This is a genomic window from Vibrio sp. vnigr-6D03 (assembly GCF_002835515.1).
Taxonomy (GTDB): Bacteria; Pseudomonadota; Gammaproteobacteria; order Enterobacterales; family Vibrionaceae; genus Vibrio; species Vibrio penaeicida.
Genome location: NZ_PIZL01000016.1, coordinates 173,015 through 230,685 on the forward strand (window position 1 = coordinate 173,015; position 57,671 = coordinate 230,685).

Annotated in this window: 54 protein-coding genes (1 of these 54 cut by a window edge); 3 read left to right on the plus strand and 51 right to left on the minus strand. The window is 45.0% G+C overall.

Annotation, left to right across the window (positions count from 1 at the left end; genetic code table 11):
• The 3 genes from CW749_RS13795 to fadI form a co-directional block, all read right to left on the minus strand.
• Positions 1-810, minus strand: the 5' portion of a protein-coding gene (locus CW749_RS13795; RefSeq protein ID WP_101112725.1) for a hypothetical protein. The gene continues 234 nt to the left of window position 1, outside the view; 810 of the gene's 1,044 nt are visible here — the first part of the coding sequence; its start codon is at positions 808-810; its stop codon lies beyond the left edge, outside the window.
• A 268-nt stretch (positions 811-1,078) separates the two neighbouring features.
• Positions 1,079-3,196, minus strand: coding sequence for a fatty acid oxidation complex subunit alpha FadJ (gene fadJ, locus CW749_RS13800; protein ID WP_101112727.1), 2,118 nt, complete (start codon positions 3,194-3,196; stop codon positions 1,079-1,081).
• The gene (fadI, locus tag CW749_RS13805; protein WP_101112729.1) at positions 3,196-4,503 is read right to left on the minus strand and encodes an acetyl-CoA C-acyltransferase FadI; all 1,308 of its coding nucleotides are present in this window, start codon (positions 4,501-4,503) and stop codon (positions 3,196-3,198) included. The genes fadJ and fadI overlap by 1 nt, the downstream gene beginning before the upstream one ends.
• Before the next feature lie 606 nt (positions 4,504-5,109).
• Between fadI and CW749_RS13810 the strand changes: the two genes are divergently transcribed.
• From CW749_RS13810 to CW749_RS13820, 3 genes are all read left to right on the plus strand, one after another.
• Entirely contained in the window at positions 5,110-5,673 is a 564-nt protein-coding gene (locus CW749_RS13810) for a sigma-70 family RNA polymerase sigma factor (RefSeq protein ID WP_101112731.1), read from the plus strand.
• Positions 5,666-6,382, plus strand: a complete 717-nt coding sequence (locus CW749_RS13815) for a DUF3379 domain-containing protein (protein WP_101112733.1) — start codon at positions 5,666-5,668, stop codon at positions 6,380-6,382. Before CW749_RS13810 ends, CW749_RS13815 begins: the two co-directional genes overlap by 8 nt.
• A gap of 360 nt (positions 6,383-6,742) precedes the next feature.
• A complete protein-coding gene (locus CW749_RS13820) occupies positions 6,743-8,038 on the plus strand; it encodes an outer membrane protein transport protein (protein WP_101112735.1) in 1,296 nt (431 codons plus the stop codon).
• An 83-nt stretch (positions 8,039-8,121) separates the two neighbouring features.
• Here the strand turns inward: CW749_RS13820 and CW749_RS13825 are convergent, their stop codons facing one another.
• The 48 genes from CW749_RS13825 to CW749_RS14060 all read right to left on the minus strand — a co-directional run bounded on the left by CW749_RS13825 (position 8,122) and on the right by CW749_RS14060 (position 56,653).
• Positions 8,122-9,966 (minus strand): ABC transporter ATP-binding protein/permease, encoded by a 1,845-nt coding sequence (locus CW749_RS13825; protein ID WP_101112737.1) that lies wholly within the window; start codon positions 9,964-9,966, stop codon positions 8,122-8,124.
• Positions 9,967-10,173: 207 nt separating this feature from the next.
• Positions 10,174-10,932 carry an MlaA family lipoprotein gene (locus CW749_RS13830; RefSeq protein ID WP_101112738.1) on the minus strand — a complete coding sequence of 253 codons (759 nt, stop codon included), beginning with the start codon at positions 10,930-10,932 and terminating at the stop codon, positions 10,174-10,176.
• Positions 10,933-11,074: 142 nt separating this feature from the next.
• The gene (ccmI, locus tag CW749_RS13835) at positions 11,075-12,295 is read right to left on the minus strand and encodes a c-type cytochrome biogenesis protein CcmI (protein WP_101112740.1); all 1,221 of its coding nucleotides are present in this window, start codon (positions 12,293-12,295) and stop codon (positions 11,075-11,077) included.
• Positions 12,292-12,786, minus strand: a complete 495-nt coding sequence (locus CW749_RS13840; RefSeq protein ID WP_101112742.1) for a cytochrome c-type biogenesis protein — start codon at positions 12,784-12,786, stop codon at positions 12,292-12,294. Before CW749_RS13840 ends, ccmI begins: the two co-directional genes overlap by 4 nt.
• Positions 12,783-13,337 (minus strand): DsbE family thiol:disulfide interchange protein, encoded by a 555-nt coding sequence (locus tag CW749_RS13845; RefSeq protein ID WP_101112744.1) that lies wholly within the window; start codon positions 13,335-13,337, stop codon positions 12,783-12,785. The genes CW749_RS13840 and CW749_RS13845 overlap by 4 nt, the downstream gene beginning before the upstream one ends.
• Positions 13,338-15,314: a heme lyase CcmF/NrfE family subunit gene (locus tag CW749_RS13850; protein ID WP_101112746.1), complete on the minus strand. Its 1,977-nt coding sequence runs from the start codon at positions 15,312-15,314 to the stop codon at positions 13,338-13,340.
• Positions 15,311-15,796: a cytochrome c maturation protein CcmE gene (gene ccmE / locus CW749_RS13855; protein ID WP_101112747.1), complete on the minus strand. Its 486-nt coding sequence runs from the start codon at positions 15,794-15,796 to the stop codon at positions 15,311-15,313. The genes CW749_RS13850 and ccmE overlap by 4 nt, the downstream gene beginning before the upstream one ends.
• A complete protein-coding gene (gene ccmD / locus CW749_RS13860; protein ID WP_101112749.1) occupies positions 15,793-15,999 on the minus strand; it encodes a heme exporter protein CcmD in 207 nt (68 codons plus the stop codon). The genes ccmE and ccmD overlap by 4 nt, the downstream gene beginning before the upstream one ends.
• A 3-nt stretch (positions 16,000-16,002) precedes the next feature.
• The gene (locus tag CW749_RS13865) at positions 16,003-16,755 is read right to left on the minus strand and encodes a heme ABC transporter permease (RefSeq protein ID WP_101112751.1); all 753 of its coding nucleotides are present in this window, start codon (positions 16,753-16,755) and stop codon (positions 16,003-16,005) included.
• A 154-nt stretch (positions 16,756-16,909) separates the two neighbouring features.
• The gene (ccmB, locus tag CW749_RS13870) at positions 16,910-17,578 is read right to left on the minus strand and encodes a heme exporter protein CcmB (protein WP_101112753.1); all 669 of its coding nucleotides are present in this window, start codon (positions 17,576-17,578) and stop codon (positions 16,910-16,912) included.
• Between the two features lie 3 nt (positions 17,579-17,581).
• Positions 17,582-18,199: a cytochrome c biogenesis heme-transporting ATPase CcmA gene (ccmA, locus tag CW749_RS13875; protein ID WP_101112758.1), complete on the minus strand. Its 618-nt coding sequence runs from the start codon at positions 18,197-18,199 to the stop codon at positions 17,582-17,584.
• Positions 18,200-18,459: 260 nt separating this feature from the next.
• Positions 18,460-18,960: a DUF2802 domain-containing protein gene (locus tag CW749_RS13880; protein WP_101112762.1), complete on the minus strand. Its 501-nt coding sequence runs from the start codon at positions 18,958-18,960 to the stop codon at positions 18,460-18,462.
• Positions 18,960-19,454: a chemotaxis protein CheW gene (locus tag CW749_RS13885; protein WP_101112766.1), complete on the minus strand. Its 495-nt coding sequence runs from the start codon at positions 19,452-19,454 to the stop codon at positions 18,960-18,962. Before CW749_RS13885 ends, CW749_RS13880 begins: the two co-directional genes overlap by 1 nt.
• A gap of 39 nt (positions 19,455-19,493) precedes the next feature.
• Complete coding sequence (locus CW749_RS13890; protein WP_101112771.1) at positions 19,494-20,789, minus strand: chemotaxis protein CheW; 1,296 nt, start codon at positions 20,787-20,789, stop codon at positions 19,494-19,496.
• Entirely contained in the window at positions 20,782-21,558 is a 777-nt protein-coding gene (locus CW749_RS13895) for a ParA family protein (protein ID WP_101112776.1), read from the minus strand. Before CW749_RS13895 ends, CW749_RS13890 begins: the two co-directional genes overlap by 8 nt.
• A 9-nt stretch (positions 21,559-21,567) precedes the next feature.
• Positions 21,568-22,710, minus strand: coding sequence for a chemotaxis response regulator protein-glutamate methylesterase (locus CW749_RS13900; protein ID WP_101112781.1), 1,143 nt, complete (start codon positions 22,708-22,710; stop codon positions 21,568-21,570).
• 13 nt (positions 22,711-22,723) lie between these two features.
• Complete coding sequence (locus CW749_RS13905) at positions 22,724-24,949, minus strand: chemotaxis protein CheA (protein WP_101112786.1); 2,226 nt, start codon at positions 24,947-24,949, stop codon at positions 22,724-22,726.
• Positions 24,950-24,958: 9 nt separating this feature from the next.
• Positions 24,959-25,681: a protein phosphatase CheZ gene (locus CW749_RS13910; RefSeq protein ID WP_101112791.1), complete on the minus strand. Its 723-nt coding sequence runs from the start codon at positions 25,679-25,681 to the stop codon at positions 24,959-24,961.
• A 59-nt stretch (positions 25,682-25,740) separates the two neighbouring features.
• Positions 25,741-26,109, minus strand: a complete 369-nt coding sequence (cheY, locus tag CW749_RS13915; RefSeq protein ID WP_000697871.1) for a chemotaxis response regulator CheY — start codon at positions 26,107-26,109, stop codon at positions 25,741-25,743.
• A gap of 44 nt (positions 26,110-26,153) precedes the next feature.
• Positions 26,154-26,888, minus strand: coding sequence for an RNA polymerase sigma factor FliA (locus CW749_RS13920; RefSeq protein ID WP_101112942.1), 735 nt, complete (start codon positions 26,886-26,888; stop codon positions 26,154-26,156).
• Positions 26,881-27,768, minus strand: a complete 888-nt coding sequence (locus tag CW749_RS13925; protein WP_101112794.1) for a MinD/ParA family protein — start codon at positions 27,766-27,768, stop codon at positions 26,881-26,883. The genes CW749_RS13920 and CW749_RS13925 overlap by 8 nt, the downstream gene beginning before the upstream one ends.
• A gap of 13 nt (positions 27,769-27,781) precedes the next feature.
• The gene (flhF, locus tag CW749_RS13930; protein ID WP_101112799.1) at positions 27,782-29,272 is read right to left on the minus strand and encodes a flagellar biosynthesis protein FlhF; all 1,491 of its coding nucleotides are present in this window, start codon (positions 29,270-29,272) and stop codon (positions 27,782-27,784) included.
• Positions 29,273-29,297: 25 nt separating this feature from the next.
• On the minus strand, positions 29,298-31,391 hold the full coding sequence (gene flhA / locus CW749_RS13935; RefSeq protein WP_101112805.1) for a flagellar biosynthesis protein FlhA: 2,094 nt from the start codon (positions 31,389-31,391) through the stop codon (positions 29,298-29,300).
• 119 nt (positions 31,392-31,510) lie between these two features.
• Positions 31,511-32,641 (minus strand): flagellar biosynthesis protein FlhB, encoded by a 1,131-nt coding sequence (flhB, locus tag CW749_RS13940; RefSeq protein ID WP_101112811.1) that lies wholly within the window; start codon positions 32,639-32,641, stop codon positions 31,511-31,513.
• Between the two features lie 24 nt (positions 32,642-32,665).
• On the minus strand, positions 32,666-33,448 hold the full coding sequence (gene fliR / locus CW749_RS13945) for a flagellar biosynthetic protein FliR (protein ID WP_101112815.1): 783 nt from the start codon (positions 33,446-33,448) through the stop codon (positions 32,666-32,668).
• Between the two features lie 8 nt (positions 33,449-33,456).
• Positions 33,457-33,726, minus strand: a complete 270-nt coding sequence (gene fliQ, locus CW749_RS13950; protein WP_101112817.1) for a flagellar biosynthesis protein FliQ — start codon at positions 33,724-33,726, stop codon at positions 33,457-33,459.
• Between the two features lie 12 nt (positions 33,727-33,738).
• Positions 33,739-34,608, minus strand: a complete 870-nt coding sequence (gene fliP / locus CW749_RS13955) for a flagellar type III secretion system pore protein FliP (protein ID WP_101112819.1) — start codon at positions 34,606-34,608, stop codon at positions 33,739-33,741.
• The gene (gene fliO / locus CW749_RS13960) at positions 34,595-34,978 is read right to left on the minus strand and encodes a flagellar biosynthetic protein FliO (protein ID WP_101112820.1); all 384 of its coding nucleotides are present in this window, start codon (positions 34,976-34,978) and stop codon (positions 34,595-34,597) included. The genes fliP and fliO overlap by 14 nt, the downstream gene beginning before the upstream one ends.
• A gap of 2 nt (positions 34,979-34,980) precedes the next feature.
• On the minus strand, positions 34,981-35,388 hold the full coding sequence (gene fliN, locus CW749_RS13965; protein WP_101112822.1) for a flagellar motor switch protein FliN: 408 nt from the start codon (positions 35,386-35,388) through the stop codon (positions 34,981-34,983).
• Positions 35,389-35,398: 10 nt separating this feature from the next.
• Positions 35,399-36,478 (minus strand): flagellar motor switch protein FliM, encoded by a 1,080-nt coding sequence (gene fliM, locus CW749_RS13970; protein WP_101112824.1) that lies wholly within the window; start codon positions 36,476-36,478, stop codon positions 35,399-35,401.
• Positions 36,479-36,485: 7 nt separating this feature from the next.
• A complete protein-coding gene (gene fliL, locus CW749_RS13975; RefSeq protein WP_101112825.1) occupies positions 36,486-36,980 on the minus strand; it encodes a flagellar basal body-associated protein FliL in 495 nt (164 codons plus the stop codon).
• A 36-nt stretch (positions 36,981-37,016) separates the two neighbouring features.
• Positions 37,017-39,131, minus strand: coding sequence for a flagellar hook-length control protein FliK (locus tag CW749_RS13980; RefSeq protein ID WP_101112827.1), 2,115 nt, complete (start codon positions 39,129-39,131; stop codon positions 37,017-37,019).
• Positions 39,132-39,277: 146 nt separating this feature from the next.
• Positions 39,278-39,721, minus strand: a complete 444-nt coding sequence (gene fliJ / locus CW749_RS13985; protein ID WP_101112829.1) for a flagellar export protein FliJ — start codon at positions 39,719-39,721, stop codon at positions 39,278-39,280.
• Positions 39,722-39,732: 11 nt separating this feature from the next.
• On the minus strand, positions 39,733-41,055 hold the full coding sequence (gene fliI / locus CW749_RS13990) for a flagellar protein export ATPase FliI (protein ID WP_101112831.1): 1,323 nt from the start codon (positions 41,053-41,055) through the stop codon (positions 39,733-39,735).
• Entirely contained in the window at positions 41,055-41,855 is an 801-nt protein-coding gene (fliH, locus tag CW749_RS13995) for a flagellar assembly protein FliH (RefSeq protein WP_101112834.1), read from the minus strand. The genes fliI and fliH overlap by 1 nt, the downstream gene beginning before the upstream one ends.
• A gap of 54 nt (positions 41,856-41,909) precedes the next feature.
• Positions 41,910-42,962, minus strand: a complete 1,053-nt coding sequence (gene fliG, locus CW749_RS14000) for a flagellar motor switch protein FliG (protein WP_101112836.1) — start codon at positions 42,960-42,962, stop codon at positions 41,910-41,912.
• The gene (gene fliF, locus CW749_RS14005) at positions 42,955-44,694 is read right to left on the minus strand and encodes a flagellar basal-body MS-ring/collar protein FliF (RefSeq protein ID WP_101112837.1); all 1,740 of its coding nucleotides are present in this window, start codon (positions 44,692-44,694) and stop codon (positions 42,955-42,957) included. Before fliF ends, fliG begins: the two co-directional genes overlap by 8 nt.
• Before the next feature lie 15 nt (positions 44,695-44,709).
• Complete coding sequence (fliE, locus tag CW749_RS14010; RefSeq protein WP_101112839.1) at positions 44,710-45,021, minus strand: flagellar hook-basal body complex protein FliE; 312 nt, start codon at positions 45,019-45,021, stop codon at positions 44,710-44,712.
• A 99-nt stretch (positions 45,022-45,120) separates the two neighbouring features.
• Entirely contained in the window at positions 45,121-46,536 is a 1,416-nt protein-coding gene (locus CW749_RS14015; RefSeq protein ID WP_101112841.1) for a sigma-54 dependent transcriptional regulator, read from the minus strand.
• Positions 46,536-47,576: an ATP-binding protein gene (locus CW749_RS14020; protein WP_101112843.1), complete on the minus strand. Its 1,041-nt coding sequence runs from the start codon at positions 47,574-47,576 to the stop codon at positions 46,536-46,538. Before CW749_RS14020 ends, CW749_RS14015 begins: the two co-directional genes overlap by 1 nt.
• Positions 47,577-47,697: 121 nt before the next feature.
• Entirely contained in the window at positions 47,698-49,170 is a 1,473-nt protein-coding gene (locus tag CW749_RS14025) for a sigma-54 dependent transcriptional regulator (RefSeq protein ID WP_101112845.1), read from the minus strand.
• A 236-nt stretch (positions 49,171-49,406) separates the two neighbouring features.
• Positions 49,407-49,817: a flagellar export chaperone FliS gene (gene fliS / locus CW749_RS14030; protein ID WP_101112847.1), complete on the minus strand. Its 411-nt coding sequence runs from the start codon at positions 49,815-49,817 to the stop codon at positions 49,407-49,409.
• Positions 49,818-49,829: 12 nt separating this feature from the next.
• Complete coding sequence (locus CW749_RS14035; RefSeq protein WP_101112849.1) at positions 49,830-50,135, minus strand: flagellar protein FliT; 306 nt, start codon at positions 50,133-50,135, stop codon at positions 49,830-49,832.
• Between the two features lie 3 nt (positions 50,136-50,138).
• Complete coding sequence (gene fliD / locus CW749_RS14040) at positions 50,139-52,013, minus strand: flagellar filament capping protein FliD (protein WP_101112850.1); 1,875 nt, start codon at positions 52,011-52,013, stop codon at positions 50,139-50,141.
• Between the two features lie 19 nt (positions 52,014-52,032).
• A complete protein-coding gene (locus tag CW749_RS14045; RefSeq protein WP_101112852.1) occupies positions 52,033-52,437 on the minus strand; it encodes a flagellar protein FlaG in 405 nt (134 codons plus the stop codon).
• Between the two features lie 76 nt (positions 52,438-52,513).
• Positions 52,514-53,647 (minus strand): flagellin, encoded by a 1,134-nt coding sequence (locus CW749_RS14050; RefSeq protein ID WP_101112854.1) that lies wholly within the window; start codon positions 53,645-53,647, stop codon positions 52,514-52,516.
• A gap of 570 nt (positions 53,648-54,217) precedes the next feature.
• Complete coding sequence (locus CW749_RS14055; protein ID WP_101112856.1) at positions 54,218-55,348, minus strand: flagellin; 1,131 nt, start codon at positions 55,346-55,348, stop codon at positions 54,218-54,220.
• A gap of 171 nt (positions 55,349-55,519) precedes the next feature.
• Complete coding sequence (locus CW749_RS14060; protein ID WP_101112858.1) at positions 55,520-56,653, minus strand: flagellin; 1,134 nt, start codon at positions 56,651-56,653, stop codon at positions 55,520-55,522.
• Positions 56,654-57,671: the final 1,018 nt, after the last annotated feature.

Sequence of the window (57,671 nt, forward strand, 5' to 3'; positions counted from 1 at the left end):
GACCATAACATTGGCACTTCCATCCGGATTATCTTCCCATGTACCCACTACGTTGTTATCCAAAAGTTCTTGGGTAATGTGTAAGTCAGAAGCACCATCACCAATAACAACTTCAAAGCCTGTAAATTCCAGTGCGTTGTTGCCACTTAAGTAGAGCGCATCTATGCCTTCTCCGCCGTGAGCACTTCGATGTGTATTGCAATCTGCTTCTGACAACCCAGCAACATTAACGACATCATTACCTTTGCCTGCGGAGATATTAAATTCTGTGTAATCACCGCCTGCTATTTCAAAGAAACTGATCGTATCATTGCCGTCTCCGGTATCGATATCGAAGTGGTTACTCCAAGCGGCACCGTTCGACTGCACGTGGACGTTTACTGCATCGTTACCGTTCCCCGTAGATATTTCTCCGCGCTTAGCACCATAAACGTTCACAGTCGTTCCCGTATCAGACAAAGCGTTTACATTTACATCCACAAAATTTTTCACGTTGATGAAATCTGTATCGGTCTCAACTAACGCTTCTTTCAGACCATCCGTATTCCACTTATACACGGAAACATCAGTGACGAACTTGCTTTCACCGTTTATCCATTTATGCTGAGAACTTAGTGTTAACACCCCTTCCTTCAGCACTTCCTCTCCTTGAAGAGTCTTCAAAGACGGGTTTTGATCAACTCCAAACTTATCCAAATACTGCGCAAATTTCGTTGTTGCAAGCGCTTGCGCATCAATAGCCATTTCATTGACAAGCGTTTCAACTACGCTGCCGACATAAATGTCGGATTTTATTGTGTTACCTAGCATAGCCACTCCTGATATCTATCTTTAAGTTATACCCAAGTGACCTCAAGGTGCAGGATTCAGGCACTTTGAGGTCACTTGGGTATAGAAGTCTACTCTCTCCGCGACTTAGGGAATATTCTCGTTTCGGCAGTTAGTGCAAATTTGGGAAGCAGTACTTCAGATCGTCATACTTTTGTCACGCGTACTAAGTAATCAAAATGCCACCCGTGCCAGATAAAAAATAAGCCAGCTATACGCTGGCCTATGAACTTCACCTTTTTTCTTATTGTTAAGAAGCGGTGTGGAAATTTTCTTCGTTACCTGCTCTGGTTAACAAACCATCGCATGGAGCAAAACGATCGCCGTATTTCTGTGCGTATTCGTTCATGATCGCGACCAGTTCTTTCAAACCAATCTGGTCCATATAACGGAAAGGACCTCCTAAAAACGGTGGGAACCCGATACCAAAGATCGCACCAATGTCACCGTCGCGAGCACTGCGAATAATGCCTTCGTCCAAACACCTTACGGCTTCATTCAGCATTGGGAGAACACAGCGAAGTGCGATGTCTTTTTCTGGTAGTTTGGATTCAGGCGTAAGCTTGAGCAGCTTATAAACACTCTTATCCACCTCTTTCTTCTTACCTTTATACGTATAGAAACCTTTTCCACTCTTACGCCCTTTTCGACCGTCGTTTAGCAACGTGTCAAACACATCAGGCGCCTTAAATCGACCACCCAACTCTTCGATTAGGATGGGCATGATCTTGGCGCCTACATCCACTCCCACTTCATCCAGCAGGGTAATAGGACCAACAGGGAAACCAAAGTTGAGCAATGCTTCGTCCAGCGTTTCAATCGGCTCACCACTCAATAAAACATGAGCAGCTTCATTCATGTAAGGCGCAAGGATTCGGTTAACAAAAAAGCCCGCTTTATCGGCAACCACAATGGGAGTTTTGCCTTGTTTACGCGCAAAGTTGACTGCGGTGGATATCACCTCGTCGGACGTACCTTCATGAGGAATGACCTCAACCAATGGCATTTTTTCAGCAGGGCTGAAGTAATGCAGACCGACCACATTTTCAGGGCGTTCACATTCAGCCGCTATTTGGTGAATAGGTAGAGACGATGTATTGGTAGCGAATATGGTGGTGTCTTTCGCATGTTGCTCTATTTCATTCACCATCGATTGTTTTAGAGCCAAGTCTTCGAATACGGCTTCAATGACAATATCAGCATCGCGGTATCCAACGTAATCGGTCCCCCCCGTCAGCTGTGACATATTATATTGCACACCTGCTTTGGTTAGAATTCGACGTTTCTTCTGCTTAGCAAACAATTTGTGGTTGTAGTTGATCGCATTCAAGATGCCATCGTTAGACACGTCTTTAACACGAACTGGGACGTTCGCTTTCGCAACCGATACGTGGCTTATCCCCGCTCCCATTAGCCCACCACCCAACACACCTACTTTCGAAATGTTTCTTGGTTTGGCTTCACTGCCGTTCTCTTTTTTCATTTCAGTGGTTGCGAAAAAGATGGAACGAAGCGCTTTAGACTCAGTCGTCATGCACAGCTCACCAAATTTTTTGGCTTCTGTCGCCAAGCCGGCTTGTACCCCTTTTTCTAAGCCTTCACCAATGACTTCAAGAATCGCCTCGGCAGCAGGGTAGTTACCACGGGTTTTCGCTAATGTCTTCTTAATGGCTTGGTCAAAGATGAATTTACGACCAAGGCGATTGCCAGACATAAGCTTCTCTTTCGTGTCCACCGAACGCTTAGCTTTCTTTTTACCCGCAAATGTCTTGGCGACATCCAATAAAATGGATTGGGGGACACTGGCATCAACAACGCCCAATTTCTTCGCTTTTTTTGCACGAAGCTGTTTGCCTGTCAAAATCAAGTCCAAAGAACCCAGCAGCCCTATTAAGCGAGGAAGTCTCTGAGTTCCGCCTGAACCAGGCAACAAACCTAATTGTACTTCTGGTAACCCCAATCGTGTTTTATCTGAATCTGTACACACTCGATAGTCACAGGCTAGCGCTAACTCCAAACCACCACCTAAACAAGGTCCGTGAATGGCAGCCACGGATGGAAAAGGTAAGGCTTCCAAACGCGCGAACATTTGCTGCCCTTGTTTGGCTAACCCTTCTGCTTCTTCCGCAGTGGTGCATGCATCCAGCATTCTTACGTCAGCACCCGCCACAAAATTATCGGGTTTAAGCGAGTAAATCACTAATCCGGTGAGTTCGTTCTTTTTAGCTTCCAGTTCAAGCAAGATCGCCTGCATTTCATCCGAAAACTCTGCTTGAAGCGTATTCATTTTCTCGCCAGGAACATCAATGGCTAGCCACGCGAGATTTTGATCGTCTATTGATAATGTAAATGCACTCTGACCCGCCATTATTCCACCTCCAAAATCATCGCTGCACCTAAACCACCCGCGGCACATGCAGTATTCAACGCTAATCCCCCTCCACGGCGTTTAAGCTCACGCAGTGTTTGAGTAATCATTCGCGCACCAGTTGCTGCAAATGGGTGCCCATAAGCGATAGAACCACCAAGAACGTTGAATTTATCCATATCGATTTCGCCTATGGCTTTGTCTCTTCCTAGTATTTCTTTAGCGAACTTATCGCTGGCGAACATCTTCACGTTAGCCAACGTTTGTGCTGCAAAGGCTTCGTGCATATCAATAAGTGTAAGATCCGACAAACTAATACCTGCACGATCGAGTGCCATTGGAGTCGCATGCGAAGGTCCCATCAACATATCCTCTTTCACGTCAATGGCCGAAAATGCATAAGAGCGTATGAAGCCCATGATGTCGAGTCCTAGCTCTTTAGCACGACCTTCACGCATAATAAGCAGCGATGCCGCTCCGTCTGTCAGTGGCGTTGCATTCGCAGCCGTTACACTGCCATATTGCCTATCAAACGCTGGGCGCAATTTTGCGTACCCTTCAATGGTTGAGTCCTGACGAATATTATTGTCGGTATCAATCCATTGCTTGTAAGGGTCGGGAAAAGCGGTCATCACTTCGTCTCGAATTTTTCCTTCTTTCCAAGCTTGCGCAGCTAAGGTATGAGAGCGATGAGCTAATTCATCTTGGGCTTGGCGAGTAATTCCGTGTGTTTTTGCCATCTGCTCTGCCGTTTGTCCCATGGACAGCCCTGTCGAATATTCGGCTACTGCTGGAGGCACTGGCATCAAATCTTTGAAGGAGAGCTTGCGCATAATAGAAAGCTTCTGCCCCGCTTTTTTTGCCTTACTCAGAGCAAGTAAAGAGGCAGCCAGTTTTTTGGATACGCCGATTGGCAGTACTGAGGAGGAATCAGCGCCACCAGCGACACCAATATCAATCGAGCCAGAAATGATACTTTCAGCCACGTTCACCGCAGACTGAAAACTCGTCGCACAAGCTCGCGTTACACTGTACGCATCGGTGTGAATATTCATACCTGTACCTAATACGATTTCACGGGCAATGTTTGGCGCTTCTGGCATTTGCACAACCTGTCCAAATACCACTTGATCGATTAGGGCTGGATCAATATCGGCGCGTGTCAGCATTTCACTGACGACCATTTTACCCAAGTCTACGGCGGGTACCTGAGAAAACTCGGTGCTTTGTCTTGCGAACGGCGTTCTTAGCCCAGCAACAACCGCAATCCTTTCTCCGGAACGCGTCCTTAAATCCTGAATGCCCATTATATCTCCTTAAAGAGGTCAGACCTGTCATGTAACAAAAATGTTATCAGATTAAAACGCATGTTTGAATCGCTTTTTATTTTATAGCGTGATCTAGGACTAAAATGTAGAGAGTGACACGTAAGAAATCGTAAGTGTAGCGCAGAAAAGACGGGGTAATAACTGTGATAAATAATCAGATTGCGTTACATTAAAACTGTGAATCAGGAATTTTAGACAAAAAAAACCACACTTAAAGTGTGGCATGAATCGATATATAGCGTATCGCTAAAATTAAAAAATCAGTTTCCTGATTAGGAGAAAGTAAAGTCAGCCTTCAAAAGGAAGTGTCATCTTGCTCAACGTGCTAACCACGAATGGTTAACCAGATGACAAGACGTACTATAACCAGATTCCATATATGGATTTTGAATTAGATCAATTTATTTGTAGTTTATGCAATGCTGCCTAGTGGATAATCGCTTAAGAAAGATCCGAAATGAAATTTCTAAGCTCGGCTTTTTATGCCAAACCATCCTCTTAATTAGAAGTTCGCTTACTTTCAGTAAGTTAGAACTCTCGAGTGTTGACCTTCCATAGACACAGCGAGAGCAAACGGAGGCTCAAGTGTCGATTATCGATTTTTTTGGAAAGAAAAAAGAGAAGCGTCCGGTCAATTCTGATATGGACAAGCAAAAAAGATACGAAGCGCTCGTGCGCGCTTATCACACCGACCTATATCGCTATGCGTACTGGTTGTGTAAAGACAGTCATGTTGCGGAAGATTTGGTACAAGAAACCTGTTTACGTGCTTGGCGGGCTATAGATAGCCTGCTAGACGAAAAAGCAGCGAAATCTTGGCTAATTACCATTCTACGCCGTGAAAACGCACGCCGCTTCGAACGAAAACAGTTAGAATTGGTGGATATTGATGACCACGGCAACGATGCAAAGGTTTCTGACGACCCGCATCATCAGCAACAGTGGCTTCAAAATCAAATTATGAAATTAGAGGTCGAGTATCGAGAGCCTCTGTTTCTCCAAGTTGTAGGGGGATTCAGCGGTGAAGAAATTGGGCAAATTCTGGAATTAAATAAGAACACGGTAATGACACGTTTGTTCCGAGCCAGAAACCAGCTCAAAGAGATGCTTGAAGATTCTCAATCGGATATGGGGGTGCATAATGGATGATTTAGAATTTCGCCGTCGCATTATGTCAGATCCAAAGGGCAGAGACGACGAAATCGAATTGGCGATTTCTCAAAACAGTGCAAATGCCAAATTTGTCGATGACATTTTAGGTCTAGATGCACAACTAGAAAAAGCGATGAAAGTCGATGTGCCAGATGGGTTGGCTGATCGTGTGTTGTTTAACCAAAGCGCGGAAACGGAAAGGCCTAGGTTTGCTAGAAAAGCACTCGCTATGGCGGCATCGGTAGCCTTTGCTTTTGGACTTTTAATAGGACAAGTCAATTGGGGTGGACTTGTGGTAACGCCAGCCTACGCAACATTAGCAAATACGGCGTTGGCTCATGTAACCGCTGAGAAACCTTTCATCAATCCAATTGATGAAAATGTTTCATCTAGCCAAATCAACGTGAAAATGAAACCTTTTGCGTATCACTTCTCGCAAAACTTTCCTTATCACGTGTATTACTTAAACCACTGTGGTTTTGGCGCTTCGAATGCTATGCATATGGTATTTGAAGGAGAGCATGGGCGAGTGACACTTTTTGTTACTAATATCCCAGCCCCTGAATCTCAGGCATTTGTCAAAGATGGAATGTCTGGCATTGTTATGCCATTGATGGATGCAAGCATGGTGATTGTGGGAAGTATGGATGAAGATGTAGCGAAAATCGCTGAAACATTAAAACCTATCATACACCCTGCTGGCTAAGTGCTTAATCCAGCTACTCGTTAAACAATCAAGGTCCGCGATTTACAGCGGACCTTTTTTATTTTCACGTTACTCAAAATTCTTCTCTTAGAATTTCTATTATGAATAAACAAGGCTTCTTCACAGTTCACGAGTGCTTACTCACCCCAAATTTTGCTTTATTGACTGTTATCTGCTTATTTAAACAATGGTCGGATTTCATTTAATCAATCGCAGAATTACTATCTCCGCCGTTGAGTAACTACTCAATCAAGCTTAAAAGTTATATCAGTACATAAAGCAGGGTTGTCTGCCCTCGTGGGTAGATACACATATCACCCGACAATTAATGTCTGGGAATACAATAATAAGGTTAATCCTATGAACAAGTCGCGTCTGTTTAAAAAAACGGTCATCGCTACCACAATCGCTCTCGCATCTCAGCAAGCTATCGCTGCAGGTTTCCAACTTAACGCACAATCCGCGACCGGTCTTGGCCGAGCGTTTGCAGGCGACGCTGTAATTGCAGATAACGCTTCTGTAATGGCACGTAACGCCGCTGCAATGGCGCTGTTTGAAGAAACTTCACTGTCAGTTGGTGTAACAACGATTACATCTATGATCGAAGTAAAAGACGCTAAGTACACCTACGCCAATGCACTTGCAGGTCCATCTGCTGGTTACATGTCTACTGTCGATTCCAACTTCAGTAATGCGGGCGATACTTCCGTAGTACCTAACCTACACGTGATTGTTCCTTTGAACGAAAAATTTGCTGTAGGCGCTAACGTATACTCTAACTTTGGTACAAAAACCCAATTTGACGACACATTTGTTGGCGCAGAATACGGTGGCCTTACTGATGTTAAGAGTATGAACATTGGTCTTGCTGGTTCTTACCGTATTAATGAACAACTAAGTATTGGTGCTGGCTTAGATATTATCTATGGTTCAGGAAAAATGCAGCGCAAACTGAGCGACAAATTGACACATGTTCCTGTCAGCACATCGCCAGTTGTTATTCGTGATTTATCTGGACAAACAGCATTAGATGTAGATGCTTCTGGTTGGGCACTAGGTTTTAACCTAGGTACAGTATATGAGCTTGATGAAAACAACCGCTTTGGTTTGTCTTATCGAAATAGCCCTACCTTAAAAGCAAAAGGTGATGTAACTGCAAGCAAAGGGGTATCTAAAGACGACACACTTCTCATGCCTCTACCTGATATGGCAGAGTTTTCTGGTTACCATCGCTTAGATGGCACTGATTTCGCGGTTCACTACAGCGTGCAGTGGATCGGCTGGTCTGTATTTGAAAAACTAGAAGCTGAAAAAGCGGGCGTTCTTAACGAATACAAGTGGCAGAATGGTATGCACTACTCTATCGGTGGTACGTACTTTGTAAGTCAAGACTGGACTGTTCGTGCCGGTTATATGCACGACACAAGTGCCCAAGACGAGTTAACTTCAATTTCTGTGCCTGACTCAAACCGCAACTGGCTCTCCGCTGGCTTTACTTATAACCTCGACAGCCAATCTAACGTAGATTTCGGTGCCACTTACCTTTTAGGTCAAGATGTTAAAGTATCAGAAAATAACTTACCTTTAAGCAAAATTGAAGGTACAACACGTGCAGATGCAATCCTGCTAGGCGTACAGTACAGCCGTACGTTCTAATCCAAACGGATTAGCTGAGCGGAAATAAAAGAGTTGGCATTGCGCCAACTCTTTTTGTTTGTTTTGACGTTATAGGAATTTAATTAAACTTCTTTAAGCTGGCTTTGCCACATTTGCGCATACTGCCCTTTCAAATCGAGTAATGCCTGATGGGTTCCTTGCTCCAAAACCTTGCCCTGTGACAGAACAACGATGGTATCTGCATCTACTATGGTCGAAAGACGGTGCGCGATTGTGATCACTGTTCTCCCTTTCGACATCAGTTTCAAGCTCTCTTGGATTTCTCTTTCTGTTTCTGTATCCAAAGCCGAGGTCGCTTCATCAAGTAACAAGATAGGTGGGTTCTTTAGCAATGTTCTAGCAATGCCTACGCGCTGCTTTTCACCACCAGACAACTTTAACCCTCGCTCGCCCACTTGGGTTTGATAGCCGTCTGGCAACTGTTCAATGAAATGGTGAATTTTAGCCGCTTTTGCCGCTTCAATAATTTCATTCTGTGAGGCGTTAGGTCTGCCATAGGCTATATTGTATTGAATGGTATCGTTGAACAACACGGTATCTTGGGGAACAACGCCAATCGCATTATGTAGGCTTTCCTGTGTCACATCTCGTATGTCTTGACCATCTATTAGTATGTTACCGCCACTTACGTCGTAAAATCGAAACAGAAGCCTTCCTAGGGTCGATTTTCCTGACCCAGAAGAACCCACTATGGCGACAGTCTTCCCAGCGCCTACAGAGACGCTCACATCATTTAAAATTTGGCGCTGAGATTCATAAAAGAAATCGATATTTTTAAAACTTAACTCTCCAGCGGACACCGCTAAATTGGGTGCATTTTCTTTATCTTTCACATCCGGTTCTTGGCGAAGTAGATCAAACATCTCCCCCATATCTATCAATGACTGGCGAATCTCTCGATACACAAACCCAAGAAAGTTTAACGGCATCATGACTTGCATCATGTACGCGTTCACCATGACAAAACCACCCACGGTTAACACGCCCGAATTAACATCCCTAACGGCAAGCAACAATGCGAGTACCATACCGCCATTTAATAAAAGGGCTTGCCCTAGGTTGAGTAAAGCTAGTGAGTTCACCGTTTTTATCGATGCGGCTTCAAAGCCCTCCATCGATTGGTCGTAACGATTCGCCTCTCGCTTCTCCGCTCCAAAATACTTAACCGTTTCAAAATTAAGTAAGCTATCGATCGCTTTCTGGTTCGCGTCTTTGTCTTTGTCGTTCATTTCTTTACGAATGCGCACTCGCCATTCCGTCACCTTCGCAGTAAACACGATGTAAATAACAACGGTTAAGCTCACCACCAGCAAGTACCAGAAATCAAAAGCAAACAATAAAATAAGAGAAATGAGCAACAGTTCAAGAATGAGCGGACCAATACTAAAGAGCATAAATCTAAGCAAAAACTCTATGCCTTTTACGCCACGCTCCATGACTCGGCTTAATCCCCCCGTTTTCCGCGTAAGATGATAGCGAAGAGAAAGGCGGTGAATATGCGATATGGTTTCTAACGCGACGGAGCGAAGAGCGTGTTGCCCAACTTTAGCGAAAACGACATTACGTATTTCTTCAAAACCGATTTTCAAAACTTGGTTCATTCCATACGCAACGACTAAGCCAACAGCTCCTAAAGCCAACAACCACTCGGGGGAATCATTTTCGGTCGCCATTAAATCGACGACCGCTTTGTACAAAAACGGAGTGAATACGGCTACCAACTTTGATAAACCCAGAGCAACCATTGCCATGACAACTCTGCGTTTCACCCAAGGTTTATCCTTCGGCCACAAATAGGGCGAAATTTTCTGAATCGTATTCCAACCGCTTTCACGCGCTTGGCTTTCTAATTCTCGGTTATTTTGAATGGCTTGATCTGGTTTTCCGACATCGCTAGTTTCTGACATACGCTTCCTGTTTTTGGGTTATCTAACTTTTATATGATCAAAGATCTGTACCCGAGGTTTATTCTACTTTTTAGGTGAGTATAGAGAGGTTTTTGATCCGACAATGAGATTCCTTGGTATACGACGGTTCAAAAAGAAAAAAGCCTGACGATTTATCGTCAGGCTTTCAAATTTGTGAAGTCTGTATGTTTTACTTAAGCTTTTCGCCTATTCAAATTCTTCATCTAAGTAGTCATCTAGGAAATCTTCTTCCTCTTCTTCTACTGTTTCGGTAATTCCCGCTTTAAAATCGCGTCGTTGTAGGTATACGTCACGAGACAATGCGTACGGATCCGGTGACGACTCCAACGTACCTTCTTGTGGAATCAACAAGTAACGTTTTTCCAAGCCTTCTAGAGCCCACTTTCCAAGGCCTGCCCAAAAATTCAAATAAAACAACGGAACATACATGCCATCAACAGTATCCGTTGTTTTCCGTAACGTTATCGGTCCGTATCCGGGAACCATAAAATAGGGACCATGACCCACGCCGTGGTAACCCAACATATCACTGAACGCACGGTCATCTTGCTGTGTGATACCAGCAGCGGATGCAACATCTATGAACCCTAATAGACCCAATGTAGAATTGATCCAAAAGCGATTGAAGTTTGTAAGCGCTTGTTCACCTTCGCCCATTAAAAGGTTGTTGACCATACTGGCTGGCTCATCAAGGTTTGCGAGGAAGTTACCAATACCACCACGAACTGGTTTAGGCACCGTTTCAACATACGCGACCGACACTGGGCGAACAATGTAAGGATCCAGATAATCATAGTTGATATCAAACATTGTTCGGTTAAAGCTTTCAAACGGGTCATTCGGATGAGAAAGACTGGCATGTTCTTCCTCCGGTACAGAGGTGCAACCGACTAAAAAAGAGGCTAATAACACTAATAGCCAGGAACTAACTTTATTCAACAACATAGTCCTTTACCAAAAACAAAGACCGGCTTCTGCCGGTCTTATTATCAATTCTTAGCGTACTCAAGTAATCTTCTTTATTCTAATGATTTCATATCATTCATCAACTTGAATTGATAACGACGCCAAACACAAAACAATACCATTAATAACGTTTATCTATAGTTAAAGCAACACTATCACCTAATTTAGCAATGTCACTTTGACCATGCCAATCACCATCTCTGCTGGCAACATTGCCATCCGCATCAATTCTGGCTTTCACTACAAGCTCATCTAAGCTCGATAGTTTAATGCCTTGTATCATGCTATTTCCGTCATCAAGTACGACTGTTCTAGGAAAAGACCCTAGTGGGTAACGCGCAGCAGCGACTGGCATAGGGCTACCATCCGCTCTGTGAACTGATACAATCAAGACAGCATTAGGATCAGGGTTCACTTCATCGGCTAACGCAATACTGACTTGAACTGATTTACCTGCTACCGCAGCGGTTTCTCCCAATTTAAGTTTTGCGTTTTGAATACTGCGACCCAACATTTCATAACGGTTATCTTGTGGGCCAATCATTTGTTGCATTGCTCCCCAATAACGTATGGCTGCCGCGTAATCACTACGCTCAAAAGAATCAAACGCTAGCAGTGAAAGAACTCGTAAATCGACTCGATCTTGTTTAACTAATCGGTGTAACAAGGAGCGCGCCTTATTCTGATCCACTTCATCAGATGAAAGCATTAAAGCTTGCGCATAGCCCAACTGAATATCGGAATCTTTAGGTTCAATACGATACGCTTTTTTCATGGCGCCTATCGCTGTGGTCACATCTCTATTTGCCAATGCAATACGCCCTAAAAGCATCCAACCAGTTGAGTCGTCCGGTTGATGATGTAAGCGAGTACGAAGAGCGAGTGTCAAATCCTGCATCTCATCTTCTGTGAGTGCTTGACCTTCTGGCGACATCAACTTCTTGGTAAGAGCAGGAAGGTTGCTCTCAGCTTGATGCCAATCCACCACTTTCTGAGAACCGCCAAATTGGTAATACATCCCGTAGGACAATGCAGCAACAAATAATAACGACGGAATGGCGACAGCCATTGTTGAAATCTGAGTTGTCGCTTCATTTTTCTTGGCTTTAGGAACATCGTCTAGCAGCGTTTGCTTTAGATCCGCAATCAAATCTTCTTGATTTTCGACTAACCCTTCTTTTGCTTCTTCTTCTAGCTCATCTAAACGATCTTTGTAGAACGCTTTATTAAGTTCGTCACGTCGCGCGTCGTCATCAACAGCACGTCGCTGGACTAACGGAAAAGCAATTAGAACGCTAGAGATAGCAATGATAACGGCTGTAGCTATCCAGAAAAAAGTCATTTTCGCTCATCTCCCGTTTCCGATTCTTCTTTGAGTAAAGCTTGTAGCTGTGCTTCTTTTTCTGCGTCCCAATCTTCAGATTTCACGGAATCTTGACGGGAGGGCTTACGACGGCTTCTCAATACGATAAACCCAAAGCCAATGACCAATACACCAATGGGTCCGACCCACAATATAGAGGTAACCACGGTTATCGGCGGGTTATAGGTAACAAAGTTTCCATAGCGGGCGATCATGTAGTCGATGATTTCCTGCTCCGTTTTGCCTTCTTTCAACATCTCATAGACTTTCAGGCGGAGATCTTGTGCTAGGGCGGCATTAGAATCGCCAATGGAGTTGTTTTGACACTTAGGGCAACGTAACGTGTGCCCCAGCTCTTTGAATAGCTGTTCTTGCTCAACAGAATCAAATTCGTATATTTCTATGCTAGCCAATGTAGGTAAAGCGAACAAAGCAATAGCAAGGAATACACTGAGTAATTGCTTAATCATTTCGCAGACTCCTCCACTAACCGTTGATAAATTGGCTGCAATGTTTCTTTCCAATTTTTCACGTTTACATCACCAACGTGTCGATACTGAATAACACCATTCGCATCAACGATATAAGTTTCAGGTGCACCGTAGACGCCTAGGTCCAAACCAAGCATACCGTTACCATCAAACAAACTGATCAAGTAAGGGTTGCCCAATTCATTAAGCCACTGCACTGCTTTTTCGCGGTTATCTTTGTAGTTAAGACCAATAATCTTCACGCCGTTAGCCGCTAGCTCATTTAGGTATTTATGCTCGGCATAGCATGTCGGACACCACGTAGCCCATACGTTGATAAGCAATGGTTCACCGACAAAGATGTCTTGTTCATACAATCGACCGGGTTCGGCTAAGTCTTCAAGCTTAAACTTGGGTACAGGCTGACCAATCAATACTGACTCTAATTTTGTTGGGTCATCCCCACCCGCATTGCGGCTTAACTGAGTCGCAAACACCGCGACCAGTATCAAAAAGAAAGCCAGTGGAGCAAAAAGTATATTCCGATTCATTTATGCTTCCTTCTCTTTCAGCTCTGTTGCTCGTTTAGAAGGCTTTCGGAATCGATATCGCTTATCACTGATTGCCACGATGCCACCAAAGATCATGAATAAACTGCCAAGCCAAATCCACCGAACAAAAGGTTTGTAATAAATGCGTACAGCCCAAGCATCACCATCGTCCAACCTTTCACCCATGGCGATATACAAATCACGTGTGACACCACGATCTATCGCTGCTTCTGTCATCATGGATTTTGCCGTGTTGTAGAAACGCTTTTCTGCATGAAGAACGTTAACAAACTGACCATCTTTCTTGATCTCGAAATCCGCGATATAACCATCGTAGTTTGGTCCGTCATTGTCGCGTAATCCTTGGAAATAGAAGTTATACCCTTGGATTTGGAAGTTTTCTCCAGGTGCTAAGCGCACATCACGCTCGATACTGTAGTTCTGTACCATAGCAATACCGATCACGGTGATCGCCATACCAATATGCCCAAGCATCATCGCCCAATGGCTGCGTTGTAGCTTTTTAACTCCCACAATAAAGCTGTGTCGGTGAGTGGCTCTTTGATGCAGTTCGAAACCATGCATAGCGATAATCCAAATCGCCATTACCCACCCTAGGTAGGCTAGCGCCTCAAACGAGTCAGCAAGTAGGAAGACGAAAACCGCGCCAAGTACTAGAGAAATCACACCTGACACTGCCATCGGCTTTTTAAGACTACTAAGATCGTCACGCTTCCATCGTATTAAAGGACCTATACCCAACAAGAAAGCAAAAGGCACCATCAACCACGTGAACAACATATTGAAGAAAGGCGCACCGATAGAAACTGACCCTAACCCCAATTGCTTGTGTACCAAGGGCAGCAAAGTACCGACAAGAACCACCACCAAAGCTGCAACAAGAATTACGTTATTGGCAAGTAGGACATTCTCGCGGGAAAACAAAGCGAAACTGCCACGCACACGGACAGATGAACCTTTCAAAGCAAACAGCAGTAACGAACCACCGATAATGAACACCAAGAACCCTAAAATAAACATACCGCGAGCAGGATCCGATGCAAACGCATGCACCGAGACCAAAATACCGGAACGAACAAGGAATGTGCCTAATAAACTGAGTGAAAATGCAGAAATCGCTAAAAGCACCGTCCACGCTTTAAATGTTCCGCGCTTTTCTGTTACTGCCAGTGAATGCATCAACGCTGTTCCCGCTAACCAAGGCATGAAAGAGGCATTTTCTACTGGGTCCCAGAACCACCAGCCACCCCAGCCAAGTTCGTAGTAGGCCCACCAAGAGCCCAATGCGATACCTAACGTTAAAAATAGCCATGCGGCTGTTGTCCATGGTCTCGACCAACGTGCCCAAGCGGTATCTAACCGTCCAGTCATCAAAGAAGCAATTGCGAATGAAAACGCGACAGAAAAGCCGACATAACCCATGTAAAGCATTGGTGGGTGAATGATTAAGCCTGGATCTTGAAGTAGAGGGTTTAAATCACGCCCATCAACAGGAAAGAATGGCAACGTGCGAAGAAACGGGTTTGAAGTAACGATGATAAACAGTAGGAATCCTACAGTGATCATTCCCATTACGGCTAAAACACGTGCAACCGATTCTTGAGGCATTCCTCGGCTAAAAGTCGCAACCGCAACCGTCCAAGCGGCTTGAATCAATACCCATAAAAGTAGTGAACCTTCGTGAGCTCCCCATACAGCGGTTAGGCGGTAGTACCAAGGAAGCAAACTATTTGAGTTAGTTGCAACATACGTAAGGGTAAAATCATTGGTATAAAATGCCCAAAGAAGCACAAAAAAGGAGACAAGAATAAGCAAGAACATTCCCCAAGACAGCGGTCTTGCAGTGTTCATTAGCGTGATGTTGTTTTTTGTTGCACCAACCAGAGGCAGTAAGCTTAGTAAGACAGCAAAGCCAAGAGACACTATCAGAGCAAAATGCCCAAATTCAGCGATCATTGCGTGCTCTCCGATTTTTGTACATCTGTATATTCTAAGGGTTCATGCACTTTCTTCATCGCTTCTGCAATTTCTGGTGGCATGTACTCTTCGTCGTGCTTTGCTAGGACTTCAAAAGCTTCAATCGTCGTAGCATCTTTTAAGACACCTTGCGCAACGATACCCTGACCTTCACGGAACAGATCCGGAAGAATTCCGTCGTACAAAATCGTGACTTTTGGACCGACGTCAGCCAGATCAAACTGCACTCTAAGCGATTGAGAATCGCGAGAAACAGAACCTTTTACGACCATTCCGCCAATTCTTAGGCGCTGACCAACTTCGGGTTTGGAACCATCTGGCTTACCATTAACAAGTTCAGTTGGTGTGTAAAATAGGTCCATATTCTGGTTCAAGGCATACAGCATCAAACCAACAGTGGCACTTAAGCCAAATACTAGGGCAAGAACAAGACCGAGCCTTTTTTTGCGTCTTGGATTCATAGGGTGTTCTCCAAATTCTTAGCGGCATCAATTCGCGCTTGGCGATCGATCTTGGCATTCACTTCATTCATTAGATTCCTACCGCGCTTGATGCAGCTAAACAGCAGAATCAACATGGAAAGAAACGTAATACCAAATGCACCCCATACATAGGACGCATAGCCACCCATGGCGAAAAAATCACTGATAGATTCAAAATGCATTGTCTACTCCTTACTACTGGCTGGAGACAACGCCAAAGCTTGTACCCAAGGACGATGGCTTTCTTTGCTGATAATTTCGTTTTTGAATCGGATCATTGTGACTGCGCCGAAGAAAAAAGCGAACCCCAAAATATTCAACAGCAACGGCCAAAGCATATCGTTAGATATCGACGGTTTGGCGAATTTTGTGATCGTTGCGCCTTGGTGCAAGGTATTCCACCATTCAACAGAAAAGTGAATGATAGGAAGGTTAATCACGCCCACAATGGCCAGAATACCGGCCGCTTTAGCGCCTGTCTTTTGGTCATCAAATGCGTGATAAAGTGCGATTACGCCAAGGTATAAAAATAGAAGAATCAATTCAGAAGTTAATCGTGCATCCCATACCCACCACGTGCCCCACATTGGCTTACCCCATACCGCACCAGTAACCAGTGCAATAAAAGTGTAAACAGCGCCGATAGGTGCCATTGCCGCTGCTGCCATGTCCGACAAACGTAATTGCCAAACAAGACCAATAAAGGCTGCGATTGCCATCGACATATACACACCCATCGACCAAATTGCCGAAGGAACGTGGATGTAGATGATCCGGAAACTGTCTCCTTGTTGATAATCAGAAGGCGCATACGCTAACCCCCAGATGGTACCAGAGACTAAAAAGACGGCGGCCAAGATGGAAAACCAGGGCAGAAGCTTATCGCTTAGCCGGTAGGCTTTCTCGGGCTTGGCATAGGGATGTAGCCATTTCCACATGGTTAAGGTCTCACTCTTACTTCTAGGGCTTCCTTTTTTAAGACGGTTAGGTCTTTGGAAGTTGTAATATTAATTATTTATATGTGTTACTTAAAAAGCTGTAGCACATTCCTGACACTTTAACGGAATGTTAACTAAAAAAACTTGTTCAATATCAATTGACGCTTATGCGCAATGATGCACTTATCGCAAAAGGCGTTAGCGTTGCTGCACCAGCCAGCATTGCCCCCAGTATGGCAATTTGACCGTTATACGCGACCCCCAAACCAGCTGCATCTATCGCTGAGGTCGCAAAAATCAGTATCGGGATATACAGAGGCAATACGAGTAAACTCAAAAGAACGCCACCTTTCTGTAATCCAACAGTAAGAGCAACACCTATTGCGCCAATGAAACTTAATGTTGGCGTCCCCACTAGAAGCGTTAAAACCACGGCACTCCAAGTATTAAAGTCTAGAGACAATAAGATTGCCAGCAAAGGGCTAATGAGTATCAGCGGTACTCCGGTCAAAATCCAATGCGCGATAACTTTTGCCATTACCGCCAACGGTAAAGGTACAGGCATCAACATCATCTGTTCCAGTGCTCCATCTTGAAAATCATCTCGAAAGAGTCTTTCTAATGACAGCAATGCAGACAATAACGCTGCAACCCAAACGACGCCGGATGATATTCTTGCAAGTAAATTTGGCTCGGGACCGATACTTAAAGGAAATAAAGTAACGACGATAATGAAAAACCAAAGTGGATTAAGAATGTCTGCCTGACGACGAAAGGCAATGAGTAGTTCACGCCTTATTATTGATATCATTGCTCCGGTCATTAACTACTCGCCCAATTTAATTTTTCTGAGAAGAGGGTTGTCTGCGAACATATCCTGGTGAGTGGTTAAGAGCACCATCCCTCCTTTTTGCGCATGAGAGACAAATAGCGATTCTAGTACTTTAACACCCTGCTTATCGATTGCAGTTAGCGGTTCATCCAATATCCAAAGAGGGTGCTCGCTAAGCCATAGTCTTGCTAACGCTACTCGCCTTTGTTGCCCTGCTGACAATTTACCAACGGGTATGTCTTCCCTTCCTGCAAGACCGACTTGAGCTAACGCTTTCCATAATGCATTTTTGTCTTTCAATCCTTGATGGACGTTCATATAGAATTCAAGATTTTCTTGTGCACTGAGCTCTTTTTTAACACCCGTTTGGTGCCCTAAAAAGAGAAGATCGGAATGGTACTCTTCCCTTGAAGAAAATATGCTTTCACCTTTCCAGCATATAGAGCCTTCTTCAGAATCTCCCAGACCGGCTATGATGCGCAACAGTGTTGTTTTTCCTGTTCCATTTCGCCCTTCAACCTGGATTAAATCACCTGGGTTAACCTCAAAAGAAAGCGCTTCGAACAGCACTCTTTCATCACGGACAGCAGTAAGATTGGATACGTCTAACATGGTAAATGTCTTGATTTTATTAAGGGTATATCTTAGCACAATGCTAAATGCACTAAACAGGATGCTCCGCCAAGATTCATGAAAGAGCGTAAAAAAACATTAATCAAAACTCATATTTTTATAAATATGCCTGATAGATCATATAATTTTCAGAATAGAGAGGCGTTATTTGCCGGGATAATCGGGGATATACAAAATGGGAGACATCATAAAAAAAGGAGCCAATGGCTCCTTTCAATTATGTAGAAGTATCTTTTTGATCATTTTACGTTTTTTTGAGGACGCCTTTGATCTTGTCTTCGACGCGGAGCGGTTCGACCACTAAGGGGAGGAACTTTTTCTTTGCCTGCTATCTTATTTTGCAAAGACATCATTAGTTCAGCTTCAGCTTTAGGTAACTCGCACTCTTCAATAAGTTCGTTTATACCGGCACCCAATTGAACCATCTTGCTCGCTCGGGTGTACAATCGACCATCATTATCAGTATGTTCAATCTCGGTAATACGCTCGTTTAAGTGCTGAATTATATCCTGCTGCTCTGCCACTTTCTGCCCAAGCCCGACCATTACGGATCTCACTTCAAGCAATTGTTTGTTCGTCTTTTGAAGTTCTTTCTCTAAAGCTCGAACCTGTTGGCGCTGCTGATCTACTTTTTTACGACCACTTTTCCGAATTCTGAGGAAAAACAATACCAGTAATAAGGCAACTAAAACGGAGCCACCTGCTACAAAAGGTAAAACAGAATACAACTCATCGCTCATTATAGGTGAGCCATTTCATCCCATTCTTCATCAGAAAGAAGCTTGTTCAAATCAACCAAGATTAGAAGCTTGCCATCGCGGTTGCTCACACCTTGGATAAATTTAGCACTTTCGTCAGTACCAACACTTGGAGTAGTGTCGATTTCAGAAGAACGTAGATAAACAACTTCAGCCACGCTATCGACAAGAATACCGATAACCTGACGCTCAGATTCGATAACAATAATACGAGTATTGTCAGTGATCTCACCTTGCATTAAACCAAAACGAGAACGAGTGTCGATAACAGTAACAACGTTACCACGCAAATTGATAATACCTAACACGTAATCTGGTGCGCCAGGAACAGGAGCAATTTCCGTGTAGCGTAAAACTTCACGAACTTGCATTACGTTGATACCGTAAGTCTCATCTTCTAGCTGAAACGTTACCCACTGCAGAACCTCGTCGTTAACTTGGTCTTTTCTTACTTCTACTTCATTAGCTTGAGACATGTTTTATCCTCATCTGTGTCGCTACCGACAATTCTACTACTAACTGTCTAATGCTTTGACATCCAGCCCGGCATTGAGCATGGAAACTAACTCTTCTACATGAATTAAAGCACACATTTTCTCTTTAACCATGCCTGCCAACCAAGGTCGCTTACCTGCGCTTTCACGCCAGCGAACCTTTTCCGGCTCTAACCACTCGGTGCCCATCAATTGATTAGCAGCGAGCCCCCAATGGCTTTCGCCCAGCATTACAATATATTCATAATTCTCACGATGAGAATCATCAACCAGCTTTTCCGACATAACCCACCTAGCTGTATCGACAACATCAAGCTGTTCTTTACGGCTGGTTTGTAAACCTAAATACCAATCAGGTCGACCAATCAGGTGATTCAATTCTTCGTTCTTGCGATGAATCCCGCCTAGTTCGTCTAGCGGCACCGCAAAAGTCACGTTATTTACATCAAAGTAGAGTACTTGGAACGCCTCATGCCTTGCGACTGTGTGCCAAGTATCCTCTGCACCACCACCTGTTTCAGTTTGAGCCTCAACTTCGGTTGCTACTTCAACCTCTGGCTCTTCGACCTTATCTTCAACAATAGGTCTTTGTACTTCAGGTGCACTCTCTACTTTGGTAATTTCAGGCTCATCGACATTTATCTCTGGCTCTGAAACGACGATCTCAGGTTCTGCAATAGCGATGTCTGGCTCAGCGATTGCTACGTCTGGCTCTTCAACCGCCCACTCTTGAATTTCATCTGGCTCAAACTGAGTGGCAACCTCTTCAACAGCGGTTTTATCGACAACTGCAACTTCAGGCTCTTCGGCACTGAGTGTCGCAATCTCGACTGTGTTTTGACCGATTAATTCATCAATTTCCGGTTCATCAGCAATATTGGTTGATTCGAGTTGGCTCAACAAACGTTGAACATCTTCCAAATCCGGTGCTTCAAATTCGTTGTATACCGTTTCAGTATAGGACGGAATAGGCTCGGGTTGTACTTCAGGTTGAGGGTCGAGGTTAAAACTCTCTTGCTCCGACTCCAACTCTTCAGGCGATTCAGCTATTGACGGCGATTCTACAGAATACTCTGCAGATTCAGAAAGTGGTATATCATCCTCAGATGCGACATCGCCATCTATATCAGTATCCGGTGTGTCTACAATTGCAGAGTCTGATGGATTGACCGATTCTACGGACGTCTCCTCTGTCACCCTTGTTTTGGCATCAAGTGCTTCTGCTTCCGCAGACGACAACAACCCCTCTTCATCAAGAAGTGAGGTAAAATATTCATCTAAAGCCTGTTCGCTAGAAAGCACTGAATCTTTAATCATCGAAAGCTAACCTCTCGAGATAAAGTAATAGCTGCTTATAAGCAAAAACGCCACGACTACCTGATGCAAAGTGTGAGGCAGGGAGGTGTTTTAAACTCGCATCTCTAAATTTTGTATCAATAGGGATAGCGGAAGGCCATACCTGATTTGGATAACCTTTCTTTAGCTGAGTTAGTGTCTGCAATGAGGCATTAGTGCGTTTGTCATACATCGTAGGAACAATTGTGGTCTTGAATGGATCTGGGCGTGACTTCTGCATAATTGCCAATGTGCGAACCATTCTCTCTAGCCCTTTCATGGCAAGGAATTCAGTTTGAACTGGAATTAATATTCTATCACTTGCCGCAAGCGCATTAACCATCATGACACCAAGAATAGGCGGACAGTCAATAAGCACATAGTCATATTCATCTTGAACAGACATTAGCGCTTTCTTTAGAATTAGCCCCATTCCACTCCGGTTACCCATAACACGGTCCAATGTCGCTAATGACATATGCGCTGGAATGATATCGATATTTTCGATATCCGTACCCAGTATCAAGGCTTGAACAGTCGATTTTTCAACTTGTCTTAACTGAAAAAGATCAAACAAACTCGAGGGGACTTCATCGGAGTCGTAACCCAAATAAGTTGTTAACGATCCATGCGGATCGGTGTCAACCAATAGCACTCGGTGACCTTGTTTGCTTAACAACCCAGCAAGAGTAACCGTAGTCGTGGTTTTTCCCACTCCACCCTTTTGGTTAGCAACGCTCCAAACTACCACATTGGCTCCTTAGGATAGTCCAACTTCGACCAGAATACGCTCTGCAATTCGATCCAGAGGCAAATCTTCTGTCGATAAGCCCGCTTTTGCCACAGCCTGTGGCATGCCGTATACCACACAGCTCTCTTCATCTTGTGCCCAAATGGTCGCACCAGCGGTTTTAAGCATCCGTGCGCCTTCACGACCGTCTGCCCCCATGCCGGTTAGTACCATAGACAACACTTTGTCTTGGTAGATTTTTGCTGCGGAACCGAAGGTTACATCCACACAAGGCTTGTAGTTCATCCGCTCACCACCATCGATAATTCGAAGTTTTGCCGACCCAGGGCGACCATCGATCATCATTTGCTTACCGCCAGGCGCGAGGTACGCACAGCCAGGCTTTAAGATGTCGCCATCTTCCGCTTCTTTTACCTGGATCTTACACAAAGAATTTAGACGAGCGGCAAATGCAGCAGTAAACGTAGCAGGCATATGTTGTATAAGAACAATCGGGTGCGGATAGTGACCAGGCAATTTGGTCAAAATCTTTTGTAGAGCGACAGGTCCTCCCGTGGAAGTACCAATCGCAGTAATTTGATATTTTTTACCCGTTGCTCGAAATTTGGCACTCACCGGTCGACTGCGTTCTTGTGCCGGAGCAGGAGCCGATCTTTGCAATGCAGAAGCCGCTGGACGTGCAGGTGTACGCGCAGTCGCGCCAGTCGATATACTGCTTTCTGATGCGCCGCCAATTGGACGACGCATAAACGCACGTTTACGCGAAATTTCTTGTACGCGCTGCTGCAATAAAGTGACAGCTTCATCACGATTACGAGCAATATCTTCGAATTTCTTAGGAAGAAAATCCAAAGCCCCTGCATCAAGTGCGTCTAGAGTAGCCTTGGCACCATCATGAGTAAGCGAAGAAAACATCAAAATTGGCGTTGGTTGCGCCTTCATGATTTCACGAACAGCCGTGATGCCGTCCATGACGGGCATCTCGATGTCCATTGTGATTACATCTGGTTTTATTTTGATGGCTTTTTCAACAGCTTCTTTACCATTGACGGCCATATCCACTACTTCTAGGCGCGGATCTGAGTTGATAATTTCACTTACGCGTCTGCGAAAAAAGCTCGAATCATCAACTACTAATACTCTTACCGCCATATTATCCCTTCAATTAAATATGCGAGCGAGTGGCATATTTCTTCAATAAGTTTGGTACATCTAGAATCAATGCAATATGACCATCACTGGTAATTGTCGCACCAGCCATACCCGGTGTACCTTGCAATAATTCATCGAGTGGTTTGATAACCACTTCTTCTTGACCTATCAAAGAGTCCACGACAAACCCAACACGCTGACTCCCCAGCTGAACAATAACAACATGCCCATGGTTTGATTTTTTCTGTCCATCAGAACTACTTGGAACAAGCCAATGCTGAAGGTAGAACAGTGGAATCGATTTTTCTCGAACAATGATCGTAAGTTGACCATCGACGGTGTTAGTTTTGCTCAAATCTAGATGGAATATCTCGTTTACACTTGCTAATGGTAAAGCGAATGGTTGTCCAGACACGCCTACCATAAGTGTCGGCAGGATAGCTAGGGTCAACGGAACCTTGATGGTGATCTTGGTGCCTTTACCCATTTCGGAGTCAATATCAATAGACCCGTTTAAGGTATTGATCGCGGTTTTAACCACGTCCATACCTACACCACGCCCCGAAATATCCGAGATTTCTGTCTTGGTCGAAAATCCTGGCATGAAGATGAGGTTATAACACTCTTTAGGAGACAGTCGTCCCGCTGCATCCGCATCCATCAAACCGCGATCAACAGCGATGCTTCTGAGTTTGTCGGCGTTCATACCGCCGCCATCATCAACAATACTCAGTTCAATATGATCACCTTCCTGCGATGCAGAAAGTATCACTTTACCTGTACGCGACTTACCATTTTCGACACGGACATCAGGCATTTCTATACCATGGTCAACCGAGTTACGAACTAAGTGAATCAATGGATCAGCGAGTGCCTCAACCAAGTTTTTGTCTAGGTCAGTCTCTTCACCACGCATTTCAAGAACAATATCTTTCTTCAAGGTACGTGCTATATCACGTACGACTCGAGGGAAACGCCCGAATACTTTCTTAATAGGCTGCATTCGAGTTTTCATTACCGCACCTTGGAGGTCTGCAGTAACAACATCTAAGTTAGCGACAGCTTTCGACATTTCTTCGTCGTTGCTATTCAAACCTAAACTAACCAATCGGTTACGAACCAATACAAGTTCACCAACCATGTTCATGATGTCATCCAATGTTGATGTATCAACACGAACTGTTGCGTCAGCTTGAGGCTTCTTAGACTCTTTTGCTGGTGTCTGGGCTTTCGCTGGCGCGGCGGGTTTCGCTGCGGCAGGCTTCTCAGCAGGTTTAGGTGCTGGTTTAGCGGCAGGCTTCGGCTCAGCTTTTGGCGCTGGTGCTGGTTTTGGTGCTGCGGCAGCCGGAGCTACTGGGTTTGTTGCTGCTTCAAGTTCTTCAGGAGACGGTCCTTTACCAGAACCATGAAGTTGATCGAGCAAGTTCTCAAATTCATCATCTGTCATTAAGTCTCCGCCGATACCAGCAGAAGGCGCTGCTGGCGCAGGAGCAGCTGGGGTGACAGGAGCTGGGGCAGGAGAATCAGATGCGCCACCTGTAGGGCTGCCACCTGAGCCATGCAGCTCATCGAGAAGCTTTTCAAACTCATCATCGGTAATGTCATCACCACCAGATGCTATATCAGCAGCTGGAGTTGGGGCTGGTGCTGGCGTACTACTTGAAGCTGATGGTGAACCTTTACCATGCAATTCATCAAGCAAAGCTTCAAACTCATCTTGAGTGATTTCATCAATTGACCCTGTATCAGTGGAATCACTTGAAACAGGTGCAGCTGGCGTTTCCACTACAGGCTCAGGAGCCGCGACTGGAGCAGGTTCTTCAGCAGCTGGGGCAGCTTCATCGGCACTTTCAGGTTTGCACAAACGATGAAGCTCTTCGATTAATACTGGGTCTGCAGGCGTAAGCGGCTGTCTCTCTTGAACGGCTTCGAACATGATGTTCACAGCATCAAGTGCTTGCAGAATAGTATCCATCAGCTCAGCACTTACAGATCGCTGGCCATTACGTAAAATGTCGAAGATATTCTCCGCACCGTGACAAACGTCTACCAGCTCGGTAAGAGCCAAAAACCCAGCACCGCCTTTTACGGTGTGGAAACCACGGAATATTGCATTCAACAGATCTTTATCGTCTGGATTGTTTTCCAGTTCTATTAACTGCTCTGAAAGCAGTTCCAGGATCTCACCAGCCTCGACCAAAAAGTCCTGTAGAATATCTTCGTCTAATTCGTAACTCATATATAACCCCTAGAAGCCAAGACTCGACAGCAAGTCATCAACATCGTCTTGTGAAGCGACAGCGTCTTCACGCTCGTGAGCGTTAATAATTGGGCCTTCTGCTTCGGCACCATTCTTCGCTTTGTCCTCTTCGTGCTCGTCTGTTTGTTGCTCAACACCAAAGGCCGTCAAAATTTCGACAAGTCGGTCTTCTACCTCACGAACTAAGGTAATGACACGTCGGATGATTTGTCCAGTAAGGTCTTGAAAGTCCTGAGCCATAAGAATTTCCGTTAATTGGCTTCTTAACTCAGAGCTATCCCCTTCTACCTGGGTCATCAGTTCATCGATTCGATGGCAAAGAGATTTAAACTCATCCAGCTCAATACGCCCGTTCATAAGCCGGTTCCATTGAGGGCGAACCAGCATTAAATGCTCATGCAGGTTGTCTGCCATTGGAAGAGAACGTTCGACCGCGTCCATAGTTTTATTTGCAGCGGTTTCCGTTTTTTCTATCACATACTCTAGACGATCTCTCGCATCAGGGATCTCATCTGTAGCGATTTCATTCATTCGCTGATCGACTTTGAATTGCGTTAAAGAATCGTGCAATTCCCGAGTCAATGTTCCAATTTCATGGATCACTGGATTCTCGATAGTCTTTGAAATAGATTTGACGAGATCGTTAGCTTCTTGTTGCTTGTCGCCTTCCAACAAGCTAACCAACTCTTTCGCTTGCTCTAAAGAAATCATTCTACTTTTGCCCTTTCAACGCCTCTGTATGTGTGTTTGTTATAAGCGTAATAATGGCTTTACAAACGCTCGAAGATTTTATCTAGTTTTTCTTTCAGCGTTGCAGCAGTAAAAGGTTTGACGATGTAGCCATTAACCCCTGCCTGTGCTGCTTCGATAATTTGCTCGCGCTTGGCTTCAGCAGTAATCATCAAAACAGGAAGGTGCTTAAGCTCATCATCAGCTCGAATATTCTTAAGCAGGTCAATGCCTTGCATACCAGGCATATTCCAATCCGTTACGACGAAGTCAAATTCGCCTTTCTTGAGCATTGGTAAAGCGGTAAGACCATCATCAGCTTCCTGAGTGTTGTTGAAACCCAGGTCACGAAGTAGGTTCTTAACAATACGGCGCATTGTTGAAAAGTCGTCAACAATGAGGATCTTCATGTTTTTATTCAAAATTGCCTCCACTGAGGTCGAAGTCAGTGTTATTACTCGTTAATTGTCCACGCACTAAGCTTAGCTCGTAAACGTTGCATAGATTGGCTATGTATTTGACTAACGCGAGATTCGCTGACATCTAATACTTCCCCAATTTCTTTTAAATTTAGCTCTTCATCGTAATAAAGCGAGAGAACTAGGGCTTCCCTTTCAGGAAGAGTTTTAATAGCTTCAATAAGGGCATGTCGGAAAGATTCGTCTGCTACCCCTTTGAATGGTAGGTTATCTTCGGACGCTTCGTGTGGAGATATTGCATCTTCTGACACACCAAGGTCTTCAATTCCTACCAGTCGAGAACAGTTTATATCAGTTAGCGCATTATGGTACTGTTCTAGCGACATATTTAAGTGTTTGGCTACTTCTGCATCAGTTGGATCACGGTTTAATTGTGATTCTAGCTCATTTATCGCCTGACTGATGCTTCGATTGTTCTTATGTACCGATCTTGGTACCCAGTCACCACGTCGCATTTCATCTAACATAGCGCCGCGAATCCTAATACCAGCATAGGTTTCAAAGCTTGCGCCCTTACTTCCATCGTAGTTTTGCTGAGCTTCAATTAACCCTATCATTCCTGCTTGAATCAAATCATCCACCAATACACTAGGTGGCAATCGACCAATGAGATGATGGGCAATTCGCTTTACAAGATCGGAGTAACGCTCCAAGAAAGCCGATTGGCTTCCTGGGTTACCAAATTGATCGTATGTCAGCGCCTTAGTCACCAAAAGGCTCTCCTGCTACTTCTCTGTTATTAAGTAAGCGTTCAACAAAAAACTCTAAATGTCCACTCGGAGTTTTAGGAATTGGCCAAGTTAATGCTTTGTTTGCTAACGAACTGATAGCCAATGCAGCCGGAGAACGCGGAAATGCGTCCACCACAATCTTCTGCTTTTTCACCGCCTGACGTACTTTATCATCAAGAGGGATACAAGCGACGAGCTCGAGACTAACATTGAGAAATCGTTCTGTGACCAAGGTCAATTTTGCAAACAATTCTCGCCCTTCACGGTAACTTCTTACCATATTGGCTACAATTTTAAAGCGTTGAACCTGATGTTCACGACTTAATAGTTTAATCAATGCATAGGCATCTGTAATGGATGTAGGCTCGTCACACACCACAATCAAGACATCTTGAGCTGCACGTGAAAAACTTACGACCATATCTGAAATACCTGCCGCGGTATCAATCAGAAGTACATCCATATCTTCTTCAAGAGAACCGAAAGCACGAATTAAACCAGCATGTTGGGCTGGTGACAACTCTGTCATGCTTTGAGTACCCGAAGTAGCTGGAATAATTTTCACACCAAAAGGTCCTTCGACCATGGCGTCTTTCAGCTCGCATTCTCCAGCCAATACATGCCCTAGATTTCTTTTTGGCCGAATACCTAGCATTACGTCAACGTTGGCTAATCCGAGATCGGCATCCAACACTACAACCTTTTTGCCTTGACGCGCCATTGAAAGTGCTAAACCAAGTGTGACATTTGTTTTACCAACACCGCCTTTACCGCCAGTAACCGAAATTACTTTAGTAAGAGTTGGTTGCGTTAAGCGACGGAGGCCGCTGGCTTGATCTTGTATCATATTTTTATTCATAGTAGTCCGCCGCTTAAAGTCCTTCCGATTCACTATTCCAATAGTGAGGCTCATCTTCCGCTGACTTCTCTAGCAACTCATTTGCTTTTGCAAGCATATACTTAGGTTGAGCTATCACAATATCCTCTGGCACCCTTTGTCCGTTGGCAATGTAAGCCACAGGGATGGCATTTTGAATAACCACGCTGATAACCTCTCCTAAGCTCAGGGATTCATCTAACTTGGTCAAAATACAGCCAGAAAGAGGAATCCGTTTAAAATGGTCGATGGTTTCTTGCAGCACTTTTCGCTGTGCTGTTGTAGGTAAAACGAGATAGCTGCTAATCACTTCACCGCTTTCCTGCATTAACGTATCTAGCTGTTCGGAAAGTCGTACATCTCTCTGTCCCATACCAGCTGTGTCAATTAAGATAAGCCTTCGATTTCTAAGCTGATATATGACTTCGGCAAGTTGTTCAGAATCTTTAGCAACTCTTACCGGACAGCCCATAATTCGACCATAAATCGACAGTTGTTCGTGTGCACCGATACGATATGTATCTGTTGTCACCAACGCAACGTTATCGGCACCGTACTCCATGGCAGCTCGCGCGGCCAGTTTTGCTACAGTTGTTGTTTTACCCACACCTGTCGGTCCGAGCAAAGCCACAACGCCACCGCGTTTTAAAATATCTTCACGGGGAATGGTGACTTGATCTGAAATCAGACCTAGCAAGGCTTTCCAAGCATGTACTGGTGGGGTGTCTTCAGGGATGTAGCATGCCATTTGATCTGCAAGCTCCTGAGAAACCCCCATTCGCTCCAATCGCTTTATCAACATGGCTCTTAGAGGCTCACGACGCTCAACCTCTTGCCACATTAATCCAGAAACTTGGTGCTCTAGTAGACGACGAATAGACGTCATTTCTTCACGCATGTTCTCCAGTTCTTCTGGATTTCCATTGTCGCGCGTATCGCGTTCGCCTTTATCGTATCGAGTCGGATCTAACTTAGGCGCGCGCCTGTCTGTGGAAGAGTCATCTTTGAGTAACCGAGATAACCCTGACTCTTCGGCAAGCGAGCGTCCAGAGGCACCCATTCCAGAAGGTGCAGAAGAACGACGGCGATCGTAAGGTTCTGAGTCTTTGTTTGAAGATTGACGCTTTAAGAGCGCTTCTAATGAATCTGCTTCTGTGCTTTTTTCTGAATCAGCTTCTTGGCTGTACTGCTTTAGCATGTTGGCAAAACGGCGAGTCATTGAACCGCTACCCTCGCCTATGCTTACTTTGTCATCTTTTAGTTCTCTTCTCGGAGACGACATTTGTGAATAGTCGTTTGAGCTCCGAGAAGCGCTAGAATCTCTATTTCCATTTTTTGCCGCGCTGTCGCCGTCGATCGCCGCAACTATTTCGACGCCGCCAGTCACTCGCTTGTTAGACATGATCACAGCATCCGATCCAAGTTCTTCTTTCACTTGAAGCAGCGCACCGCGCATATCTTTGGCAAAAAATCGTTTAATTTTCAAAATCGCTTTCCAAATCTAACAATGTTTAGTTTCCGACGGCCTGAACAATTCTAATTTGCTTTTCATCCGGTATTTCCTGATAGGAAAGTACTCTTAAGTTCGGGATGGTGTTCTTCACAAATTTTGCGAGTGTTGTTCTTAATACACCTGATGTCAGTAATACTGCTGGCTCACCCTTGAGCTCTTGGTCATGTGTGGCTTGGCTCAACGAGGACTGCAATCGTTCTGCTAATCCTGGCTCAATGCCTGCCGACTCTCCACCTGACGCCTGCATAGTTTGATGCAATATTTGTTCCAACTCTGGAATCAAGGTGATTACTGGCAATTCCGGCTCTATCCCGTTGATTTCCTGCACGATTAGTCGTTTCAGCGAAATTCGAACCGCAGCAGTGAGTATGTCGGGTTCTTGACTCTTTGATGAATACTCGGACAGAGTTTGAACAATGGTGCGAATATCTCTGATAGGAATGGCTTCATTGAGCAAGTTTTGTAGCACTTTGACCACCACACCAAGTTGAAGCTGGTCCGGTACAAAGTTCTCGACCAATTTAGGTGCATTTCTTCCCAGCATTTCCAGTAGATTTTGGACTTCTTCATGGCCAATTAACTGCGAAGCATTGTTTGTGAGTAGCTGGCTCAAGTGAGTCGCAAGTACTGTTGACGAATCGACAACGGTATAACCTAGAGCCTGAGCGGTTTCTTTCTGATCGTCTTTCACCCACACGGCTTCTAAACCAAATGCAGGGTCAATGGTGGCTTCACCCTCTACGACGCCATAAACTTGACCGGGGTTGATCGCCAACTCTTGATCGGCACGAATTTCGGCTTCGCCTACTGCCACGCCCATTAACGTTATGCGGTAACTGTTTGGCGGCAGTTCGAGGTTATCGCGTATGTGGACAGCAGGTATGAGGAAACCAAAATCTTGTGATAACTTTTTACGGACACCTTTTACACGCTCAAGCAGTTCTCCACCTTGGTCTCTATCAACTAGCGGAATTAAGCGATAACCGACTTCCAAACCAATCACGTCTACAGGCTGAACATCGTCCCACGACAGTTCTTTCTGAGAAACAGGCTCAGCTTCTTGTTTCGCTGGAGTCTTCGGTTTATTCGCTTCTTCTTTCTGTTTTTTATTGATGTAGTAAGCACCACCGCCCGCAATGATAGCCAGCAGTAGGAAAGCAAAATGTGGCATTCCAGGCACGATACCCATAACCCCTAATATGCCCGCTGTGATCATGAGCGCTTTCGGGTTATCGAACATCTGGAACACCATTTGTTGTCCCATATCTTCGTCAGTATTTTGGCGAGTCACCATTATTGCAGCGCCAATCGAGAGCAAGAGTGACGGCAATTGAGCGACCAAGCCGTCACCTATGGTTAGCAATGTATAGATTTGAACTGCATCACCAAAATTCACATCGTGCTGGATCATACCGATGGAGAGACCACCGATGATGTTGATGAACAAGATCAAAATACCAGCAATGGCATCACCTTTTACAAACTTTGACGCACCATCCATCGAACCATAGAAGTCAGCTTCTTTGGTCACTTCAAAGCGCCGAGTTCTGGCTTGATCCTGATCGATAAGCCCTGCGTTCAAATCGGCGTCAATCGCCATTTGTTTACCTGGTAATGCATCCAAAGTAAATCGAGCACTTACTTCTGAAATTCGCCCTGCACCTTTGGTAACAACCATGAAGTTAATGATCATCAAAATAAGGAAGACAACCAAACCAACAGCGTAGTTACCCCCAATAACAACGTTACCAAAGGCTTCGATTACATTACCTGCCGCGCCTGGTCCTTCGTGACCATAGAGCAAAACAACACGAGTAGACGCCACGTTGAGCGCAAGCCTCATAAGAGTCGCGACCAGCAGGACCGTAGGAAACGCCGCAAAATCAAGAGGACGACGAGTGTATACCGTCACTAACAAAACGACCATTGCGAGCGCAATATTGAACGTGAACATTAAATCCAGCAGAAACGGAGGCATAGGCAACACAATCATCGCGAGTGTCGCGAGGACCAGTACCGGAGCCCCTATTGCGGGCATTGCTCGATTACTCATATTGGGCAGTTTTTCTGCAAATGGCAGGTTCAATTTCATAAGAAGCTAAATAGAAGATTTATAAGTTAAAACGCAAGGTGAAGGCTATTATGCAAATTCCAGTCCATTTGAATAGTCAAAAATTTGTCTTATCGGTAGATAGCGAGAGTATTGAATTATCAATGTCTTAAGTCTGGTGGAATCGGCATGTTCTTCTCTTTTAGAGAAGGGCGTTCTCCGCCTCGTTTTCGGAACTGCTTCAACTGGAATACATACGCAAGTACTTGAGCCACCGCTGTAAATAGACCGTCAGGAATTTGTTGTTCCAGCTCAGTGGAATGATAAAGTGCACGAGCAAGTGGTGGCGCAGGGACGACGTAAATATCGTGCTCTCTGGCGATTTCTCGAATTTTTAACGCGATATGATCGGTACCTTTTGCGACCACAATTGGCGCTTTGTCGGTTTTTTGATTGTAGCGAAGCGCAACAGAAAAGTGCTCTGGGTTGGTAATAATCACATCGGCCTGTGGAACATCTGCCATCATCCGACGCTGCGCCATTTCACGCTGAAGCATTCTAATGCGCCCTTTCACCTCTGGCTTACCTTCCGTCTCCTTGAATTCGTCTTTCACTTCCTGCTTAGTCATTTTTAACTGATTCGCGTGCTGCCATATTTGGAAAGGAATATCGATGGCCACCACAACCAGCAATGAGCAGCTAATAAGCAATGTGAAGTTAAGCAGAATATCCAAAGCGTGGAATATATTGGCTGGGAACAAATCTAAACTCAGCTGAAACAGGTCTTTACGGGACGCTTGTATCAGGTAAAACGCAACACCCGCGACCAAAAGCACTTTCAAGATTGATTTAATCAATTCAACCCAACTCTGCATACCGACCATTCGTTTCAGGCCACTAAGTGGGTTCATTTTAGACGCTTTTGGCATCGCAGCTTCAACAGAAAAGCTGATCCCCCCCACTCCAGCAGCACCTGCTAAGGCTGCCACAAAGAGAGTAATCAAAATCAAAAGGAGAGGAAGTATCAGGTAAACCATGGCTCCGAAGATGATCTCGATGAGCTTACCAAAGTCATAGATTTCTTCTCGGCTCAAAGAGAATAGGCGTGACATCACCGTGAACAGCCCTCTTGCGAGAGATTCACCAAACCACATTAGCGCCACAGACCCAATCACTAAAACAGACACGGAAGCAAGTTCCTTAGAGCGGGCGACTTGCCCTTTTTCTCTCGCCTGTTTTAGCCGCCTGGGCGTGGCGTCTTCTGTGCGTTCCTGACCGTCTGATTCTGCCAAAAAAGCCTCCTAGTGCTTATTGACCTAACAATTCATATCGATAAGGCGGCAAATTTGCCCACGCCCTTCGAGCCAAATCAAGTCGTAGTGGGTAAACAACCCAGCGATGATATACCAACAAATCAGTAAACCGACTAACAAGGCAAACGCAAAACCGAGCGAGAATATGTTCAATTGAGGTGCCGCTCTTGTCATTACCCCGAACGACAAGTTAATGGTAAGTAGAGCGATAATACCCGACAACGACATGCTCAGCGCCATTTTAAACATAGTACCAAACCACAAAGCGAGCTCTCGGTAATCAACCGAATTCAACGCTCCTTGTCCGATAGGTAAAGCGGTAAAACTCATAACAACCAATTGAATCATTTGCAGATGACCATCAGTCGATAGGAAAAACATGGTCGCCAAAAACATGAATAACTGACCAAGTAAGGGCGTATTTTGTCCGTTTGCGGGATCTACCATAGACGCAAAACCCAAACTGGACTGCATACCTAGGATTTGACCCAATACAACAAACGTTTGTAGCATAAATTGGGTAACGGTTCCCATGGCAATGCCGATCACAAGTTGCTCGAACGTCGTTAAAAAACCTTGAAACGACAATAGCTCGATATCTTCAGGGACAGCGGGAATAGCGGGCATTACCGCAAACGTAATGGCGAGACCTAGATATAAGCGTATCCGAGTAGATACAAATCTTGCCCCCGTCACGGTCATGACCATTAGCATCGCTGAAATCCGGCTATAAGGCCAGAAGTAGTTAGCTATCCAGTCGAGAATGATGTCTGCAGAAAACTCCATACCCGCCTCTAATGCAGAACAGTTGGCATGCGTTCAATCAGCTCGAAGAAAAACTCCATCAGCATACGTGTCATCCAATGCCCGAATAACATCAAAGCCAAGAGCGTAACAACTAGCCTAGGAAGAAAACTCAGTGTTTGTTCGTTGATGGACGTAGCCGCTTGGAAAATGGCAACAACCAAACCAATAATAAGGCTGGGAATAATGATGGCGCATACCATGACCAGAACCAACCATAGCGATTCTCGGAAAAGGTCAACGAACATTTCAGGAGTCATACATTCCCTCCGCTATATTGCAAAACTGCCAGCTAAGGTGGATAAGATGAGATTCCAACCATCAACCAGCACAAATAGCATGAGTTTAAAGGGCAAAGAAACAATCATCGGAGAAAGCATCATCATACCCATAGCCATTAATACAGAGGCGACCACCAAGTCGATGACCAAAAATGGCAAAAAGAGCATAAAACCGATCTGAAACGCGGTCTTTAACTCCGACGTTATAAATGCAGGGATAAGAATACTCATCGGCACGTCTTCGGGGTTATTTACCTGAGCCCCTGAGATATTGACGAATGTTTCCAAATCTTTAACACGCGTCTGCTTAAGCATGAAGTCCTTCATAGGTACTTGAGCCAAGGTAAACGCATCACGAGCGGTTATTTGTTCATTTACATATGGCTGAATGGCTTCATTATTTACTCGGTCTATCACAGGGGACATGATGAAGAAGGTGAGAAAAATGGCAATACCAATAATCACCTGATTAGACGGCGTTTGTTGCAAACCCATAGCTTGACGCAATATCGACATCACCACGACAATTCGGGTAAACGACGTCATCAAAATCACCATTGCAGGCAAGAAGCCCAACAATGTCATTAAGGCCAAGACTTGTAAGTTTATCGAGTAATCTTCAGTACCATCAGGGTTCGTAGTTACCGTTATTGCTGGAATACCACTTCCGGGAGCACCACCTGAGATAAACGCACTTGAAGAGCCTGTTGCAGTCTGCGATTCCGCCACCGCAATATTTTGCGAGCCTACCGCATTAGTCGGAATTGTACTCGCCAATTCTTCCTGCGCTACCACCGAGGTCGAATGGCATAAAAACAGAAACGCTGCCAGTAAGGCAGCGATAAAATTATTTTTTTTCATCTTTTTTCAATAACTGACTAAGTTGTTGGGCGAAGGGTGCCGACACGGGTTGTGCGTCTTCGACAGGCTTGTCCAGTTTAGAAACCAAATTGATAGAGTTCGCGGTTATGCCTACGAGAAACTGCTCTTCTCCAGCCTGTACTATCACTAGCCGTTCTTTTGTTCCAACAGGTAACTGGCGAACTATTCTTAGCCCGTCTTGCCCCATCATACTGGGCAAACGCATTCGCTTTAATGCCCATGCCAATATGAAAATAATGGCGATAACAAAGAGCAAAGATCCCAGTGTAGCAGCCATATCTAACTGACCAGCACTGGAGGCCAATGCGGGCGCAGGCAGAAACAACCACCAGCCAAAGAGTTTTTTCATGACTACCTAAGTTTCTTGATTCGTTCAGTTTGGCTAATAACGTCGGTTAGACGAATACCAAACTTGTCGTTCACCACTACGACTTCCCCGTGCGCGATCAAAGTTCCATTGACCAGTACATCCAGTGATTCACCAGCAACTCGGTCCAATTCAACAACGGAACCTTGGTTCAGTTGTAATAAGTTACGAATGCTGATTTGTGAACGCCCAACTTCCATCGAAATTGTGACGGGAATATCCATGATGGTGTCGAGTTTACGACGCTCATCTTCAGAAATCGGAGCTGGCTCGTTAGACAATTCTTCAAGGGGAGCCGCTTCAACATCATCATCGCCACCAGATGCTAACGGGTCTTCGCCTAACGCAGCGGCCCATTCATCTGCCAGTTTTTGATCTTCGTTTGGATCCATACTCAATCACCTACTCATTTGTTTCTGGCGAGATTTCTTCAAACTCATCGCCACTATCTAGTTCTGATTCCATGTCATTGCCAAGGAATACCAAATCGGATTTAACCACATCTGGGCGCTTAATTTTTTCAGAGACCTGCACAGCCAATTTATCACCGGAGCGACCCATTTTAACTCGGTATGTTGGCAGTTCTTCTACAAACATTGTCGCATTCTCAGGCATCTCAATTGGGATAATGTCGCCAGGCCTTAGTTCCATCAAGTCGCGAAGGGAAATATCTCGCTCTAACAAGTTCACTCGGAAATTGACGGGAACATCCATAATTTCTTCTTTTAGCGCCGAGCTCCAACGTACGTCAGTTTCCATCTTATCGGATTGAACACCGGCATCTAAGAGCTCACGGATCGGTTCAACCATGGAGTACGGCATCACAACATGAAAATCACCGCCTCCACCATCCACTTCAATATGGAAGCTGCTCACGACGATCACCTCAGTCGGGCTCACGATATTCGCCATACTTGGGTTTACTTCTGAATCTAAGTACTCAAATTCAACGCCCATAACAGGTGACCACGCTTCCTGATAATCTGCAAATACGATTTTCAGAAGCAGTTGGATTATTCGACGTTCCGTCGGTGTAAATTCTCGCCCTTCGATCCGAGCATGGAAGCGACCATCACCACCAAAGAAGTTTTCCACCAAGATAAAGACTAATCGCGCTTCCATGGTAATAAGCGCTGTACCTTTAAGTGGTCTAAAACGCACCATGTTCAAACTGGTGGGTACATAAAGGGTGTTTTGGTATTCACCAAACTTCACCATTTGCACACCGTTAATCGATACCTCTGCGGTTTTCCGCAGCATGTTAAACAAACTTATTCGAAGGTGCCGAGCAAAGCGCTCATTGATGAGCTCCAAGGTCGGCATTCGACCACGAACAATTCTGTCTTGAGACGAAAAATCATAGTCGGACGTGTTCTCGGGGGACCCACCACCGGCATCAAGATCATCATCATCTCCATCATCTACATCATCTACACCATGCAGTAACGCATCAATCTCATCTTGGCTTAATAAGTCTGTCACAGGATACCTATTGCATTACGAAGTCAGTAAACAGCACTTTCTCAATGACAGGCTGCCCTACTAGCTGACTCAAAGCAGCTTTAATATCGTCAGTTGCCTGATCACGTAGCTGCCCACGACCTAAAGGAGTACGAAGTTGCTCAGCAGTAGCGACTCCAAACGTAGAAAGAAGGGTGCTTTCAATCAGAGGAGAATGGTGTTTTGCCGTTCCCTCGTTTTCACTCCCTCTCACCATAATTTGGACTTTGATTTGTACCAATCTGTCTTTCTTATCCCCTGTAACGTTAAATACAAACGGCTGTGGGATATTGACATAAGAAGCAGGCTCATTCGTGGGAACTGCTGCTTCTTCTGCTGCTGGAGCTTCTTCTGCAGGATCGGATCCCATCAAGAAAAAGGCTGCGCCACCGCCACCAGCAAGTAAAACGACTACCGCTATGATGATGATCAGGAGCTTGCTTTTTCCTTTGGGTGCGTCTGCGTCTTGTTGTTCTTCTGCCATAAACGTCTCGGTTAAATAGAAGGTTAAGTTATAATGTTAAGCGTAAAAACTGATTCCATCACGGTTTGGTTTCACATCAACGTTAACTTCGAGCGATTCGTCACCCTCTGAGCCAAATTCGCTATCAATGCCATCGCCATCTTTACCTTTTCCGGAACCCTGCCCCGCAACATACTGACTTTGTTGCTGTTGTCCTGCATTTTGCTGCTGAACGGACGTATCTGCAAGCTGTAAACCTTGTTGAGACAACATTTCTCTCAATCTGGGCATTGCTTGTTCAACAATGTCTCGGGTTTGTTGGTTCGCAACCGTAAATTGAACCGACGCAATGTCGTTATTCATCGTCATACGAATTTGCATTCGCCCTAATTCTGGCGGGTCTAACCGAATGTCGACATTTTTGAGGTTTTTAGACAGCATCATCTGAACACGTTCGGCGAGCTGATCCCCTGCCGCAGCCCCGTCTCGAGATAACTGTAGCGGTGATTGCTGAGTGGCTGCTACGGCTTGCCCCTCTGCTTTAGCTTGTGCACTGGTTAAGCCTTGTTGCGAAGCGACACCAGCGAGTTGTTGGGAAAGATCCGCTTTTTCACCATGACCACTTTCATTGCCTTTAGCCAGTTTAGTCGCGCCTAAAACAGCCGCACTTCCGGCTACCGATGCTGCTGCCACATTACTGGTTTGAGTCGCTGCACCAGCCGTCATGCTTTGTGCAATCATCTGCTGGTTCATTGCCGCGGCACTGATTTCTTTTGGCATAATTTGTGTCGCAGAAGCCGCCGCCATTCTATCGGCTGGCAGCGGAGTGGACGTTGGATTTGCTAAATGGGCAGCAAGAGCTGCGCTAGCGGCCATTTTGGCACTATTTGTAGACTCTATCGCGCCTTTCGCCGCCTGCAATTCCGCTTTGCTCATCTCTGCAGATGTTGTTGTCCACATCGGCTCGGTGTACTGACCTTGAAGTTGTTCAGAAGCTGCCAGCGGTTGCCCATCAAACGATGTATCTGAAGCTACCTGATTTGCGATAACTCCGGCTCCAACGGCACTGGCTTGAGCACCTTTCAAGTCAACCTTTTGAGTATCTGAAAACGTTGTAGCAAGCTTAGTATCAGAATCCATCGCTGACTGAGTCACTGTATTTTGTGTCCAGTCAATCTGTGCATCTTGAGGGCTTTGGTTAGCGTGTTTCAAACCGTTTTGACTGACTGCGTTATTGGTGGTTGCTGCACCTGCAAGCAGCGCACCTTCACCACTTAGCTCGGAAGTGCCTTGGGCTATTCCAGCTTGCCCAGTCTTCTGCAGTGACTCGGCTCCAATTTGTACTCCATCAACAGAGAGGTTTGACACTGCTCCAACTGATGTTTGTGCGATTTGACCTTGGTTGGCAGCAATCATGCCTCCTGAAACGGCGACCGCGCCTTTCACAAAATCACTGCTTGTTTCATCTGTCACTTGCGAAGACGAAAGCTTACTCGTTTCTGCTGAAGCTTTATCAACAGCAGCCGCACCCATTCCGTTAGAAGCGTCGACATTGGACTGTTGAAGGTATTTGGATTTTGCGTCTGCTATATCTTGTTCAGAAACAGCCTTTTCTTTTAATGGCTGACCTGTCGCCCCTGCAACAACCGCAGAATCTTGTGGCAACTTGTTGCCATTGGAATCGATGTTTTCAGCTGAATTAACATCTGTTGGAGTGTCTTTTGTTTTTAAGGCTTTATTTGAATCGTCGAGCCGACCAAGCAAGTCATTCCCCTCAGTCATAGTCTGGTCAACGTTTTGTTTTTTAGCATTTTTTATATCGCCAGCTACGTCTGAGCTTTCGTCAGAATTGGATAGAAGCTTGTCGACAGATTCTTCTCCATCGGCTTCATCTGTCGATACAGCTGCCGCGGCGGCAACCTTTGACGATTCAGAACCTTTGCCTTCCACATCCTCGGAACCTAGCTCACCCTTTGTTTTGCTAGATTCTTCTGAACCATCTACTTTGATTTTTTTACTTGATTCTGTGGGCTCAGAGGAAAAGACAGATTTTAGCGCGTTAAGAAACCCTCCCGATTCACTTTCTTTTGCAGAATCAGTAGATTGGTTGGATTTTCCCAGCAAATAGGACTTGCTTCCGGATTCGTTCACTGACAGAGGATTTTGGCTCATAAACACACTCTCTATGCGTTGGTTCACTCGAGTGACCAACAGCGTCACGATTAACAGTCGACTTTCGGCGATTCAATTCAGTTTATATAAGTCAGAAAGTTTGCAAAAAATGAGCCAATTTGAATTCATATACTCTAGTTACTAGACTAAAAAGAACTTTTTCTGCGAGCAAATTGCAAAGTAGAAAACTCATCCATTTGTCTTTGCTCTACTTTTTCTTGCTGAATGCGCTTATCCTTTGCTTTCTTTTCAATCATCCACTCATAAGAACGACGGGTTTTACGAGTCTCCAACCAGTGTTCTTCACAATTATTGACCTGTGAAACAAAGTGTTCTTCGGCAGCTTTTTGCTTAGCTAAGGTTTCATCTAGCTGAGTTAAGAATCGATTTAAGTGTCCATACTCACTCGCAGTAAGCCCACCTTTTCCACGCTCTACCAGTTGATTGCAATAATCCAATCTGTATTTTTCTATTTGCTCGACTTGACGGTAGTAATCTTCAAGCTCTGCTCTCGACTTATTGAGAGCCAGCACGGACTGAGATTCTTTATCTTTCGCCTGTTCAAGTAAAAACTCTAGAGCATTATTCACTTATTCCTCTCTTAAGATGGCTGCAATATACTGCGAAGCATATTCACACACATTTCATATGGGACCGCTTCTCCCATACCCTGCTGCGCGTACTCATCCAATTTAGGTTTGAGAGTAAAAGCGGTATCAATCGCTGGGTCTGTTCCTGGTTTGTATGCACCAATAGAAACAAGATCTTGGTTTTTACGACAAACTGAAAGCACCTGACGTACGGCTTTCGCCATCATCATGTGTTCATCTGTTGTGATTTGAGGCATAACACGGCTGACGGATTTCTCGACGTCAATCGCAGGATAATGACCAGCATCAGCCAACTCGCGTGACAACACGATGTGACCATCCAAAATAGCCCGCGAGGCATCGGCGATGGGGTCTTGTAAATCATCCCCTTCTGTTAACACGGTAAAGAAGGCAGTAATCGACCCCTGATTATCATCACCGTTACCCGCTCGCTCAACCAATGCTGGTAACTTGGCAAACACCGATGGCGGATAACCTTTAGTGGCCGGCGGCTCTCCTACCGAAAGGGCAATTTCACGTTGTGCTTGAGCAAAACGCGTTAATGAGTCCATAAGAAGAAGTACATCTAACCCTTGGTCACGAAAGTATTCCGCAATGGTCAACGCTGTCTGACACCCTTTCAAACGCATAAGAGGTGAAGAATCGGCAGGAGCAGCAACAACGACCGAACGCTGGCGACCTTCTTTTCCTAAGATCTCTTCAATGAATTCTTTTACTTCGCGCCCACGCTCACCAATCAGCCCTACTACCACCACTTGCGCGGTTGTGCCTCTCGTCATCATGCCGAGAGTGACCGACTTACCGACACCGGAGCCAGCAAAGAGACCAATACGTTGACCTTTACCTACCGTTAGTAATCCATTTACCGCTTTCAACCCCACATCCAGCGGTTCTGAAATGGGCTTTCTTGCCAATGGATTTATGGGTTGACCGTTGCATGAAGCTTTTTTCTCTGTATAGATATCACCAAGACCATCCAGCGGATTGCCCACACCATCAATGACCCGGCCAAGTAACTCCATTCCAACCGACAAACCGCTGTCAGTGGTAATTGGTGTTACTTTTGCGCCTGGTAAAACACCTGTAATTTGTTCACTCGGCATTAAATAAAGGCTTTCCCCTGAAAACCCAACCACTTCAGCTTCCATTTCTCCGCTGAGTGTTTCAACCTTACAAAGGCTACCGATAGGGGCTTTACACCCTGTCGCCTCAAGCGTTAAGCCCACCACGCGAACTAACTTGCCGGAAGCAATGGCTTTCGTGGTTAAACCTTGGGTTTTATAATTGGAAAGTCTTTCTTCAAGAGCCAGCATTACACTTGCTCCTGATGCCGATTTGAACCACAGAAGGATTGAATGACTGAGCGGATTCGTTCTTCCATTTTAAAGCTCACACTCGATTCGCCGGCCTCAATATGCACATCTCCTCGATTCAGAGACGGCTCACTGGATAACGTCCAGCTACGATTTTCAAGTTCTTCCTCGCCGTAAGACGATAGAACGATGGCCAAATCTTCGGGATTGAGTTTTATTGTGATGGCATGACCAGCAATAGGCAGAGCTTCAACACTTTGGCGGACAGTATCCAGTATCACTTGCGGGTTCATCTGCACTTCTACGTGAACCACCTCTTTAACCATGGTGAGAACCATATCCACCAGTTGCTTTTCAACCTGAGCATTCATTAATTCAAGAGGTTGAGCAAATTGGCTTGCCAACGTCATAAAGTGATTTACTTGTTCTTCAATGTAAGTTTGACCAGCTTCAAGCCCTTCTTGCTTACCTTGCTCTGTACCCTCTTGATGACCTGCGGTAAACCCTTCTTCTTTGCCTTTTTCAAATCCGTCTTGGTACCCTTTCTCTTGACCTAACGCCATGCCCTCTTGATAGGCGGCTTGCTTTATTTCTTCTATTTGTTCTTCGGTCAGTTCTACAGGCTCTTCAGCTTCGGGCGTGTCAAAGTTGGGTACCCAAGAAGGATCGTATTTGAGGGCGGTATCTTTGGCGTTAGCATTGGCGTCACCTGTATAGTCAGGTAACCCCCACGCTTCTGCTTTTTCGGCTATGTCATCTTCATCCGGTCGTAGAAAGCCGCGTTTACGTTCTAATGACATCACTCTACCTATTTTGAATTGTTCAAGCTGCGCTCACTAATGGAGCGCGTGGGGTTATAGGAATTCGTCTGCACCACCACCCAGCATGAGCTCGCCATTGTCGGCAAGACGTCGGGCAATCGCCAGAATTTCTTTTTGAGCAGCTTCCACATCGGAAACTTTTACCGGAGCCATCGCTTCCATGTCGTCGCGCATCATATCGGCTGCACGCTTTGACATGTTCTTGAATACTTTCTCGCGAAGACCATCGTCGGCACCTTTGAGCGCTCGTTGTAATACATCTTGTGGAATATCACGCAGCAATTTTTGAATACCTGCGTCGTCCACTTCCATCAAGTTTTCGAACACGAACATCAGATCTTGAATCTGAGTCGCCATGTCTTCATCTTGTTCACGGATTTGGTCCATCAAGATGCCTTCGACACTGTTATCCATGAAGTTCATGATCTCAGCGGCAGCCTTAGTACCACCAATCTTGGCAGCTTGCGCACCGGCTTGACCCGCGAACTGTTTCTCCATGATTTCGTTTAGCTCTGCCAATGCAGAAGGCTGAACTTCTTCTAAGTTGGCGATACGCATAACCAAGTCGAGACGATCACGCTCGGCAAACTGCGACAGGATCTCTGCGGATTGGTCGGCTTCGAGATAAGAAAGTACGATAGTTTGAATTTGCGGGTGCTCGTTCACTATGATGCTGGCAACTTGACGAGGGTCCATCCATTTAAGGGAATCCAAGCCTTTCGAGCCAGTACCTAACAATATTTGGTCAACGAGGTTGTTCGCTTTATCTTCACCTAGAGCAGCAACCAAAGCATTTCGCATAAAGTCTTCACTGCCCATACCTATGTTGGTGTATTTCTGAATATCTTCCAGAAACGCACGATGCACAACGCTAACTTTATCTGAGTTTAGGTCGGCTGCCCTCGCCATAGCACTACCCACTCTTTGAACCTGCTTGGGTTCTAGGTGACGAATAATGCCTGCGGCATCCGATTCATTTAGGCTCAAAAGCAATATCGCGGCACGTTCCTCTCCAGGAATCGACTCAATATCGATTTCCGAGCCTTTTTCACCGCCATCATCTGTTTTTGCAACGTCGTTAGCCATCTTCTGACACCCAATTCTTCACTACTTGTGCTGCGAGCTCTGGTTCGTTTGCAACCAGTGCACGAACCGCTTTTAATACATCTTCATCTTTGTGCAGGTTAGGTAAATCAATACCCGAGCCAAACTCAAACGAGTCACCTGCATCGATGTCGCTACCAATCAAGCTGGTATCGCCATCCGCCGACAGTGGAAGTCCATCGGCACCAAATTCTGAATCCTCGTCATCATCCGAATGAGGGTTGATAAGTTTCTTCATCGCTGGGCGAACCAAAATCAAGATGATTGCGATGATAACCAGCGCACTTGCCAACCAACGAATCCAGTCGTTGAAATTCGGGTGTTCCCAGATTGGCACATCCAGCATGACTTCGGTTTCTGGTTCTGCAAACTTGACACTCAGAACGTTCAGCAAATCACCGCGTGTTTCATTAAACCCAACTGCGCCGATCAGCACACTTCGAATGGCATCAATCTCTGCTTGAGCCAACGGCTGGTAGGTCACATCACCCGTTTCCGCATTAACGCTCGGTTTATGACGGATAGCCACCGACACCGTTTGGCGGTTTACGGTACCTGTTTGCCTACGCTCATGACTAATAGTGGTATCTAACTCAAAATTTCGAGTGGCTTCTTTGTGAACAGAACCTTGCCCAAGTAACGAGCCATCTTTCATCTGTTTCACATCTTGAGGGATGGACGCGTCCGCAGGCGGCTGGTTTGAAAGCGCACCAGGTACACCAGCAACCACATTTCCGTTGTTGTAATCTTCTAACGTATATTCGCTGCGTGTAGAAGGTGTATTGGGATCAAATCGTTTGCGAGTTTGCTCCACAGCACTAAAGTCGAGCTCAATGTCTACTTGAGAGGTGTAGTTCCCGAGACCCAATATAGGGATAAGAACAGAATCGATTTTTTCTCGTAAAGCCTGCTCTTGCTTGCGTTCTAGCTCATGTTCTTTTCGGCGAGCTGTTGCCATTGGGTCTTGCGACCCCGAGCTGAGCAACCGACCATGCTGATCGGTTACGGTTACTCTTGTCGGCTTCATGCCAGGTACGGCGCTGGATACCATATCGACAATGGAATCCACTTCTTCTTGCTTAAGAGAGTTAGTGGAACCAAGTGTCAAAAATACGGTTGCTGACGCTTCTTGATTATGGCGAACAAAGACACTTTGTTTAGGTAGGGCAAGTAAAACTTGTGCTTTACGAACTTGTCGCATTTGCTCGATAGCTTTACCAAGTTGTCTTTCGCGGCTGAGTTTTAAGCGCTCTTGCTCTAAACGCTGGGAAACACCAAACCCCATATCCTGCAGAAGAATGTCATCACCCGCTGGATCCGGTTGATTCAAGCCCGCTCGGGTCATGTTGAGTTTGATGTTGCTGTATTCGCTCACTGGAACACGAATCGTATTCCCTTCGAGGTTATAGTCAATTTTCTGTTGGTCAAGGTAGTCAAGAACGGGGATCAGTTCTTCTGTCTCATATGTTCCTAGCGGACGTAACTCAGGTTCACGCACCCAAAAGAACACCATGACGATAAGCGCTACACATATTGAAATAGCAACAACCAAAACCACCTGACGCAATAGGTCTAGATCACCCATTGACATGTCAAACTTCGAGGAGCTTTGCTCATCTAAGTCTAGGTTTTGACTCTCGTTATCCAGGTCACTTCCTACTGCTACTGCACCACCATCGGATACCGCGAGATCTGTTGATTTGTCTTCAGCCACTTGTCACTACCTGTTTTATACTGGCATGTTCATCAGCTCTTTATAAGCTTCTACCAGTTTATTTCTTACTTGAATCGTCGCGTCAAAAGCCACACTAGATTTGTTTCGAGCAATCATCACATCAGACAACGATACGTTAGGGTCGCCTTGGTCAAATCGAGTTGCTAGCTCTCCGGATTGCTTCTGTAGCGCATTAACGTTGTTTATGGCGTTATCCAATAGCGCACCAAAATCAGAGGAAACCTGCTGTCCTGTAGCGGGTTTAGTGGAGTTTGTCGCTTCAAGCATCATCGCTTGCATTTCCTGATTCATTCCACCAATTTTCATTGTTCACCTCTGTCGTCAATATTCTGACTTGTTACTGCATTCTATTCTTTGACGCTGCAATTAATATGCCACTAACCAGTGGCGCAAGTATGACGCTTATCAGTTAGGGATATCAATACCTGAATCACGCATTTTTGCTAACTTGTAGCGCAAGGTTCTTGGGCTGATACCTAGCTTTTCTGCCATTTCTTTTCTGCGCCCGTTACATTCTGCCAAAGTATCCAAAATAATAGCGTATTCCTGCTCTCTTAGCTCAGAACCTAGACCATCAGCAGAAGCTCCCATTGTTTTTGTGATCTCATTATCGGGTTCAGCAATAGGTTTAACGGAAGGTATGGCCACATCACCCGATTCAACAACGGCTTGTAAGCTATTCGCATCTTCCCAATCGACACCTTCAAGTAGGATATGGTCGGACCCGATATCACCTTGTTCGCTTAATATTAACGCTCGCTGGATAACGTTATCGAGCTCACGAACGTTACCAGGCCAAGGGTATGAAACTAATTTTTGCAACGCAGTAGCAGAAACGTTAGGAACCGGCATGCCTAATTTTTTACAATGGCGCTCCGCCAAATGTTTGGCGAGCGGCTCAATATCCCCCTGACGCTGGCATAGTGGTGGCCAAGCAATTGGGAATACATTCAAGCGGTAATACAAATCTTCTCGGAAATTGCCTTGAGCAACGTATTGTTTCAAATCACGGTTACTGGTTGCTAACACACGCACATCCAGTTTAATACTTTTACGGCTACCTAAACGCTCAACCTCGCGTTCCTGTAAAACACGGAGCAGTTTAGCTTGCAGATTCAAGTCCATTTCACTGATTTCATCTAGCAAAATGGTGCCGCCTTGCGCCTGTTCAAATTTCCCTGGGCACGCCTGAACGGCACCGGTAAACGCCCCTTTCTCATACCCAAACAGTGTGGCTTCCAGCATGTTATCGGGAATAGCGGCACAGTTGATAGCAACAAAAGGACCATCACTTCGCTGGGATGCATTGTGTATGTATCGAGACATCACTTCTTTACCTGAACCACTTGGTCCGAGCACCATGACGTTTGCGTCTGTTCTCGCTACCTTATCCGCAAGGGCAAGCAATTTTAGGCTCTTCTCATCAGCAACGACAGCATCACCTTCATCATCACTTTTTACTGGGGCGTAACGGCTAACCATGTTGAGCAACACTTCTGGCGCAAATGGTTTAGCCATGTAGTCAATGGCCCCTTCTTTCATGGCCGCAACTGCATCTTCAATATTGGCGTACGCCGTCATCAATAATACAGGTAGGTTCGGCCAATGCTGTTTAATGTTCCTCAGTAGCGCAAGCCCACCCATTCCCGCCATTTGAACATCTGAAATAACGATATCGACTTCTTCTGACTTCAGAATAATCAAAGCTTGTTCAGCGCAATCTGCTTCTACCCACTCGTAACCTGCTAAAGCAAGGGTGTCGACAAGAGCTTCACGTAGACCTTCATCATCTTCAACTATTAATACTTTGCTTTGAGCCATCATTCTTCTCCAGAGTTTGTCGTTGCAAGGGGCAGACAGACAGTGAAACAAGCACCGTCTCCCGGCTCTGAAATCAGTTCTAACCTTCCTTCGTGGGCGCGGCAAACCATTTGAACAACGGCGAGCCCTAACCCCGTACCTTGAGATCGGGTGGTAAAGAAAGGTTCCATAATTTTTTGCTGTAATTCAGGTGGGACACCAGGGCCACTATCCTGAATCGAAATTTTTAGTTCGTTATTTACTACTCGGAAATAGACATCTATTTGTGCCCCTTTTCCTGAAATTTGGATTGCATTGATCACAAGATTACTGAGCGCCGAAGCCACTGCATTTGCGTTACCCATCAACATTGCATCAGGGTTTTCCAATTCGAGATGATAATCAATCGAACTGGTTTTGATTGCTGTTTCCACCATGGGTTGAAATTCGGTGCGCAAGTCTTCGGCTGTAAATGGCTTAACGACCTTGTTGTCTCCACCTTTGGCAAACAACAGCATGTCGTTCACTTGCTTTTCGAGATCGTGTAATCGGTCGACCAATTTGGTTTGAAAGCGTTCACGCGTGGGAGCCGGTAGATTTGGCGCACCTAAATTGGAAGCATAAAGCATGGCGCTAGAAAGGGGCGTGCGTACTTGGTGCGCTAGAGATGCGACCATTCGCCCTAAAGAAGACAACCGCTGTAAATCACCAACACGAGCTTGTAATAGCCGAGTTTCGGTTAAGTCCGTGATCAATATTAGCTGCCCAGTCTGAGACGCTGAAATAGCGAGACGTACCTTACGTCCATTTCGGAGCGAAATTTCATGTCCATCATCTTCTCGAGGTGCGAATGCGGCTTGAATAACTTCAAACCACTTCTGACCAACCAGAGGAACTTCAAGCAATTTTTCTGCTTCAGGGTTCGCTTCATAAACACTACCTTGAGTATCAAGCAAAATAACCCCAGCTGGCATCACATCCAAAACTTGTTTGTAACGCGCAACCTGATCTTCTAAGGATCCTAGCGCTGAGGTACTTTCTTGAATTTCTGATGGTGTCATGACAGGTTTCCGACTAAAAACAACAATAGCCTGTAATGCATAATGCATGCCAGGCTATTTATCGTTAAAAATCAAAAAGTTAAATTATATTGTCAGTGTCAATTGATTGACAAAAGTGCGCTCATCGGTTGAGATTATACTTACGCATTTTCTCAACAAGGGTTGTACGGCGCATTCCTAACATGTCCGCAGCTCGTGCAACAACACCACCTTGAGCTTCTAGCGCTTGGCTGATCATATTCACTTCAACGTCTGCCAAAAGCTCTTTCAAGTTAACGCCTTCTGGGGGTAATTCCTGAGGACTGTTGGCGTTTTCTTCCATATCGAGCGCGCTTTCTTCAAAATTGAAATCTTCCGAAAAGATGTCAGAAAGTGCATCACGCTCCTGTTCTTCAATGGATTGGCTTGAACCAAGATTCTCCGGTTGAAACTCTGGAATGTCACTGTAGCGATATTTGGTGGGCAGATGATTAACGTCCACCAAGCTGTTTGGAAAAAGAATAACCATACGCTCAACGAGATTAGCAAGCTCACGGACGTTACCAGGCCAATCATGTTCCATCATTGAGTTAATAGCTCGTGGAGTGAAGCATATCGGCATGCCACCTTCCGCTTCCATTCTGGTTAGCAATTCCTTTAACAGCAGTGGAATGTCTTCTTTGCGATCCTTCAGAGCAGGCATATCGATAGGAAAAACATTCAAACGATAGAACAAGTCTTCACGGAACTTTTCAGCTTCAATCATTTTTTCAAGATTGCGGTGCGTCGCCGCAACAACTCGAACATCCGCTTTGATTGTATTGTTACCGCCAACTCGCTCGAAATTGCGCTCTTGAAGTACTCTTAACAATTTCACCTGCATTGGCATTGGCATGTCGCCAATTTCATCAAGGAAAAGTGTGCCGCCCTCGGCTAGCTCAAAACGCCCTTTACGTGCAGTGATTGCCCCCGTAAACGCGCCTTTCTCATGACCAAACAGTTCACTTTCCAAAAGTTCAGGTGGAATTGCGCCACAGTTAATAGGAACAAATGGGCCATTTCGACGCGGCGAGTGATAGTGGATGTTTCTCGCCACCACTTCTTTACCCGTACCAGATTCGCCAAGAATAAGAACATTGGCTTCGGTTGCAGACACTTGTTCAATCAAATGGCGTACATCTCGTATACCTTGACTTTGACCAACCAAACTTCTGAAAAGCGTATTTTTACGGCTGGCAGACGGGAGCGGTCCCCCTTTGCGCCCTAGAAATTCTTGGCAGTGACGCAACGCATCACTGAGCTGAGGGTAATTCAAAGGCTGTTCAAGCTCACCAACATAATGTGGAAAATCGTCAACAGAAATGGTGTTACTGCTTAATATTAGAAGTGGAATATGGTTGGATTGTTTCAGTATCTTGGTAAGAGGTGCTGTCTGCGATTTATGGTTTATGGAGCCTAAAATGCATCCAGCCCATGTCGCGGTCCAATCAATGCTGTCGATTTCATCGGTACTGATAACTTCACAGTGCTCACCGATGAACTCAAGAATTATGCTTAAATTATGTTTAACCTGCTGATCATCTTCAATAACCAACAATTGTGCCAAGCCTTGCATAGAAATAAGTGTTTGCCTTTAGATTTTAATCATTATCGTACAGACCTAAGCCCTGCAACTTTGTTTCATTTACGAATTAAGTGTGCAAAATTATGGGCATTAAGAGCGCAGCAAAAACAAAAAAGCCATTAAAAGAGTAGGCTCTAATAATGACTCTATTCTATGCGATAAAAAAAATAAGGCAACCAAGCACTTTGCGGATGTGAGTTTTGTTCTAAAACATCTTAAATCCGTGATTACTGACCTAATTCTGCTGAGGTTAAGTTATGAAACTCTGCTGGAATCTGATCCCACGCTGATTTGATCTCACGAATGATATCAACCACGTCGTCGATCGGCTTTGGTTCATTACTCTGATTCGCCACAGTGATTTGCGTAATCATGAACTCGTAAAGCTGATCTAGGTTTTTAGCAATATCACCACCGTCATCCATAGACAAGCAAGATCTTAATGCGATAACAATGTCCAGCGCTTTACCTAAACGCTCACCTTTTGTTGCTATATTTCCCTGCTGCATTGCAGCCTTACCTTGAATCAGGCGCTCAATTGCACCAGCCATCAGCATCTGAATAATCTTATGCGGAGAGGCCGCAGACAGTTGACTGTCTACTGAAACCTTTTTGTAAGCCTGTAAAGAACCTCGCATGGTAATCCTCTCTTATAGAAACTTCTTATAAAGCTGAACAGACTTGTTTCCGTGTCGGTACTTTTTCAAGTGATCAGCAATTTTATTGGTATTCGCCTGCATCAGTAACACAATTTTCTGTGTTCTTTCCACTGCTTGTTGCCACTCTTCTTTATTGACGAGGTCAGGCGATTTTTCAAACTCTTGCAAAGCACTTTGCAACAACTGTTCTCTTTTATCGACCACAGCAACAATTTCTTCAGCAATTATTTCATCTTTTTCCAAAAAAGATAGAAGCTGCTGATCCAGATCGCTTAGGTCTGTCAATATATTGGACATACATTAACCAAATGCATTCATCATGCCAGAAAGTTGTGCCTGCATCTTACTCGTGGCTTCCTGCATAGCAGAAAACTTATCATGTGTTCTTTGTTCAAGGCTGTCCATTCGGCGATCTAAATTAACTTGCTGATCGTTTAGACGGTAGTTCTGCTCATACAAGCTCTTCTCTCGAGTACTTATAGAACCAGTGACACCCGTCATCGAATGTATGGCGTCTTCTACTTTTTTTGCAAAGCCATCATTCCCACCAAAAAACTCTCCAAGCTTAGTAAAGTTTTTATTGAGTTGGCGATCAAGCATGTCGTAGTTAACTTCAAGTGTACCTTGACGCGTTGTTGTGATGCCAAACTCTGTTAGGGTTCGTATGTCTTCTGGTGCGTCTTTGATCGCAGTGGTAAACACTGTTTTTAAGCGCGACTCTGCACCACGGACAATACTGTCACCAGAAAGAGGACCAGCGACACCAGAGGCGGGGTCTGCCCCCGAAAGTTCTTTACTGAGCTTATAGAACTGATTGTATGAATCAACAAATGTCAGGATGTCGTTTCTAACGCGTTCTCTGTCGTAGTCTATTCCGATTTCAGTTTGTTTCTTGGAGTCTGACACGCCTTTTAGCGTCAGATCTACGCCATCAATCGCGTTCTCAATAACATTATTATCGCTACTGACTTGCGCAATGCCATCCAAGATTACGAGAGAATCTTGACCCTCTTGCAATTCATTCATACCACCGTAGCCATCAAACGCTTTTTGGGCAGCTTCAATTCTTGCTAGTGCATCTTTAATGTCTTTATCATGCTGAGCTTTCGCATTTTCCATCAACATGGCGTCACGTTCTTTAACCGTGACATAGGAGTCCGTCAGTGTCCCTGACGCCGTTGGCGACCAACCAGGAATATCGGACGACTTCTCTCGTGCTTTGTCATCCAGCCCGTCTGTTCCTGGCTCGTAAGAGCTAAGTAGTGTTCCTGACGCCGCTTCAGAGAAGCCGGGAATAGTGTCTTCCGGCTTAGGCGGCTTTTGCTCTACGCCATCAATGATGACCGGCTCTTCGATTCCCGGTAGGTTGACGACATAGACAGGCAGTACACCGTCGGGATTGATCGGTTTGCCTTCGAGGGCTTCTTCGATTTCCTTTGGTGAATATTTGTTCTCCAGAACGGCAACATCTTGCCCATCTGCAGTTAAAACTGGCGAAGTTTGTAATTTGAGGAGTGCCGCTTGCGCTTCTTCCAGGTCTTTCATCCTGTCTTCTAGCGTTTTGTATTCAAGCGCTTCCAAGGGGTTGTTTGGGTCAGCAGAGTTAGCTGAAACATAGATTTGGTTTTCTACACCCGTTTTTTCTGAAGCTAAAATAATGCGCTGACCATCAACATCGTTGATGATGGCAGCGCGAACACCAGGATTGCCGGTAGCTGCATTGATGCCTTTAACAACATCAATGAGCTTGGCATTTTGTTTTACTTCAACAGTAAAATCCCTGTTTCCTAAACGGATCTGCAGCTCACCAGCCCCATAGCGAGTTTTCTCACCCACAATGTTAGAACCCAACTTATGGTTCTGAGCAAGCTGCACCACATCGACGGCATATCTGCCTGCGATTGCGTCCGTTGTGGCTGTAGCTGAAACTACTTCTTCATCGGATGACTCCACCGAACGTACGGCGAAAGCCTTATCCTGACGAAACTGAGCCATCAGTGCTTTCATAGAATCCAGTGATTCCCTGAGTCGACCATAGGCGCTGATATTGGTCTCAACTTTGGTGCGCTCATTATCGATCCGTTGCTGCTTTGGAAGCCGCTCCGAATCCACAATTTTGCTCACCATAGAGTTGATGTCCATACCAGACATTCCACCCATTGGGTTTACACTCATTCTCTCACCTTCAAACCTATTACACCTTTTCCACGATTAACCCGGAGGAATTGGCGGCTAGGCGCCTTAATATTTCGAGCATTTCTTCGCTCGGTATCTGTTTGATGATATCACCAGTATCCGCATCGAATACAGTGACAACTCGTCTCCCAGACTCGTCATCGAATTTGAACGACAATCCTTTATTGAGTGAAGAAATAAAATCATTTACTTCATCAATCCGCTTTTCTAACTCATCTGCATTAATCTTAGTACGCTCTTCAGCGAATGATTGTGCGGAATCGTTTTGAATCGCTTCTTTCGGATCCTCATTCTCTGCTCTTTTTAGCGCATTAGCACTGGATACATCCTCAGCTGTAGAAGCAATCTTTGTGCCACTACCATAAGAAGGCTGGGAAATCGATGTGTAGGATGATATGTCCATAACGATCTCACCTCCACCTTGATAGCTTACAAAAGGTTGCCCTTATGCACGCTTCTTACACAGAAGTATACCAGATTTAACCTAACAAACTCAGTGCCGCGGATGGTGACTGTTTTGCCTGAGCGAGGATAGATGTACTCGCCTGCTCAAGGATCTGAGACTTCGTCAATTGAGTGGTCTCTTTTGCAAAATCAGTGTCGCGTATGCGACTCATCGATGCGTTCACGTTTTCGTTAATGCTATCCAAGTTACTGATAGCATGATCAAATCGGCTTTGGAATGCACCAAGCTCTGCGCGCTTACTGTCGACACTTGTTAGTGCACCGTCAATGACGGCCACGGCTTGTTGAGAACCAGCAACCGTTGTTACGTCAATATCATTAACCGCAACATCAGCGCTTGCTCCCATGCTCAGTTCTCCAGCTAACCCGCCGCTGAACGTCACATCGCCATCTATTTTTTGGTTGTGGGCAAACACACCCAACTCACCATCGTCGCCTACGTAAGCTTTTAGGTAATCCTGCTGACCATTAATGTAAGTTGCAACTTCTTCAATATCGTCACCGGCCAAAGCGTTGATAGTGATGTTTTGCGCGTTACCCTCTGTGTCCGTAAACGCAAAGGTCATGTCAGTAGCTCCGCTGTCTACTACCCAGTTGCCGTCTTTCGCATTCGCAGCTGTGTAGTTTTTTCCTGCCATACTTTCATGGTCGGAACGGACATTACCCATTTTCAACAATACAGCTTCACCGGAACTGGCACCTATCTGAAAAGATTGAGTACCATATGTACCGTTCAGCAACTTATTGCCACCAAATGAAGTCGTTTCTGCAATACGATTTAACTCATCGTTTAGAGCACCCACTTCTTCCTGAATCGCAATCCGCTCTGAGCGGCTGTTGGAACCGTTAGACGATTGAAGTGCAAGGTCTCTCATGCGTTGAAGGATGTTAGTACTTTCCTTCATCGCCCCTTCCGCCGTTTGAGCTATCGATATCCCGTCGTTTGCATTTCGCACTGCCACGTCTAAACCGCGACTTTGTGAATCCAATCGATTCGATATTTGTAACCCAGCGGCATCATCTCTCGCGCTATTTACACGGTATCCCGATGATAAACGCTCCATTGATCTGTTCATGTCGGAAGCAGCGTTATTCAGGTTACGCTGAGCCGTCATAGCAGACACATTAGTGTTTACTGATATTGTCATATTAGATCTCCTTTGACATTAAGGATGATGGCGTCGCGTCTCTCACCTCGCTAAACCATCTCATTTCTCGCATTCCTTTTAACGGCGGATCCATTAAGTTCTTTAGAGAAAAACACATTTTTTTTTATGTTTTTTATGGGGTAAAGTGCAGGGAACCGAATAACCGCATGATGATCAGTAAGTTAGCATTACTGGTCATTTCACTAAGAGCTCACAATGTCGTAATGAAAAGATTTCGACAGTAACAAAGACGCCAAGCGTTAGTATTCTTAGAATCTTCAAAAAGCGCCTACAAAGCTTGCTATAGGGTGAATTACATCTTAAGCACTAGTGTTATGTAGAAAATACGTTTCGATTCACTAGAAGCCTCAGAGAGCGTCTACGGGAGAAGTGCTGGTTCGCTCTATCTAGCCCCTGTAAAGATAAGAGGGTTAGGGGTTCTAGCAATACTGAGTTAAGAAGGATGGAAAGAAGAAGAACGAAACTCGACACATTTGAGATGGTTGCGCTTTAGGCTTGAATTTAAAATTGATGCTGCTGGTTGTTTTGTTGGTGCAGTAGGTTTGTTGATTAGTGCAGTAGGTTTGTCGCCGCTGAAGGCATTTGATTAGCTTGCGCGATGATCGCGTTTGAAGCTTGTTGCAAAATTTTCGACTTTGTCAGGCTAGTGGCTTCTTTCGCGAAATCGGCATCTCTAAGTTGACCCTTGGAGTCATTCACATTAATGCTCATGTTTCCTAGGTTAGAGATACCACTTTCGAATCGATTATGAATTGCTCCCAGCTGGCCACGCTGGCTATCGACATAGGTCAATGACGCATCGAGCACCGCAATTGCTTGCTGTGCGCCGCCTACCGTACTGATGTTGAGAGTATCGACGGTAAGTTGACCCTGTTTCGATAGTGCAAGTTCTGAGGCAAGACTGCCACCAAACGTAAGATCAGATTTTACATCATGATTAGGTGCAAACAGTTGTAGTTGCCCATTTTCATTGACTGAAGCACTGATCTCGTTCGTTTGTCCGTTAATGTATGTCGCTAACTCTTCGATGTTGTCACCGGATTTAGCCACAATTTGCAAATTAACGGGTTGGTTTGCGACATCCTGAAACTGGATATTTAATTCGTTGCTTGAGTCGGTAACTATCCAGTCGCTGTCTTTTCCATTTTGTGCTTCGTAGCTGTCTCCTCCCATACGCTCACTATCTGTGCGCATGTCCGTCAGTGATACCATAATGGCGTCAGTGTTAGGTCCGATATGAAACGATTTGGTTCCATATGTTCCGTTAATCAGTTTCTCACCACCAAAGCTGGTCGTTTCAGCAATTCGATTAAGTTCGTCATTGAGAGAGGACACTTCGTATTGCAGTGCCTGACGATCGTCATCGCTGTTATTTCCGTTGGCAGATTGAATGGATAAATCCCGCATTCTCAACATGATATTGGTTGCTTCGTCTAACGAACCTTCAGCCGTTTCTACGATGGACAACCCATCATTTGCATTGCGAATTGCTACATCTATCCCGCGAGTTTGTACATGGAGTCTATTTGAGATCTGCAGACCAGCTGCGTCATCTTTTGCTGTGTTGATTCTCGTACCTGAAGATAAGCGTTCCAGTGATGTATTTGCATCGCTCATAACACCTTTTAGTTGGTGTCTGGTTGCCATTGCAGATACGTTGGTGTTAACCGTTAATGCCACTGAAAGCTCCTGAAAATCTTTGAGTCCGTTGAAAAACCACTTTAAGCAAAACTGTTGCTTGGGCACGGGATTGACGATTTAAATCAGTAACGGTAAACCGTCGTTATCCCTGTGGTGTGCCAGGTGGTTGCAACACAATCAACCACCTAGACCGCCCTTAAACTTCGAGTACTAGCCCAACAGCATTAACGCTGAATTTGGAGATTGCTTTGCTTGAGCAAGTACCGAGGTTGATGCTTGTTGCAGAATCTGAGACTTAGTCATTGCTGTTGTTTCTTTCGCAAAGTCTGTGTCTTTGATTCGGCTTTGAGACGCGTTCACGTTCTCGTTGATGTTATCCAAGTTGCTGATAGCGTGGTCGAATCGGTTCTGGAATGCACCCAACTCAGCTCGGTGGCTATCAACATATTGAAGCGCTGCGTCGACTACCGCTACCGATTGCTGAGAACCAGATACCGTTGTTACGTCGATGTCACTAACTGTTGTTGCCTGAGCAGCTCCCATGGCTAATTCACCACCAAGCGCTCCGCCAAACGTAACTGCACCGTCTACTTTGTTGTTGTCTGCAAAGACTTGAAGCACTCCGTCATCACCTACCGACGCTTTTACTGCATCAGTCTGACCGTTGATGAACGTCGCTACTTCTTCAATATCATCACCTGTCTTCGCGGTAATGGTGAGGTTCTGAGCCGCACCATCTTTGTCGGTGAATGCGATGGTTAAGTCTGCAGCGGCCGCGTCTACTGTCCAATCAGCACCTTTGGCATTTGCTGCTTGGTAGCTTTGACCACCCATGCTAGTTGTGTCAGAACGCATGCTCTTAAGACCCAGCATTACAGCTTCACCACTGTCTGCACCGATTTGGAACGAAGCGTTGCCAAAGGTACCGTTTAGAAGCTTGTTACCACCGAATGATGTGGTTTCAGCAATACGGTTAAGTTCGTCATCCAATGCGGTGATTTCTTCCTGAATCGCTACTCGGTCGTCTTTACTGTTCGAGCCGTTAGCAGATTGCAAAGATAGATCACGCATACGTTGCAGGATGTTAGTGGTTTCTTTCATCGCACCTTCAGCTGTCTGTGCAATAGAAATACCGTCGTTAGCATTTCGTACTGCCACATCCAAGCCGCGGCTTTGAACATTTAAGCGGTTAGAGATTTGCAGACCCGCTGCATCATCTTTAGCGCTATTGATTTTGTAACCAGATGATAGACGTTCCATCGATGTATTAATGTCACTTGCTGCGTTGCCTAAGTGACGCTGTGCTGTCATCGCTGATACGTTAGTGTTTACTGTCATACTCATGGTGTTTCTCCCATTGATTTTCCGTTAAGGGCGGTTTCCGACGTCTCGGAAAACCAATTAGTTCTCTCAAAGTCATAAAATGTATCGACTTACTATTTATTTTCTTTAGCTATTTTTGAAATAAATCTTAAGAAACAACCCAAAAACACATCTAAACCACTGAAATCTTTATTTAAATATATTATTAATTTATTTTCGTTTAAATACATGATGTTATAATTGTATAAAATACAATTTAATCTAATTTAATTTGGATACGATAGACCCCTACCAGAACGGCAGTATGAAGATATAGGGGGGCATAGGTATAATGTAATACCTATTCAGAAAGCTAATGTTTTAGATACGCCTAAACAAATAGAAATTAGAGGAACTAGTACCGAGAATAACTGTAGAAATTCAGAGAATACATCGATGCTCTAGCGTCCAGTAAATTACTGACGAGGCACCCGTACTCTACGGTTCTGAATCACCACCCAACCCCTGGATAGATCACTTCTAATGAAACGAATTCGATATGGGCAAGTGTTGTATAAATGTATGAACTATAAGGTTTCTTCAGTACATTTCACGCTGCCAATATTTTCCCTCGTGACCTAGTTATTGCGTTTTAGGTTGATAGTTCGCATTTTATTATCCAGTTACCATGATTGCACCGATCTCGATTCGCTTATCGCGTCCAGATAGATCCATCCCACTTCCCCGTTATATTAAAAAGCAAATCAGCCTGAGCATTGTTTAGCTAATCGTATCTGTCTCCTTAGTCTCTGGTTAATGTCTTCAAGCACCTTATTGAGTTGCTTGAACTTTAAGAACGATATCAATTAAAACTACAATATCGCTTTAAACCTTTTTGCTGTTACGACTGTTCAATCAGAACAGCAAACTGGTCTAGCCGCGCGAGATCTCGATCGTTTGGGATCTCATTTACCTTTAGGTTGTCGTTTTCAATTGGTTTGGAACCGATTGTATTGCTCTTCTACCCATTTTTTCTCAATGCTTCTCGTGGTCTGTCTCA

What these genes read in the sequence shown, in the direction of transcription:
- fadJ (WP_101112727.1), bottom strand. Translation starts at nt 3,196, where the DNA reads ATGGCGGGTCAGAGTGCATTTACATTATCAATAGACGATCAAAATCTC.
- fadI (WP_101112729.1), bottom strand. Translation starts at nt 4,503, where the DNA reads ATGGGCATTCAGGATTTAAGGACGCGTTCCGGAGAAAGGATTGCGGTT.
- CW749_RS13815 (WP_101112733.1), top strand. Translation starts at nt 5,666, where the DNA reads ATGGATGATTTAGAATTTCGCCGTCGCATTATGTCAGATCCAAAGGGC.
- CW749_RS13820 (WP_101112735.1), top strand. Translation starts at nt 6,743, where the DNA reads ATGAACAAGTCGCGTCTGTTTAAAAAAACGGTCATCGCTACCACAATC.
- CW749_RS13825 (WP_101112737.1), bottom strand. Translation starts at nt 9,966, where the DNA reads ATGTCAGAAACTAGCGATGTCGGAAAACCAGATCAAGCCATTCAAAAT.
- CW749_RS13830 (WP_101112738.1), bottom strand. Translation starts at nt 10,932, where the DNA reads ATGTTGTTGAATAAAGTTAGTTCCTGGCTATTAGTGTTATTAGCCTCT.
- ccmI (WP_101112740.1), bottom strand. Translation starts at nt 12,295, where the DNA reads ATGACTTTTTTCTGGATAGCTACAGCCGTTATCATTGCTATCTCTAGC.
- CW749_RS13840 (WP_101112742.1), bottom strand. Translation starts at nt 12,786, where the DNA reads ATGATTAAGCAATTACTCAGTGTATTCCTTGCTATTGCTTTGTTCGCT.
- CW749_RS13845 (WP_101112744.1), bottom strand. Translation starts at nt 13,337, where the DNA reads ATGAATCGGAATATACTTTTTGCTCCACTGGCTTTCTTTTTGATACTG.
- CW749_RS13850 (WP_101112746.1), bottom strand. Translation starts at nt 15,314, where the DNA reads ATGATCGCTGAATTTGGGCATTTTGCTCTGATAGTGTCTCTTGGCTTT.
- ccmE (WP_101112747.1), bottom strand. Translation starts at nt 15,796, where the DNA reads ATGAATCCAAGACGCAAAAAAAGGCTCGGTCTTGTTCTTGCCCTAGTA.
- ccmD (WP_101112749.1), bottom strand. Translation starts at nt 15,999, where the DNA reads ATGCATTTTGAATCTATCAGTGATTTTTTCGCCATGGGTGGCTATGCG.
- CW749_RS13865 (WP_101112751.1), bottom strand. Translation starts at nt 16,755, where the DNA reads ATGTGGAAATGGCTACATCCCTATGCCAAGCCCGAGAAAGCCTACCGG.
- ccmB (WP_101112753.1), bottom strand. Translation starts at nt 17,578, where the DNA reads ATGACCGGAGCAATGATATCAATAATAAGGCGTGAACTACTCATTGCC.
- ccmA (WP_101112758.1), bottom strand. Translation starts at nt 18,199, where the DNA reads ATGTTAGACGTATCCAATCTTACTGCTGTCCGTGATGAAAGAGTGCTG.
- CW749_RS13880 (WP_101112762.1), bottom strand. Translation starts at nt 18,960, where the DNA reads ATGAGCGATGAGTTGTATTCTGTTTTACCTTTTGTAGCAGGTGGCTCC.
- CW749_RS13885 (WP_101112766.1), bottom strand. Translation starts at nt 19,454, where the DNA reads ATGTCTCAAGCTAATGAAGTAGAAGTAAGAAAAGACCAAGTTAACGAC.
- CW749_RS13890 (WP_101112771.1), bottom strand. Translation starts at nt 20,789, where the DNA reads ATGATTAAAGATTCAGTGCTTTCTAGCGAACAGGCTTTAGATGAATAT.
- CW749_RS13900 (WP_101112781.1), bottom strand. Translation starts at nt 22,710, where the DNA reads ATGGCGGTAAGAGTATTAGTAGTTGATGATTCGAGCTTTTTTCGCAGA.
- CW749_RS13905 (WP_101112786.1), bottom strand. Translation starts at nt 24,949, where the DNA reads ATGAGTTACGAATTAGACGAAGATATTCTACAGGACTTTTTGGTCGAG.
- CW749_RS13910 (WP_101112791.1), bottom strand. Translation starts at nt 25,681, where the DNA reads ATGATTTCTTTAGAGCAAGCGAAAGAGTTGGTTAGCTTGTTGGAAGGC.
- cheY (WP_000697871.1), bottom strand. Translation starts at nt 26,109, where the DNA reads ATGAAGATCCTCATTGTTGACGACTTTTCAACAATGCGCCGTATTGTT.
- CW749_RS13925 (WP_101112794.1), bottom strand. Translation starts at nt 27,768, where the DNA reads ATGAATAAAAATATGATACAAGATCAAGCCAGCGGCCTCCGTCGCTTA.
- flhA (WP_101112805.1), bottom strand. Translation starts at nt 31,391, where the DNA reads ATGAAATTGAACCTGCCATTTGCAGAAAAACTGCCCAATATGAGTAAT.
- fliR (WP_101112815.1), bottom strand. Translation starts at nt 33,448, where the DNA reads ATGGAGTTTTCTGCAGACATCATTCTCGACTGGATAGCTAACTACTTC.
- fliQ (WP_101112817.1), bottom strand. Translation starts at nt 33,726, where the DNA reads ATGACTCCTGAAATGTTCGTTGACCTTTTCCGAGAATCGCTATGGTTG.
- fliP (WP_101112819.1), bottom strand. Translation starts at nt 34,608, where the DNA reads ATGAAAAAAAATAATTTTATCGCTGCCTTACTGGCAGCGTTTCTGTTT.
- fliO (WP_101112820.1), bottom strand. Translation starts at nt 34,978, where the DNA reads ATGAAAAAACTCTTTGGCTGGTGGTTGTTTCTGCCTGCGCCCGCATTG.
- fliN (WP_101112822.1), bottom strand. Translation starts at nt 35,388, where the DNA reads ATGGATCCAAACGAAGATCAAAAACTGGCAGATGAATGGGCCGCTGCG.
- fliL (WP_101112825.1), bottom strand. Translation starts at nt 36,980, where the DNA reads ATGGCAGAAGAACAACAAGACGCAGACGCACCCAAAGGAAAAAGCAAG.
- CW749_RS13980 (WP_101112827.1), bottom strand. Translation starts at nt 39,131, where the DNA reads ATGAGCCAAAATCCTCTGTCAGTGAACGAATCCGGAAGCAAGTCCTAT.
- fliI (WP_101112831.1), bottom strand. Translation starts at nt 41,055, where the DNA reads ATGCTGGCTCTTGAAGAAAGACTTTCCAATTATAAAACCCAAGGTTTA.
- fliH (WP_101112834.1), bottom strand. Translation starts at nt 41,855, where the DNA reads ATGTCATTAGAACGTAAACGCGGCTTTCTACGACCGGATGAAGATGAC.
- fliG (WP_101112836.1), bottom strand. Translation starts at nt 42,962, where the DNA reads ATGGCTAACGACGTTGCAAAAACAGATGATGGCGGTGAAAAAGGCTCG.
- fliE (WP_101112839.1), bottom strand. Translation starts at nt 45,021, where the DNA reads ATGAAAATTGGTGGAATGAATCAGGAAATGCAAGCGATGATGCTTGAA.
- CW749_RS14015 (WP_101112841.1), bottom strand. Translation starts at nt 46,536, where the DNA reads ATGGCTCAAAGCAAAGTATTAATAGTTGAAGATGATGAAGGTCTACGT.
- CW749_RS14020 (WP_101112843.1), bottom strand. Translation starts at nt 47,576, where the DNA reads ATGACACCATCAGAAATTCAAGAAAGTACCTCAGCGCTAGGATCCTTA.
- CW749_RS14025 (WP_101112845.1), bottom strand. Translation starts at nt 49,170, where the DNA reads ATGCAAGGCTTGGCACAATTGTTGGTTATTGAAGATGATCAGCAGGTT.
- fliS (WP_101112847.1), bottom strand. Translation starts at nt 49,817, where the DNA reads ATGCGAGGTTCTTTACAGGCTTACAAAAAGGTTTCAGTAGACAGTCAA.
- CW749_RS14035 (WP_101112849.1), bottom strand. Translation starts at nt 50,135, where the DNA reads ATGTCCAATATATTGACAGACCTAAGCGATCTGGATCAGCAGCTTCTA.
- fliD (WP_101112850.1), bottom strand. Translation starts at nt 52,013, where the DNA reads ATGAGTGTAAACCCAATGGGTGGAATGTCTGGTATGGACATCAACTCT.
- CW749_RS14045 (WP_101112852.1), bottom strand. Translation starts at nt 52,437, where the DNA reads ATGGACATATCATCCTACACATCGATTTCCCAGCCTTCTTATGGTAGT.
- CW749_RS14050 (WP_101112854.1), bottom strand. Translation starts at nt 53,647, where the DNA reads ATGACAATATCAGTAAACACTAATGTGTCTGCTATGACGGCTCAGCGT.
- CW749_RS14060 (WP_101112858.1), bottom strand. Translation starts at nt 56,653, where the DNA reads ATGAGTATGACAGTAAACACTAACGTATCAGCGATGACAGCACAGCGT.